Genomic DNA, 57248 nt, shown 5'->3' on the forward strand with positions numbered 1-57248 from the left:
CGGTGGGACGTTATCCATCATCACGTGCATCGAGTCTGAACCGCAAAGCGAGGGCCATCCCGACACCGGGAGCCACGTTTGCATACAAGTAAAAGACACTGGCTGCGGTATCCCCCAAGCCATTCTGGAGAAGGTCACAGAACCCTTTTTCACCACCAAGCCTATCGGTCAAGGTACAGGCTTGGGGCTATCGATGGTTTACGGATTTGCAAAACAGAGCAACGGGAGTCTGTCGATCAAAAGCGCCGTCGGGTACGGAACAACGGTCGCAATCTGCCTGCCAGAAAACAACAGCGTCGAGCTGGAGAAACCTGAAATCCCAGTGCCTGCCGCCGTGGGTCAAGGCCAGTCCATCCTCTTGGTCGAAGACGATGATTCTGTGCGTCTGATCAATCGGGCGGTTCTGGAAGAGCTTGGGTACCAGGTCCATGTCGCACGTGACGGCGAAGAGGCCATGAGGGTCTTCAACAGCCTGGAGGATGTCGACCTCTTGCTTACGGACGTTGGCTTGCCAGGCATGAACGGTCGTCAGTTGGCCGAAGTCATTCAACAACTCAAGCCGTGCCTGCCAGTGCTTTTTCTGACGGGATACGCAGAAGGCGCTATGACCAGGGCTGATTTCCTTGGCCCTAACATGCAACTGTTGACCAAGCCTTTCACACTGGAATTACTCGCCAGTCGTGTGAATAGCATGCTTGAAACAGACGACTTCAGCCCGGACGGCCATCCGATACCGAAGCGCTAACCAAACCGCCAATGTCATTCACGGTCAGCGTCAATCGCTGGAAAGTGGACATCGAACGTAGTACCGCTCTCTATGCTCGAGTCGACCGACACGTGTCCTTCGTGAGCCTTGGCGATTTCTCGAACAATGAATAATCCAAGCCCGACACTGCGCGCGTCGCTGTCAGTCTCGGTGCCCCGAGTCATAGGCTCGAAGAGGATGGCTTTTAGCGATTGAGGGATGACCGGTCCCTGGTTGTGGACGGACACACTGGCTTCGTACTCTTCTTGGCGAGAGGTAATCGTGATCGGCTGTTGCAAGTCGCCATAGGCCACGCTATTGGCGACCAGATTCCCAATGATCTGCTGCACGCGATCCGCATCCAGATACGTGCGGCCGGCGCCGATGGCGTTGTGGAGCAGGGTGGCTTTGGGAAACGCGATGCGCAGTTCGCCGACACTCTGGCTGACGACCTTGTGCAAATCCACAGTAGAGGGGGATATCGCGATGCCGCTGCCGACTTTGGCCAATGTAAAGTCTAGAAGGTCGGCGATCATGCGCTCGGCGCGGTCGGCCGACTGACTGATGTGGCCGAGCATTCGGGTTTCTTTAGCGGTGCGTTCGCCTCGGGCGAGAATGTCGGAGGCCATCTTGATCGCGGTCAGCGGATTTTTCAGGTCGTGGCTGACGATGGCGACCATTTGTTCGGCAAACGACGCGCGGCGCTGGGCTATTTCGTAGGCTGATTTCAGTTCGTCCTGGGCGTTCTGGAGCGCGGTTTCGGTGGCGGTTTTTTCCCGCAGCAGGTCTTCGGCAACTTTTCGGGCCTTTACCAGTTCGCGCTCGTACTTGTCACGGTCAGTGGTGCCGAACAGTGCCAATTCATAAAACGAACCGCTGGCGTGTTCGCGTCTTACGCCGTTGAGCAGCATGGTGACGGTGCGTTTGTCCCGGTGGACCAGATCGAGTTTCACCTCGGCCACGGAGCCTTGCATCTTCATCAGCGGCGCCCAGTGAGTTTGATGAAAAATGCGTCCGCCCATGGTCAGCAGTTCTTGAAAACGCTTACCGCACAGCTCTGGCTGGCTGAAGCCAATCCAGTGACTGAACGTCAGGTTGGCCCGCAGGATCGTGCCGTCCTCTTTTGTCACCACCAATCCGCAAGGCGCTTCCTCGAACAGCGTCTGCGGGTCGGGCAGCGACGGTGCATCAGTCGACATGAGTGCGCACCCACGGCGACAGGAAGCTGTCCATGGCTTCGGAGCAGGCACTTGGCGCGCTCATGTGGGGGCAATGTCCGACGTTGGCCACCAGGCATAACGTGCTGTTGGGGAGTACGGCGTGCAGGTATTCACCCACGGCGACGGGGGCGATGAGGTCGTCGGTGGATTGCAGAATCAGGGTTGGCGTGGTCAGGCCCGTGACGTCTTTGCGGTTGTCCGACATGAACGTGACCCGTGCGAATTGCTTGGCGATCTCGGGTTCGGTGCGGCAGAAGCTGTTGGTGAGTTCTTCGCCCAGCGCCGGTTGCCCGGGCGCGCCCATGATGACCGGGGCCATGGTGCTGGACCAGCCAAGATAGTTGCTGTCGAGGGTGTCGAGCAGTGAGTGGATGTCTTCGAGTTTGAATCCGCCCACGTAGTCGTTGGAATCGATGTAGCAGGGCGAAGGACCGATCATCACGTGGGCGGCGATTCTGCCGGGGACCTGGCGATCCGTCAGTGCGCCGATCATGGCGCTGACGGAGTGGCCGACGAGAATCACCGGGCCGGAGGCGAACTGTTCGATGATTTCGCCAAGGTCTTGGGCGTACCCGGCCAGTGCGTCATATTTCGTTTTGTCGTACGCGCCGAGGTTCGACTGGCCCGCACCCACCAGGTCATACAACACGACCTTGAAACGCCCGGTGAAGTGGTCGACGAGATACCGCCACATGGTCTGATCGCAGCCGAAGCCGTGAGAGAAGATCAATGTCGCCGGACCGTCGCCCATCACTTTTACGTTGTTGCGATGCTGGAGGTCCATGCGTGTATTCCCGGGCGGGCCAAAGGCATTTTTGGCGTCTTCGGCAGTGTAAATAGTCGCAGGTATCTGGTCACGCGTTATAGACGTATGGAGTATTGATAAAAGCTGGATCTAACCGATTGAGGTCTTGATTTGGCAGGCATTACTGAGCTCGCCTATATTTATAAGCAGATTTCTAACAACTGTGACTCGTGAGGACGTAAGTCATGATCTCCGCGCTTGAACTTCGCCACATTATTGAGTGTGGCTTTCTGCCTCTTTCCTGCACCTGCACAACCAATCCTGATGGATCGCTCATGATCAAGGTGTTCGATCCGTCGAACGGCCAAGTTGAGCTAGTGGTCACAGCGGTCACGACAGAGGGGCTGACTTCCAGTCGCGCAATAGCGAATCTGCTCGGGGAGCTACGCACTGAAATGGCCAGTAGAAGCACGATGATCGCTGAAGGCTGACGAGCGGCAGTCAGTGGCGAATCCTTGTGCCTTCGGATGGGGCAGTGCGTCGGGTGATCACCTGATGGCGATTCACCCAGGAGGGCTGGGATGAATACTGAAAAGTTCAAAGACGACCTTCAACAGGCGTGCTCGGAACTCAAAGCCGCTACCACCCAGGTTATGGATCTGGTCAGGGCGGGGAAGGCGTTCGGTGATGCGTGGCACGCTGCAATTGACCGGGAACGGAAGGCGAGTTCGCAGGTAAAAGGTCACGACGTTAAATGATTATTTAACCAGGATTCGAAATCTGCTGCCGGCATCGGACGTCCATAAAGATAACCTTGTCCCTGGTCGCATCCTATTTCCTTCAGAAAAGTGTTTTGTTCGATTGTCTCTACACCTTCTGCAATGATTTTGAAGCCAAGAGCATGTCCTAGCGCCACGATCGTCTTGGTGATGGCGACATCACTTTTGTCAGCGGGTAAGTCAGAAATAAAGGATCGATCAATTTTCAGGCTATTGATGGGTAATAGTTTGAGGTAAGCCAAGGATGAATATCCCGTACCGAAATCATCAATGGCCGTTGTTATCCCAAGGCTTTGTAGTGTGCTCAAGACCTCTCTGGAATGCTCCGGGCTCGCCATCATCAAGCTTTCAGTCACTTCCACCTCTAAGACAGTTGCAGGCAGGTCATATTCTTCCAGCGCGCTCCTGAGTGTTTCGACATAGTCACTTCGATCAATTTGTAAGGCCGCTACGTTTACCGCGATGACCCCGTGCAGGATGCCAAGGTCAGTCCACCGCCTGATATCGCTGCACACCCTGTCGATAACGTGTTCGCCAATTTGAATGATCAATCCCGTACTTTCCGCCAAGGGAATAAAATCGGCGGGGGATACCAACCCATGAATTGGGTCGCGCCAGCGAACGAGCGCTTCTGCTCCTGCGACTTCATTGTTCAAGAGATTGATTTTTGGTTGGTACCAGACTTCGAACTCGTGATTAAGCACCGCTCTTCTCAAGAAGCGCTCACTGTTCATTCTTTCTTGAGCTCGCAAGGTCATTTCAGGCTGGTAGAAGCGATAGTCATTACGTCCGCTTTCTTTAGCGCCATACATCGCCGTATCGGCTTGCCTGAGAAGCTGCTCAGGCGTTTCAGCATCATGAGGCGCCACCGAAATTCCAATGCTGGCAGTCAGAAGGGTCGAAACCCCCTTTAAGTCGAAAGGCTCCTGAAGGGACAGGAGGAGCTTCTTCGCAATGATGATGGCATCCGTGGGGTCAGTCAGGTTATTCAGAATCAAAGCAAACTCGTCGCCCCCTAGACGAGAAACAGTATCCTCTGATCGCACACACGACAGGAATCGAGTCGCTGCCTGCTGTAGAAGCAAGTCCCCCATTGAATGGCCCAGACTGTCGTTTACCGTTTTAAAGCCATCAAGATCCAATACAACCACGGCCAGCGCTTGGTTGTAACTCAACGACAGGTCAAGCGAGTGCTGCAACCTTTCATGGAACAGCGATCTGTTAGGTAATGCTGTCACTGGATCGTAATGCGACATGCGTTCAAGATCAGACTGCGATTGATTGATGGCTGAAATGTCAGAAAACACCGCCACGTAATGAGTCAGTTTTCCCGCATCGTTGTGGACGGTGTTGATGGTCAGCCATTCAGGGTACATTTCTCCATCTTTTCTTCGATTCCAGAGTTCCCCACGCCAAAAGCCGGTCACTTTCAGGCTTTTAAGTATGTTGCGGTAAAACGCGTTGTCTTGTTTTTCGGTCATCAGAATGCTGGGCTTGAGCCCTATCGACTCTTCTGCATTAAATCCTGTGATTTTGGTAAAGGCCGCGTTAACAGACAGTATGTGGCCACGTGCGTTAGTGATGATCACGCCGTCAGCCGTGTGATCCAATACGATGCCTGCGAGACGAAGTTGCTCGGTGTTTTGTTTGATTCCCGTAATGTCTGTGGAAATCCCCAAGATCCCTGTGGGTTGCCCATCAGCGCCTCTTAGTACGCACTTGGTTGTCAAGTAGGTGTGTGTCTTTCCATTTTTTTTGAGCTGATCCTCAAAGCGAAGAATACCCCCGGTCGAAAGGACCTTTTTATCGTTTTTGCGCAGGATCCTGGCTTCTTCAACAGGTAGGTGATCTTCACGCAACTTGCCTTCCATCTCTTCAAAGGTAAAGCCGGCAGCCTGTTCAAACATGTGGTTACAGAGCCGGAGTTTTCCTTCGGTGTCATAGACGTAAATGAGAGAGGGGGCGTTATCGACGATATCCAGCAGGAGTGCTTTTTGGGTAAGTAACGCTTCCTCCGCTTCTTTCCGATCGGAAATGTCGCGTACCACCGCGTAAATCATAGGCTTGCCTGACAGGGTCACCGTGCAGAGTGTTATCTCGGCAGGAAAGACAGTCCCGTCAGCTCGCTTGTGCAGCCACTCGAAGCGATGAACGCCGTTTTCCAGAGCCGTTTCCAGCATGGCTTGAGCTTTGATCTCCGTTGCCTGGCCATCGCCCTGCAATTTAGGCGAGATGTCGGTTGCCTTGACCCTATGGAGCGACGCCAAATCCTGAAAACCGAAGACCTTTATTGCCGCAGCGTTCGCCTCGGTACAAATGCCTCCTCGACCCAGGATGCAGATTGGATCGGGTGAACGTTCGAAAAGGGCACGGAAGCGAGCCTCACTTTGCATCAGAGATAATTCAGCGGCCTGGCGCTCTTCGATTTCTTTAGTCAGTTCGGTATGACGTTGACGGATCACCCTATGGCTTTTGCTGAGCTGTGCAGCGAAATAGGTAAAAAATCCGGTGCAGGTGAGGGCAAAAAGAAAGAGAGGGGATTTTACGAGGGGGCTGGCCGGCCATCCATTTATAGGTAATGCGGCAAGTTGCCAGGTGCCACCAGGCACGTCGACAGCAGTGGTTATCGCGTCTTTCTGAAAAATCTGAGAGTCGCCAAAAATCATCCCCCCGTTGGCACCCGACCCATCTTCACCGCGCAGGGCTACCTGCAGACTGGTCGCTTGATTCATCCCGCCAGCGTCGAGTAGCTGGTCCACATCGGCAACGACAGAAGCGTTGCCCCAATACTGGCCTTCACCTCCAGATTCGCCGACAAAGACCGGGCGCCGATGGATGAAAGCTCTACCTCCTTGAACCAACTCAACAGGCCCGGCCAAAAGTGGGGCTTTTGTTTCGTGAGACCGTAAAACCGCGCCATATTGAGTGGGTATTTTGCGGTAATCCAAGCCTAAGACTCCCTCGTTTCCCTTGAGGGGAAAGACGTTGCGCACCACATCGTCGGGAGCAAGCGCGATGTGGTGGATATGGGGTTGTGATGCCATGGCTTGCTTCGACATTCCATCGAAGTGCTCAGCAGTAATTCCTCCATCCAGCGTCAGTAGCTGTGCGATACCCTCTGTCACATCAAAGGTAGAGCGTATTTCGCTCTCAAGATGTTCCCGCACGTTAGCTAATTGGGAAATGACCTGGGCTTTCGCTTCGTGTGATTCCTCTCGAACTTGCAAGGTGCCAAGGGTTACGGAAAGCACGATCCCGGTTAGCAAAATGCTGCTTGGCAAAACGAGCGTGCGCCACGAACTTTGGCGCCCTTGGGCTGTTGCGGCTCGATCTGATTTTGCGCTTCCGGATCGTGATTTTTCCAAAACGTCAGTCCCTGGATTCGGTTATTGAAATAGCACGGGTTAAATAAGGTATTGCACTGAGTGCCGAGTGTCTCTTTTATCGGTAATTCACATCACTCAATGCTCATGGGCATGTGAATGGATAGTCAGGGCACCAGGCACTTTGGTGCGTTCGAGCCCCCCATGTTCCAGCCACCGGAGGGTCTGCTCATAGGCGCGCTGCAGCAAAGACTCGGTCTGGTCAAAGTTGAACACCGAGACATCCACAGGGCACAAGGGCGGGACGATGTGCAGGCTGGTGAGCGTGCGGAAGTGTTCGATGTCGCTCACCAGTTGACGCATGCTCATCAGATTGACGGTGTGCAGGGCTAAGGCGACCAGGCCCCGGGGCGGTTGTGTCAGGGCGCAACTCACGCCGGTGGGGATGACCACGACGTTGGTGGCTCCCAAGGCTACGGCCGTCGAAATAGGTGTATTGCTTGCCACGCCGCCGTCAACCAGGAACTGATCGGCGATTTGTACGCAGGGGAACACCAGCGGAATGGCAGCGCTGGCCAGTAACGCCTGCTCGAGTTCGCCACTGGAAAGAACGGTCTCGGCACCACTGAGCAGGTCGGTGGTGACGATGTACAGGGGCAGCACCGCCTCCTCAATGCGATGAATGGGCAGTGCCTGACCCAGCAATCGGTGCAAGGCCGCCGGCTGCAACAGAAAGCCCCGCCGTTTGATCAGTCCTCTACAGGTATCGAGCCAGGAGAGGGGAAAGATGTCATTTTTACACAGCCCCCGCCAGAACCCGGCGAGCGCCTCGACGCCATCGGAATCGGGCCTTGCGGCAAAGTAGGCACCGTTGATAGCGCCTACCGAAGCGCCAACCACCATATCGCATCGAACATGGGCCTCAACCAGGGCCCGCAACATACCCACCTGCACCGCACCCAGACTGCCGCCGCCAGCGAATACGATTGCGGTTTTGGTCGCCATGGTCGAAGTCTCGGTGCACAAATGTACCGAATGAGTGTAGCTGACGGATCTGAGCCGCAGCCGGTGATTCAAGCACGGTTCGTGCAACTGAAATACTGACGAAACATTCAGGCCATATGATTCGCGTCACTGAAATCCAGGGAGCTGGAGATGAATCGACCATTAAGAAGCATGCGCAAACTGCTCGACTCCGTTGCCAATAACAATGAGGTAGCGGCGCTCGATATGATGCGCGCAGCAGAGCAGCTAAAGGACGAAGTGCTACGCCAACGGTTGCTCAACATGATTCACCGACTCAACCAGGACGCTATTGACTTGCGAATGGCGCGTGACGATATCCAGGGCGGAGCCATAAAGCTCGCGTGATCGGTCTCGGTGACGTCTCTTGGTTTGTATGCCTGAGTCAAGGGCGCGTTGTTATGTATGGCTGCTGGGCGTCTGTAAGGATATGCTGCCGCCGACTTCATACATGCCAATAAAAACCAACCACAGTGACGTTATGAGCCAATCAGAGACGCGTGCGACTGCCCTAGCGCTGTATCCAGAGGATTCCCGCGAGGCGGCGGCTTTGCTGAAGCAGGCCGTACCACTGATGGTGCGTCACAACATTCCACCCAATCCCGTTCACTATGCGCTCTGGTACACCTACAGCAAAGGTCAGGAGCCAGAGCTTAATCGCCATCTGGACAGGGTGGTCAAAGACTTTGACTGTTTCCCTCCAGAATCCGCTACGAAGCTTTTTCGCGACTACATCATTCGTGACGAATTGGAGGAAGCGCGCGCAGGGCAACAACAAGCGATCGATCTGGTTGACGACATGGAGCGTAATGTCTCGCGTAGCGTGAATGGCAGTTCCAGCTTTCAAGCCAGCCTTGGCCATTGCATGGAAATGCTCGCGGAGCCGGTTGACCAGAGGTTGCCCGCCATTCTGAGCGAGCTGCAACAGAGCACCCAGGTCATGCAGGATCAGCAAGAGCTTTTCCTGTCCCAGTTGCACTCAGCGCAAAATGAAATCAAGCGTCTGAGAGACAAGCTCGAGCGAGCCCAACTGGCTGCCTCTGTGGATGGTCTGACTAAGGTGTTGAACCGGGCTACCTTCACTCGCTTGCTGGAGCATGCCTTGATCAACGCTCCTCAGGGGGTGGCATTGGTCATGTTGGATGTCGATCATTTCAAGCAGTTCAATGACCGGTATGGCCATCCTTTGGGTGATCGCGTACTTGAGCATGTTGGTCAGATGTTACGGAGCTCAATCCCGCCTCAGGCCCTGGCGGCACGCTATGGGGGTGAAGAATTCTGTGTAGTCCTGCACGAGTGTTTTGATCTCACCAGTGCTCATACGTTTGCTGAGCAGCTGCGCCTGAAAATTCAGGCACTGCGGATCAAGGTTCGTGGCACGGATGAGGTGCTGGACACTGTTACTGCGTCCTTTGGTGTCGCCCTCGCCAAAGCGGGTGACGATGTGGAAAGCCTTCTGACTCGTGCCGATGATGCGCTCTATCAAGCCAAGCGCAGCGGGCGCAACCGAGTGAACTGAAGCTGGCGTTCGGACGCTAGCTGCAATCACATGGCTCCACAGGATAGGGCGATGCGATCTTTCGCCCCGTGTGGGCGCCAACCCCAGCGAACCCTATCGGCGCGGCGTTATAGCGCTCAAAAGGCTGGTCGACGACCTGGCTAACCTTCTTCCATCAGAGACCCTACGCACGGGCGCATGTCGAGATCAGACTCACGCATGGCGCGCTCAGGCTACTTGCGTGGAAGACCGGACGCGTAAGGTGGCGTGTCATTTCATGTCAGTGCGCAGTTGCGAAGACGGATGGGGAATGCTCGAAAGCGTTGAGGTTGACGGCTTTCGATAAGGGGCAACAGGAAGAAGTGATGATCCCCTGACCCTCAGTCATCACGCTCTAACGTCGATCACCAGAGAACAAAAAAAACAATGAATAGCCTGAACTCCAAAGATTCGAACGGTCAGTTGGCACAGGGTTTCAAGCCACGGCACGTCACAATGCTTTCTATCGCGGGGATTATTGGCGCAGGTTTATTTGTTGGCTCAGGTCATGCCATTGCTGCGGCCGGTCCGGCGGTATTGCTGGCTTATCTGTTCTCGGGCCTATTGGTCGTTCTGGTGATGCGTATGTTGGGTGAAATGGCGGTTGCCAACCCGGACACCGGATCTTTTTCCACCTATGCCGATCAGGCGATCGGGCGTTGGGCAGGCTTCACCATCGGCTGGCTTTATTGGTGGTTCTGGGTGCTGGTGATTCCGATCGAGGCGCTCGCGGCTGGCCATGTGTTGAACCAATGGTTCCCACAGATTGATACCTGGTTGTTTGCCTTGCTGTCGATCGTTCTGTTGGTCGTGACCAACCTGTTCAGTGTGTCCAAATACGGCGAGTTCGAATTCTGGTTTGCGATGGCCAAGGTCGTGGCGATCATCGGGTTTATCGGCCTTGGGTCTGCGGTGCTGATGGGCTGGATTCCCGAGCGGGAGGCCAGCGGGTTAAGCCGACTCATGGAAGAGCATGGCGGGTTTGCGCCCAATGGTTTGTCAGCGGTTGTAGGCGCGTTCATCACCATCATGTTCAGCTTCATCGGTACGGAAGCGGTGACCATTGCAGCCGCCGAATCCAGCAACCCTGCGCAGAACATCGCCAAAGCCACGCGCTCGGTGATCTGGCGCATCGGGGTGTTCTATTTGCTGTCCATTTTCGTGGTCATTTCCGTGGTGCCCTGGAATGATCCGTTGCTGGCGTCCGTGGGCTCTTATCAGCGGGCACTGGAGCTGATGAACATTCCGCACGCCAAGTTGCTGGTGGACATAGTGGTGTTGATTGCCGTGGCCAGCTGCATGAACTCGTCGATTTATATTTCCTCGCGCATGTTGTTTTCGCTGGGCAAGCGCGGTGATGCACCGAAACCGCTGAAGGTAACGTCGTCGGCGGGCGTGCCCCGGGCGGCAGTGATCGCCAGCACCGTACTGGGTGCCGGTGTGACCTTGTTCAGCTACTTCATGCCCGCCGGTTTATTCCAGTTTCTGCTCGCCAGCTCCGGCGCCATTGCGTTGCTGGTGTACCTGGTTATCGCCGTGTCGCAATTGCGCATGCGCAAGATTCTGCATCGGCAGAACGTCACGCTGACCTTCAAGATGTGGTTGTTTCCGTGGCTCACCTGGTTTGTCATCGTCTTCATCAGCGCGGCGTTGGCGGTGATGATGGTGACGCCCGAGCACCGCATGGAGGTTTCTTCGACCATCGTCCTGGCGTTGGTGATTTCCTTTATCGGCCTTGTGACGACGCGCAATCATGGGCAGCCGCAGAGGGTGGTGTCGGCGGAAAGTGCATAGCAGCCATTACCGCTCACTGCGAGAGTAATCTTCGATGGCATACGACACCTCCAGGGCCGTTCCTCTCCAAACCATTGGCTTTTTGCTGCTGGACCAATTCACGTTGATCTCTCTGGCGTCTGCTGTAGAGCCACTGCGAATGGCCAATCAGTTGACCGGTCAAGAGTTGTATCGTTGGCACACTTTCAGTTTGGGGGGCGAGCAAGTCTGGGCCAGCGACGGCATGCCGATCACTCCGGATGCGTCGATCAATAGTGCGCCGATGCTTGATACCGTGATTGTCTGCGGAGGCATTGGCATTCAAAGTGCTGTGACCCGTGAGCACATTACCTGGTTGCGAACCCAGGCACGCCGCTCGAAGCGGATCGGGGGCGTTTGCACAGGCAGTTGGGCCTTGGCCCAGGCAGGCTTGCTCGATGGCTTCGATTGCAGCGTGCACTGGGAATTTCTGGCGGCCATGCAGGAAGCTTTTCCGCGAGTGAACCTCAGCTCCAGTTTATTCACCCTCGACCGCGACCGTTTCACCAGCTCCGGCGGAACCGCGCCAATGGACATGATGCTGCACCTGATCAGTCGCGATCACGGTGATGAACTGTCAGCGGCCATCTCCGACATGTTTGTCTATGAGCGAATCCGCAACGAGCAGGACCACCAGCGAGTGCCTCTTAAGCATATGTTGGGTACTCAACAACCGAAGTTGCAGGAAATCGTCGCGCTGATGGAGGCCAATCTGGAAGAGCCACTCAGCCTCGATGAACTGGCAAATTATGTCGACTTGTCCCGTCGACAGCTTGAGCGGTTGTTCCAGAAATACCTGCATTCCTCACCATCGCGTTATTACCTCAAACTGCGTCTGATCCGCGCGCGTCAGTTGCTCAAGCAAACGCCGATTTCGATTGTTGAGTTGTCGGTGGTGTGCGGCTTTGTGTCCACGCCACATTTCTCAAAATGCTATCGCGAGTGTTTCGGTATTCCACCCAGCGATGAGCGCTTGGTGACGCAAACGCAACGGCAAGTGAACGCAAGACCGATTGCCCAGGCATCGTCATTGGCAAGTCCGATGAGCTTGCTGGATCAGGCACGTGATGAGTCAACATTCGCCAGTATCAAATTTCTCAAGTCCTGAACAATCCGGGTGATCAATGATCACTCGAGACGATCAACGGATAACCCGGAAACAGAAATGTTTCCGGGTTTTTTCGTTGTGACACAAGGTTGTTGTGAACTGCGTTCGGGATGTTCAAGAACCGACCTGTGTGTGTCGGTGACAAGTAAGTTGTCGTTTCCAGGCATCCTTCCCATCACTGCTACAAAATTGCTCGCTGCTTATAAGTGGATGCACCAGATCAACCCATTTAGCTTTTGACCTTCGACCTTGCGACCCCCCAGATAGAGGCATCGTCGTGTCGTTTTTGAATTTATTGAAAGTCTATTGAGCGGCGGCGTGACTTTTGCACTGTCACTACACATAGCCCGGGTATTCAGACGGGCAATAAGAAGAGCCTGCGCCTGAGGCCAACACCCGCTTGATGTGAGGAGATACTGCAATGACGACTTTCAACTCCGGGTCGAAGCCCCAGAACCGTGCGCCTCAATCCATCGGCTTTTTGCTGCTGGACAATTTCACGCTGATTTCTCTGGCTTCCGCGGTGGAACCCTTGCGTATGGCTAACCAGTTGTCTGGTCGAGAGCTGTATCGCTGGACGACCCTCACTGCCGACGGAAACCAGGTTCTGGCCAGCGACGGCTTAAAGATCACACCTGACGCCTCGATGCACAACGCGCCTGCCATGGACACCATTTTTGTCTGCGGCGGTGTCGGTATTCAACGCACCGTCACCCGCGCGCACGTGTCGTGGCTACAGAGTCAGGCGCGCCAGTCCCGCCGTCTCGGTGCGGTCTGCACCGGTAGCTGGGCCCTGGCGTGCGCCGGTCTGCTCGACGGTTTCGATTGCAGTGTGCACTGGGAATTTCTGGCGTCCATGCAGGAAGCCTTCCCGCGGGTGGTCATCAGTACGCGACTGTTCACCCTGGACCGTAACCGGTACACCAGCTCCGGTGGCACTGCACCACTGGACATGATGCTGCACTTGATCAGCCGTGATCATGGCCGTGAGCTGTCGGCGGCGATTTCGGAGATGTTCGTCTACGAACGAATCCGCAACGAGCAGGACCACCAGCGCGTGCCGCTCAAGCACATGCTGGGCACCAACCAGCCGAAGTTGCAGGAAATCGTGGCGCTGATGGACGCCAACCTCGAAGAGCCGATCGACCTCGACGAACTGGCAGTTTTTGTCGCCGTGTCGCGGCGTCAGCTGGAGCGGCTGTTTCAGAAATACCTGCACTGCTCACCGTCGCGCTATTACCTGAAACTGCGCCTGATCCGCGCCCGGCAACTGCTCAAGCAAACACCCATGTCGATCATCGAAGTGGCGTCGGTGTGTGGCTTCGTATCCACACCGCACTTCTCCAAGTGCTACCGCGAGTACTACGGTATTCCGCCACGCGATGAGCGTGTGGGTTCCAACACCACACAACAAGTGGCAATGATCCCGCTGCCGCAAGCCCTGATACTGTCACCGTTGTCCGGCCCGATGTCAGCGCTCGGCCAGGCTCGCAACGAATCTACTTTTGCCAGCGTTCGGATATAAAACTCAATCACGATGGGTTTTTGAGGTCATTACTCGGTTCCAGCACCTGGGCCCCCTGGGGGGCTTGTGTCATTTCATGTCTCTGGCCTGCACCCACAGCACGGCGTCTTGCGACAGAGGTTTGCCCTTATGGGTTTTTGTTGTTCCGATGTCGAGCGCTGCAATGCCCCACCAGCCGGCGCGGGGCAGGCCGATGGTCACGATGCCCTGAGCGTCCGAGTACGTGCTAAGGGCTTTGAATGAAGCTTGAGGTGCCGTTACATAGTCTTGCTGGCCGAAGGCGTCTTTATCGATATCGACGGAATGGTTGATGTATTCGATCTCGATCTCGGCGAACGGAACGGGCTTGCCATCGGCCAGCACCACGGCGCGGAACACTCCGCCCGTCCAGTTTGCATAAGGCTTGCTGAGTGGCTGGATCTCAACCGGCAACCCTTGTGGTTCTGCCCAGTTGCCGGGTACTCCGCCCACATTCACGATCAGCTTGGTGAACTGTTGGATGTAGGCATCTTCCTCGGTTTCCAGGTAGGGCTCGGGTTCGAGTACGAAGATATGGTCACCCAGTGAGCGCACCAGCTCCCGTGGAATCGACGCACGATAGGCAGTCGTTTGGTTATCGCGACTCTGCCACTGGACAGGCCGCAAGTATTTGCGCAGATCGATTTTTTCCCCGCCGTGCGAGCTGATGTGGCTGAAGGCGCGAGGTTCATCCATGGTCATGGTGGGGCCGCCGGAGAAGGGATGCGTGAACACCAGCGCGAACTCCAGTTTATCTGCACGCGGCAGCGCCGTTTCCTCGACGTAGAGCATCTGGAAATGGGCCTGTGCTGCGCCTGTCAGGCAGCCTAATGTCACGGCGGCAAGTGCCTGGAGCAGTCGTCGTTTGATCGGCATGGTCGATTTCACCTTGAAATGTCGGATGACTGAATCGTGGCTTGATGGTTGTCTCCGCCCATGAACACAACGGAGTATTTTCCGGCGGGGGGCTGGAAGGTGTAGCTGTTGTCTTTGTCGACGCTTCCTTCGAGCAACACCTTGTTGCTGGTGTCCTGGACATGGATTTTTCTGCCGGCGGCCGAACTGCCGTCGGTGTAACCCGCCTCGCACTTCACCAGGTCATCGCTCTCGATGTAGCAGTCGAAGACGGGGCCATGGGCGAAGGCTGCCTGGCAGAACAACAGGGCGCCTGCGATCAGTAGGGGTTTCATAAGGTCTTCGAACTCCACGGTCGAGGTTGATCATTGGAGCGGCGATTTGTGATCGCCGCTCGTATTGGGGCCAGGTGGCGCGAAGGCCGTCAGCAAGGCATCCAGGTTCGAACTCAGGAGTGCTTCGTACCCGTTGGCCGCGTCGGCGAGCATTCCCGGGTTGCCGGCATCCAGTATCAACAACCGTGCGCCGCCGTCCTCGATGGCCTTGGCGATCCTGGCGTCCGGTGCCCACTTGTGGACCACCACGTGGATGTCACGCTCGCGCAGGTATCGGGTCAGTGCGGTGCAGTCGGCGTCGCTCCAGTCGATGTCCTGTCGGACGAACCAGCCGTCGACAAAAATCCCGAACTCGCCGAACAGGTAGGTGAACTCATCGGCCAGCGACAGCACGCGCAGATCCGGCACTGCCAGCAGCCGGGCACCGTAGTTGGCCTTGAGCTGGCGCAATCGGCCGTCGAGTGCGGCGAGGTTGTGCTCTATCCGAGGCGCATCGGAAGGGGACAGGCGTGCCAGGTCGGTAGCGATAATCGCCGACATGCGCATGGCGTTGACGGGGCCGAGCCAGGCGTACGGCGACAGTCCGCCATCGACGTCGCGTTCGGTTGCCCAGGGAACGTCGTTCGATGGCACGCGGGCCACGGCCACACCGGGCTTGACGGTGTCCCATGAGTGCGAGGCATCGATCTCGACGATTCGCAGATTGTGGCGACGTGCCGTGGTGTAAAGCGGATCCGCGCGCCAGAGGTTGCCCAGGGTCACCACGGCGGTGGCCTGCTGGAACACGGCGGGCACCAGGCGCGATAGCGCGTTGGCCTGGCTCTCCATGGGCACGGCTGCGTCTGCCGGAAGGCGGACGACCTTGAGGGTCGTGCCGTCGCTGAGCGTCGAGGTGAGCGCATACACCGCCGGCAGTGCGACCAGCACCTGCTGCCCGCCGGTATCCGCGAAGGCAGAAAGCGGATTGCCCAGCAGCAGTACCAGCATCCAAAACCATTTCATACGCGGGCACCTCTGAACCGGGACCCGGTAGCGCGGATGACGGTGGTGACGACGAACACCAAAGCGGCGACGATCACGATGGCGCCGCCTGTCGGTACGGGGATATGGAATTGCATGGGTGCCAGGATGCCGACCACGCAGGAAAAGGTCGCGATCAGGATGGCGCGCACGACCAGCCCCGGGAGCGAATGGCTGATGTTGCGTGCTGCCGCGGCCGGTATGAGCAGAAGGGCTTCGACGAGCACTGCGCCGATGATTTTCAGGCAGGCTACCGTCACCAGGGTGACCAGTACGACAAACAGGTACTCGACGCTTCGCACTCGCACGCCGCGAGCATGCGCCAGGCTCGGATTGAGGCTGGCCAACAGCATGCCGTTGTACATCGGCAGTCCGAGCAGAGCACACGTCGCCGTTACCACCAGCAGCACGTTCATGTCGGTGTAGTCGACCGCCAGGATGGAACCGAACAGCACGCTTTCCATTACGTGCGTGTTGATCTTCGCCGACACGAACAGCAGCAACGAGGCCCCGACCGCCAGCGAGATGGACAAGAACACGCCGATCAGCGTGTCATTGGCCAGCGTGGTGCGGTGCTGCGTGTACTTCAGCGTCAGGGCGAACAGCAGGCAGAAGCCGAACATTGAGAAGTAGGGGGAGGTGTAGGACTCGCCGATCAGCACGCCAATGGCAACGCCGGTCATCGCCGCATTGCCGACGGCCTGACTGAAGAACGCCATGCGCTTGATCATCACCATCGAGCCCAGCACGCCCAGCAGCGGCCCGATGAGCACCGCGCAGAGCAGCGCATTGATCACAAACTCGTACTCGAACGGTTGCGGCAGGATGCCACTCGCGGCGAGCGCCTGGAGCTGGTTGCGAATCAGTTCGTACAGGGCGCTCATTGGGTAGCCTCCAGGGGGTAGGCGACCTGGTCGGGCGAACCATGGAACAGCACCCGCCGGTTGATAACGGTCACCGATTGCGCGATGCGCCTGACTTGTTCCAGGTCATGGTTGATCCAGAGGATGGTGACGCCGCGGCCGTTCAGCTCGGCCACCAGCGCCTCGACCAGTCGCACACCCGGTTCGTCGATGCCGGCGGTCGGTTCGTCGAGGATCAGCAGCCAGGGCGCCGGGCTGATTGCCTGCGCCAGCAGCACTCGCTGACGCTGGCCACCGGACAGGCTGCCAAAGGGTTTTGCGCCCATTCCGGCCACGCCGGTACGTTCCAGGGCCTCGGCATTTGCCGCCTTGACGGATCGGCTTGAGCCGAGGAAGGCCGGCCTGCGTTGACCGAGAAGGGCCATGATGTCGTTGACCGTCATCGGCACGTTGCGGTCGAAGTCCGGCAATTGCGGGACATACCCCATGGGTGTCGTGACCTCGCCCTCGAACCGGACTGTCCCCGAATGCGGCATCTGACCCAGCAACGCACGCACCAGTGAAGTCTTGCCGCCGCCGTTCGGGCCTACCAGGCAGTGCAGCGCACCGGCTTCTACCCGGAAGCTCACTTTGTCGAGCACTTGCGTACCTCCCAGTTGCAGGGAGACGTTATCGAACACAATGGCGGGGCCGCGCATCGCTTGTTCCTCCTTCATCGCGTTCATCGCTGCGTAAATTCAACGGCTTCGGCCAAGGTCTCTAGGTTTTCGCGCATTGCTACCTCGAATTCGTCCGGGCTGTAGGTATTGCCGGTGATGTGAGACAGCGCGAACACCTTCACGCCGGTGGCTGCCTCGATAGGCTTGGCCAGGTCGAGGGAGAAATTCTTCTCGGCGAAAAGCACACGTACATTGGCCTTCTTGATAGCGTCGATGGTGTTGGCCAACTGGCGTGCAGTCGGCGCGACGCCGTGTCGCGGCTCAATCACGGCGCTCACGAACAGGCCGAACTCCTGCATCATGTAGTCGTAGCCCGCGTGCGTTGTCGCGCACCGGAACTTAGACAAATCCAGCGCGGCGAAGCGGGTCATGAAGCCGGCCCGTAGCGCCCGGATACGCGCGGCATACGCCAGGGCGTTTTGTCGATACACCGCAGCGTTGTCCGGGTCCAGTTCCCCCAACCGACGAGTGATCTCGAAGACCTGTTGTATCGCTGCCGTGGTCGATACGAAGGTATGCGGATTGACCACCTTGGCGCCGTCCTGGCCGCCGCCGATTGGAATGAGCGCAACCGAGGCATTGGCCTGGATGATCGGCAGAGTCGCCCCGCGGCCGGCGGCCTTGATGATCTGGAAGGCCCATTCATCGTGTCCGATGCCGTTGACCACCAGAACATCGATATTCATCGCGCGGGTGATGTCATCGGGCTGCGGCTGGTAGTTGTGCGGATTCGCCTCCGCCGGGATGAGCGCAACGACTTCCGCCCGATCACCGACGATGTTTGCCACGAAGCTGTAGTAGGGATGCAGTGTGACGCCGATTTTGAGCTTCTTGCCCGAAGAGGGTGTGGTGCCTGCGAGTGCGATGGCGGGTATCAGCAGCAATAGCGCGATGCATCGGCGCCACAGTGCGCGGTGTTTCGTAGAAACGGTCATGGCTGAGTTCCTTTTACGCGTTCGACTTCGCTGGCACCGTTGTAAGGGATGACCTGGCGCCAGCCATCGCCGACCAGCGATTCGGGCTTGACGATGCCAGGGTAGGGCGCGTTCGGGTCGCGGTGGACCCAGATCGTCGCTTGGTTGGCCCACATGACACCGGCATGTGCGTGACCGATGACGAGCAGGTAGGCGCTCTGGCCCGGCGCGCGGCCGCCGGAGCCGTAGTAGACCGTAGCGCCCTGGCCCTGCGTGGCTTGCGACACCTTGTTGGCGGTCTGGTCCGGCGGGGTGACAGGCGCGTCGACGTGCTCGTCGCCGGAAGCGGCATGGGGCTGGTGGGTGCCGGGCAGAATCAATTGCCAGTGCACCTCGCCATTGGTCTTCCAGAAGGCGTCGCGGTAGAAGGGCGGTAGAAAAATTATCTGGGCACGCTCCAGCGTGATCCAGCCGCCGGTATCGTTGTTGAACCAGATGATTTCTTCACCGGCTGGCAGCAGAGCACTATGAATCGCCTGATCGACCGCACCCAGGCCATCGAAGGAACGCACCTGCCAGCTCAAGGTTATCGGTGGGCCGACTTTCTCGGGGCGCAGCGTTATATAGCCTGCCACGCTGGCGATGACTGCCAGGGCCGCAAGCAACAGTGCCAGCGATTCCCATCGGCCGGATACCGGGCGCACCACCTTTGTGTGATCGCTGGGCATATCTGCACTGGATGCGCGACGCGGCGATAGGCGAGCCATCAGAGAAACGCGATCCAGCGGCCGAGGAACACCACGCCTGCCCACAATGCCAACGAACTGAACCCCGCGACACGCGCCTGGCTGGGAGGCGTTAGCGTTGTGTCCCATTCGGCAATGCGGCGAAAGACGCCCAAATGGAAGATCCCCATGTTGAGCCCCGCCAGCAGTAACACGCCCATCTTGCACAAGAATGCGGTGTTCTCGGCATAGGTCGTGGCGTTGGCGACGAACATGAGCAGACCGGTAATCACGCAAGCCACGAAAGCGACCCAGGTGAACGGCAGCAAATCTTTTATCAGCCGTAGCGCGCTGCGGCGATGGGAGGCAACGCCGAGCAGACGCAAATCCACGACGGCGATGGTCCCGAACACCAGGGCGATGCCGATCACATGCACCGACTCAAGGGTGGGAAAGGCGGAGCCCGACTCTCGGATGAAGGTGGCGACAGAGGTGTCCTGGAGGGCTTGTAGTGTTGGTTGAATGTCCATGGCGAATACCTCAGAGCTTTCGTTGAAAACGCTTAGATCGCGTAGGCGATCCAGCGACCACAGATGATCACGACGCACCACAAGCCGATCGACAGCCAGGCCAACGCCTTGACGAGAGGGGGCTTGCCATCAGGTTGTGCATCATCGGCAGGGCGCAGAAGGGGGCGCCGTAAAAGCAAGGTCAGGGTGAACGCACTCACGACCAGGGCCATCTTCAGCCAGAAGGTCGAGTTGACGAGTACGCGATCAGGCTCGGCGATGATCATGATCAACCCCGTGAAGAGCAGGACGAGGAGCGCATTGCGCATCCACGGGTAGTAACGGCGAACGACGCCACGCAAGGGCTCGTCCGTGGCGAACACACCCGCCAGCCGAAGATCGGAGATGACCGCAGAGCCGAAGAGCACTGTGATAGCGAGGATATGAATGCTCTGGACGGTGGGTATGACCCAGAGAATGTCCCGGATGGCTGTGCTCAAAGGTGACGCATAGATCCAGGCAATGATGAGTGATGATGACATTTGCTGTTCTTCCCAAAGGGTTAGAAGTCTTGAGGCGTTGCGATCGAACGCAGGCCCGCCGCATCTTCTGGCAGTAGGTAGCCTTCCTTGATCGAAAGGGTTTTGGCGTCTTCGAATTTCTGTTCGTAGTTGCTGAAGCTTCCATAACGCTGGCGAAGCTCGTCCTTGGAGTAAGGCACCTTGGTGTCGTAGATCAGGCCGCAGCCGGTCTCCTGATCAGTGAGGTAGGTCGCACTGGGCACCTGGATCCACGGCGGGCGTACGCCCCCTTGCAGGTTGCCGGTAGCGGGGTCGCGCGCGGCGGTCTTGCCATCGCGGACGACCCGCGGAGCATTCGGCATGGGTTTGCCCGCGCGTACCCATTGGTCCATGCGATCCAGAAGCGAGGAGACGACCAGCTCCGCCGGTTCGTCGTACAGCGTCCGGCACCGTGGGTCGTCGCCCTTGCCGATGTCGGCAGCGAACAGTTCGGTATGCTCCGTTCCGAGGTCAGCCAGCCGCAGATGTGGCATGCCGGTCACTTCGTAGTAGCGAACCTGCGGGCTGTCGGTGTCCGGTGGCAGGTCGATGCCTTCGATCACGTCATGCATCAGTTCGGACTGGCTGTAGACGGTCACGAACGGCGCGCCGTCGGGCGTCTGGCGCGGCAGCCGGATGACGTCGCCGCCCACCTCTCCGTAGGCCATGCGGCCAGTCATGTAGGCATCGATCAGCGGCCTTGCGTCGGGCATACGCCATTGCTGGTGCCGGCCCTGGTCGAGGTAGTCCATCCAGACTTGCGCGGTCACGGCCCAGCTATTGACGTAGACGCGTTTAACGTCGAGATCTGCCAACGGGCTTTGCGCTGCATTGGTTTTCAGCAGCAACGCCAGTTGCGCCCCGATGCCCTGGGACTGTGGAGCGAACGGATCGGGACCTTCACCGCGGGTGAAGTGTTCCGGGTCGTAATAGCTGGCCAGTGGCGCGTAGCGTGCAAAGTCGAAGCGGCGCATAAACTCGAAGTTCACGATCCGCCCGTACTGAGCGATCTGCTCGGCCTCGGCAGCCGGGGTCTGCGAGATGAACTTGGGATCGACTGGCGGCTTGTTCACATTCAGCGTGTACCCGACGTACGCGTAGCCGCGACGCAGCAAATAGTCGCGGGTCAGGATCCATCCCGCGGCGCGTTCGCCGAACCAACTGAACGGCTCGATCACCACCGTGCCATTGAAGCGCGCGGGGTCAGCCGGTTTGCGCACCAGAATGCGTGTGGTGTAAGGCGCCTCCAACAGGGTTTTGCCCGAGGCGTTAATCGCCGGGGCGACGCCTTGCAGGTAGTACTCCTCCTCGATGTAGCCGTACTTGTCGAGGTCGCTGTATTCGGTGCCTGGGCGTTTCGCCGACGAAAGCGGTAGCTTGCCGGAGGGCGGCACCGCGATGGCCGTGGGCATGCGGGGCACCTCGGCGAATGTGTTCGACGTGAGGATCAGCAACAGCAGGGCGCTTTGCAGCGTCGGCCGCAGGATGCTGATGGTTGTCGGTCTTTCCATTCGATCAGCTCCAGGTGGCTATTGATGAGGGGTTCACTCGAGGCTGAGGGATGCCTTGCCCTCTTTGTCGATCACGATCTGGTTGTTCTCGCAGACGTACTCTTGAATGGCGTAGCTGGATCGCTTGTATTCGAACGTGAAGCGATACGGGGTCTTGAGTACCTGCGGGTCCTCGATCACGACCTGGTTTTCCAAGTGATCCGGCCCCTTTAGTCGCATGCGTTCCGTGATCTTCATGTCCGGACCGTGCGGAACGTCGTAGAAGCGCACGTCCGTTCGCACGCGTTGTGTCTCCACGACGAGCGTGTCGCCTTCCCAGTGGCCGCGCGAATGGCCTTGATAGGTAGGGTCCAGTTTCTCTTTCGCAGGCATCGCTTCGTTCAAGAGAATCCGGCGTACCTGCTGGAGATACTCACCGAGGACGATCACTTGCTTGTCGTCGTGAATGATCTGGATCGGGAAGAGCGCCGCCATCAACGTTGGCATGCCCTCAGGCAGGCATCTGGAGCTCGTTGTGGCCAACGGTGTTCCGGCCTCGTTCGCCACGGCTTCTTTCTTCTTCAGCGCGACGTATTCGTCGGCATAGGACGCCTTAAGGTCCATCGGTCCGCCAGGGTGCACCGGGTCGTCCGGGTTCTCACCGAACCAGTCGTCCGGGGTTCTTTCCCAGGTGCCGCTGATGTCGGGGCGTGTGCTGACGCTGTGTTTGTCGTTTAGAGGTTTGGAAGGTGTTGCCGCGTTGCACATCCCGGCGACAGTCACGAGGGCGATGCCCACGAAGATCATTGCCGTGTTCAAGGTTCGTGTCGGTTTCATTGAAACGTCTCCACGCTGCTGGTCTGGACTGTTCGATTAGGTCGTCATGTAGCCAGGGAAGGATTTCTCATCCGCCGCCCGTGAGCACGACGTCACCGATTTTGATCTCCACGAGCAGCCCTCCTGGCTCACCGTTTTTCAACGGTTTGAAGGACACCTCGGCACTCTCGCCGGCCTTGATCGACTCAGCGCTCCAGCCAGTGCGCTGCAACGCATTGACACTGCCTGTTTCGATCTTGAATCGCTGGGCCGGTGGGCCGGGTGTATCGACGTAAATCGTGATGTGAGGATTGGTCCAGGCAAAGCGCTCGACGACACCCTTGATCGAGACCGTCTGGGTCTGGTCAAAAAGGGCGAACGAATGGTGAGCGCTGGCAATAGGTGCCAGGGCACTGCAGGCGAAGAGGGTCAGAAGACAAAGCCCCTGACGTAACAGCGGGGAGGGTGACAAAAGGGTCATGACAGGTGCCTCGGTTCTTATGGTTCTTATGGGCCCAGCATAGGGGGAGTGCGTTCAGAGGCCGTAGCCCAAAACGGCAACCATTCAAGGCACTGAGGATGTTTTGCAGTGGGGGAGGTATCGCGCGAAGGGATCGGCGGCCAGCCCCTTGAAAGTGCTGATTTGGGTTACCGCTTGCGCGACGCAAGCCGGAACACTCATGGCTCGCCTCACAAATATAAAAAAAAGGAGAGACGTCATGCGCACCCTCAGTTACGCCCCATTACTTTCGCTGGTTGCACTCTGTACTTTTGAGCCGCAGGCACACGCCTACCAGCTCTACAGCGAAGGCGATGGTGCAACGGTCCTGAACGCCGACCTGTCGGCGGCGTTTGGCTGGTTCGGCAGCGAGAAGAACTACATCGGCGACCCTGAGAGGGAGCCCGGCAGGATGCGGTGGCAAGAAGGCTTCGCCAAGTACGGTCTCAACGGCACGACAGACAAGATCACTGCCGGTTCGATGTATGGCGGACTCAGCTGGATCAGCACGGGGTCATTTGGCGATGGGGACGCGGGTGGGATCACCTCCGGGAATGAAAGAAGAACGGCTGTGGAAGACGCCTACCTGGGCTGGAAGTCAGGTGATCTGATTCCTGCACTGGGCAAGGACGGGGTTGATTTCTCTTTTGGCCGCCAGGTCGTTACGGTGGACGGCTTCCTGATCACCGATGACGGGTTCGCCCCCGGGAAGGCCTTCAACCCTATCGAGGGCGTAAGGGATGGCCGGTTCGATCGCGGCGGCGCCTTTTACCTTGGCCCGCGGTTGGCGTTCGGGAATACGGCAGTCTTGAAACTGGGTGGCCAGGAGGGCCTTCACGGTAGCCTGATATGGCTCAAATCCGATAACCCCGGGCAGTCGAAGACCGAAGTGGCTGCCGCCACCGTCGACTACACGACGCCCGTCGGCTCGATCGGTTCGACGTACTTGCACGGCCTGGATGTTGACGAGCGATATGCCTTTGGTGATCGGCTTGAGCGCAAGGGCATGAACGTCTACAGCATTCGTGGGCAGGGCAATGCCGGGATCGAGAATGCCGACTTTGCGTTCGAAGTGGTGCGTCAGGAAAAACGTTCAGGGTCACAGCGGGCGATGTTCTTCGACGCCGGCTACACCTTCGCCGATACCCAATGGCAACCGACGGTGAGCTATCGATATTCGCGCTATTCCGAAGGTTACGACTTTCTGTTCCAGGGTGGTTTTCGCAAGCGCTACCAGGGTGAAGTCGCCGTGAATTACGCCGGTTCGGTGACCTCGAACATGTCGATCAACGACGTACTCCTCTCAGTCAAGCCGACCGAGACATTGACCCTTAACGCAATGGCCTTCAACTACCACCAGCTCTCCCGTACGCATGAGCAGGACTTCTCTGCCCGCGAGGTCGACCTTTTCCTGGATTGGATGGTGACGGATAACGTCACGCTCTCGCCTCTGGTCGGCTTCTACAAGCCCGAAAAGTGGCTCGGGGACGGTGGCCTGCAGAGCGGGAGTGCATCAACCAACACTTACTTCCAGTTCATCGTGTGGATGGCGTTCTGACCAGCCGTCTACGCCGCCAATCCTAGTGAGTGAATGCTGATTCGAGATACCTCCCCAACAGAGGGGTTGAGTCTCGTCCCCATGGAATTAACGACACCCACACTCCTGGCACCGGCCGTCATGCACTTCAAAGGGCTGGCGACTTCCGGGATGCCAGGCACTGCCACTCGTAGAAACAATTAACGGAGTAGATGCAGGCCATGCCTATGAAAACGATCCCTCTTTCTCACGCTGTCATCGCGCTGCTGGCCGTCCTGGCTGCACCCGCGTATCCGTCGTTCGCAATCGCCGCAACGCCTGGTGAGACATCCAGTGCGGCCAAACCGAAGGTTGGATCGCCCGACATCAGCGGGCTCTGGATGCCGGTGGGGAGTTCCGTGGACCCGCTCGTCAACAGCACCGGTGCCGATAACCCCGATACCAATATCGGCCCTCCGTTCGGCACCACGCCGGAACTCAAGGGTGTGTACCTCGAGAGCTTCAACAAGCGGACTGAGGCCCTGGCCGCAGTTGGCAGCGAGTTCAAGACCTCGTGCAAGGTGCTGGGCATGCCGACGAATATGATTGGGCCCTACGCGGTAGAGATCATGCAGACGCCGACGCAGATCAACTGGGCGCAGGAGTTCCTGCGAGAGACCCGTCGCATTTACCTCGATGGGCGCACGCCCCCCAATCCCGAGGAAGCGCCCCCGACGTTTGAGGGCTATTCGGTCGCACGGTGGGAGGGAAATGTGTTGGTCGTCGAGACCACCAACATTCGGCAGGAGACCACGTTGAGCGAGTATGGGCTCGCCGACGACGCGCTCGGCCATGGCCCCCGCATGATCATCAAGGAGCGGATCTTCATCAACGACAAAGGTCTGCTGCAAGTGGACGGCATGGTCGAAGACCCGGATGCGTTGGTCAAGCCATGGCATTGGTCGTCGCTGACCTTTCGCCGTGCGCCCAAGGGGGTCGAATTCATGGAGTACGTCTGCGAGGACAACAATAACGAGTCGATCGATCCCGTGACGGGAGCGGAAGTCACGACGATTCCAAAGCGACACAACGTGAGCCGAGCGGACAACAGTAATCAAGGAGATACGAAGTGAATTTCAAACCCATGCTGTTCAGCTTGGCGCTCTTGGGCTTGTCAGCACCTGCTGCTTTTGCCCACCACTCCTACTCAGCCTTTGACATGGCGAAGCTGGTAGAGATTGGCGGTACGGTGGGTGAGGTGCAGTATAAAAATCCTCATGTCTGGTTGTTCGTCGATGTGCAGAACGGGGACAAGACCGAGACCTGGGCGATCGAGGCCGGCGGCCCGAACATTCTGATGCGCCAGGGCTGGATGGCCAATACCCTCAAGCCGGGCGACAAGGTCGACGTGCAGCTCGCTCCGATGAAGGACGAGACGAAGACGGGCGGAGCTCTCCAGGCGCTGCGGTTGCCCAATGGGAAAACCATCGGAGCCTGGAAGTGAACCCCATGCGCGAGGTTTGGCTACCTACATTAACCCTGGCGGCTTTCCTTGCTCTGACGACGGCGGAGGCCGTCGGCGCGCAAACGCCATCCATGCCTCTAATAGCTTTAGTGCCTTCGAGCGGCCGGTTGCCTCTTGCGTCCGCCTCAAGGCACGGCACAGAGTATGTCGACCTCGAGAGGTTCGGGTATGTAGAGGAGGAATACTACATGCTGGGGCTCGCGCCAGCGATCACCGCTTCTGGCGAACAATTGTTCGACGCTCCCTATGTGACACGCTTCCTCATCCGCAAACCCAAAGACCCTGGACGATTCAACGGCACTGTCGTGATGGAACCGTTCAGTTGGATGGGCGAACGCAGCGCGGGCTGGATCCTCACCCGCGACTACCTGATGCGCAAGGGCTACGCATTCGCCGGCTACACACTCAGCATCAACAGACCCGCGAACGATCCCAAGACACTGGATTGGGATCCTGAGCCCCGTAACTTGAATCTGGATTTCATGCGGCGCTACGACTACAAGCGCTACGCACCGCTCGGCAGCTACTACGACAGCGACCGTTTTCGGCGCGGCAGCGGCCCCGATCAGTACCCGCCGCAGTCGCAAGGCATTGCCGCGCAACTCGCCTTGCTGTTCAAGTCCAACCTCGAGAGCGGTCCCACACAGGGGCTAGAGGTCAAGCGCATCTATGTCAATACCTGGGCAATCAACGGGCAACTCTGGCTCGATTATCTCGACCAGGGGCGTCACCAGCAGTGGCGCATGCCTGACGGGCAGCCGCTGATCGACGCCTATATGATGGGGCACGTTGTGTATGGCGACCTGGGTGGCGAGGTTCTCAGGGTTCCGCGGAAAATGCCCGAGGATGCTCCGTTCGTGACTGTCTACAGTCAGACCGAAGTGGTGCACGATGCAAGTCAGGAAATCGCGCTACCGCACGATACTGACCAGCCGAAGTTGCGCTACTACGAAGTCGCGGGCATGCCACACCTTCGTCTCGCCGATCAGGGCACCGACGGGACAGAGCCGCATCCGGCTGACGGTGACAAGCGCAACGATCCGCAATGCCAGTCCCTTTATGACGAGCCAGTGGAGACAGTCGTGTCCGCGATCCTGGACGCGATGGATCGCTGGGTGCGTGAAGGCACGCCGATGCCCAAGGCTGCACGGGTCGATCGCGACGGAAAGGGGGTTGCCCGCGACCCGCAGACCGGCAACATGCTGGGTGGTGTGCGTCCGCCGTGGATCAAGGTGCCAAGCGCCACTTACATGACCGACCAGGAGACCGGCTGCGGTTCGGCCTACGACACGAAGGTGCCGTATTCTGCGCAGCGGCTGAAGGCGTTGTATGGCAGTTATGCAAATTATGCGAGTCGTTTCAAAGCCGCCAAACAACAGGCAATAAAGGAGGGCTATTTGCTGCCGGAGGATGCGGTACTCGTCAAGCCAGTCGCTTTGCCTGCGGACTTTAACGGGCCCCTCCGGTAAAGCCATGAGGCGTTGACGTCTTGCGTCAACGCCTCACCCCGTCACAGCATGCGGCGCAGGACATCGTTACGAGGGTCTCGGTCGAAAAACCGGTGTTTCAGAGCGCCCACGACATGCAACAGAATCAATCCGAGCAGGGTGTAGGCGAGCACTTTGTGCAGCCATTGGAAGACGGCGAACCAATCGTCATTTTTCGGAAGGAGCTCCGGCAGGTTGACCCCAAAAAAGAACACCCCGTCACTCATCGTGTAGGTGCTCGACATTGAGTACCCCATCAACGGCACGATCACCACAAGCGCATACATGACACGCTGCGTAAGCCTTGACAGGAACCTTTCATAGCTCGCCAGTGTTTCCAGCGGCTGCGGAAGCACGGGGGTCCGAAAACGCAGGGCAATCTGAGTCAGGACAACCAGAAACATCAACAGTCCAAAGGATTTGTGCCACGGGTAATAGAGCTCGTACTTGCTCGCCACTTCGTCATTCAGACCGGTCATATGCCAGCCTGCCCAGAGGAGGCCTGCGATGAGCACGGCGCGTACCCAGTGCAAAATTCGCAGGGACGTCGGATACCGATCGGTTGTTTGTTGTTCTATCGGGTTCATCGTAGTCTCTCCATTGATTATCAACGGCATCAGGGATGCACTTTTGAACGGTCACCCTCGCGACACAGAGGCCGGAGGGTGATTCGGTCAGGACAGGGATCGTGCTCAGGAAGGCAGCAGCACGGTGATGACTTTCTCTTCGGTGTAGGCCACCGCGCCGGCAAACCCGCCTTCACGGCCGATACCGCTGGTCTTTACGCCGCCCCAGGGCAGGTTGGCGTCCAGCGGACTCCAGCAGTTGATACCCACGGCACCGGCCTTCACCGCAGCGGCTACGCGGTGCGCTCGCACCAGGTCGGTCGTCCAGATCGTGGCCGCCAGGCCGTAGGAGGAGTCGTTGGCCAGTGCGATAGCTTCCTCTTCGCTGTCGAACGTGATCAGCGTGCCGACGGGCCCGAAGATTTCGTCTTGGGCGATCGCCATGGTGTTGTTGGCGTTGGTGAAGATCGTCGGCCGGACAAACCAGCCGCGTTCAGGCGTCGATACACCGCCGGCCAGTAGCGAGGCGCCTTGGTCGATACCCAGTTGGATGTATCGGTTAACGCGATCGAATTGCGCTTTCTTGGCCACCGGTCCCATCTGTACACCGGGCTGGCGAGGGTCGCCCACGTTGACTGCCTGCGCGGCATCGGCCAGCGCTGCGCCGAAGCGATCTGCGATGCTGCGGTGGACCAGGATGCGCGAGCCGGCTGCACAGACCTGGCCCTGGTTGGCGAACAGGCCGAGCGCACACCCGCGCAGCGCGTCTTCGAAAGAAGCATCGTCGAAGACAATCTGTGGGCTCTTGCCGCCCAGTTCCAATGCCACGCGCTTGAACAGCACACCGGCGGTGCGCTGGATTTCGCGTCCGGCCTCGGGGCTGCCGGTGAAGCTGATCTTGGCAACGAGCGGGTGTTCGCACAAGGCGCGACCCACCTCATTGCCGTAGCCGGTGACCACGTTGATCACGCCGTCAGGGAAGCCCGCTTCCTGAGCCAGCACCGCCAGGTGCAGGGCAGACTGCGGCGTCTCTTCCGAAGGTTTGATGACCACGGTGCAGCCTGCCGCCAGCAAAGCGGCGAGCTTCCAGACGGTGATCATCAACGGCGAATTCCAGGGAACGATGGCGCCGACCACACCCACTGGCTCGCGTACCGTGTACGAAAGGGTCTTGGTGCCGAAGTAGCCACCGGTGGGAATGGTGCGCCCCTCAAGCTGGTTGGCCCAGCCGGCGGCGGCACGCAGGTTGGCGATCGCGTTGGGCAAGTCCATCCGGCGCGGTTCGATGGGTGAGCGACCGATGGCGTTGGCATCCATATCGGCCAGCAATTCGGTGTCGCGTTCAACCAGGTCAGCGAGTTTTGACAGCAATCGGCCGCGCTGGGCGCCGTCGAGCTGGCTCCAGGCGCCACCCTCAAGTTGGCGATGCGCGGCCGCCACTGCGCGGTCCACGTCCTCAGTCGTGCCCTGTGCGGAGCTGCCGTACACCTGTTCTGTCACGGGGTTGACGAGGTTTATGCGACGGCCGTCGGAGGCTTCGAGGGACGCGCCTTCGATGAAGTGATTCAAGTGCTCAGTCATTTTGGGGTCCATGAGTGATGTGGAGTGGTCGGGTCACGCCTCGAGGGAGGCCAGGGCATCGCCGAAGATGTCCAGTGCCTTGAAGAACAGCGAGCGTGAAATCGTCAGCGACGGCATGACTCGCATCACGTTGCTGTAGCGACCGCAGGGAATCATCAGCACGCCGTGGTTCATCAGGTAGCCCATGAGCTGACCGATTTTTTCGGGCGCCAGGGGGGCCTTGGTGGCCGGGTCTTCGACCAGTTCGATACCGATCATCAGGCCGCGGCCGCGGACTTCAGCGACGAACGGGCTGTTGAAGCCACGGATACGTTCCTGCGCCTCCAACCCCAGCGTGTGCGCGCGGTTGAGCAGATCGAGCTCCGGGTCCTGCAGGATGCTGATGTTGGTCAGCGCCACCGCCGCGGACAACGAGTTGGCGGCAAAGGTGTTGGGCATCGATCCGTCAGGAATCGCGGCCGCCAGGTCTGAACGCATGATCAGGCCCGCCATTGGCAGGTCGCTGCCGATGCCTTTGCCGAAAGTGAGCATGTCTGGCTTCACGCCCGAGTGCTCGACCGCCCACATCTTGCCGGTGCGTCCTGCGCCGGATTGCACTTCATCGACGATCAGCAGCGTACCGCTGCGGTCGCATGCCTTGCGCAACAGCTGGAGGAATTCTGGCGAGGGGGGCACGTAGCCGCCTTCGCCCTGCACCGGTTCCACGATGACGGCGGCCACGTCATCGGCGGCGGTGTAGGGGGTGTTCAACAGGTAGTCCACGTACTCGCCGGCGATCTGCTCGGCGCTTTTGTGAGTGGTGTCGAAAGGGAAACGGTAGGCATAAGGGTAGGGGGCGTGAATGACCCCACCCATCTGGGCACCGAAGCCCTTGCGGTAGGCCGTGCCTGTCGTCAGGGAACCCGAGGCGTTCCACACGCCGTGGTAGCCACCATGGAAGGCGATGATCTGGTGCCGCCCGGTGATGCGTTTGGCGAACTTGATGGCGGCTTCAAGCGCATCGCTGCCGCTTTGCGTGAAGAAGGTGATGCAGTCGCCACGCAAGCCGTCGGGCGCGATCTCGGAGAGCTTGGCCGCCAGTTCGGTGCGCCGGGTACTGTTGATTTCCAGGGCATGCATCAGCACTTCGGACTGTTCGCGGATCGCCTGCACCACTTTTGGGTGGCAGCGGCCTACGCTGCTGACGCCCACGCCGGCGGACAGGTCGATGTAGGTGTTGCCATCGGGGTCCTTGAAAGTAGCGCCGAAGGCACGGTCCATGGCGATGGGCATGCGTCCGCCGCCGCGCGCCATGGATTCGGTACGCGCCGACAACGCCAGGGCCTCGCGGGTTTTGGGGCCGGGAAGTGTGCTGGAGGTAATCAGCGGGGCATCCGCGAAGTGCAGGGATTCAAGTTTGGCTTCACTCATGACGTTCTCTCTGAATGTCGATTTAAGTGTGCTGATCATCTCCGCGACGAGTCTGTGGCCGGTAGCCCGAATTGGCACATGGATGGACCGCCCTGAGCGCACCTTCCAGTGAATTTAAAATCTCATAAAGAATTGTGCATAATTCTCACTATGTGCGAATATCGCATAGGAAGGCGATCTAAAAACAAGAATATTGGCAGAGGCTTTCGACATCATGAAAAATCAGACTATCAGCCATTTCAGCGACGTCCATGTCCATGCGGCTACCGTCCAGGAGTGGAACCAGGACTACAGTCAGCTAACGGCAGGCTCGACCGAGAGTTCGCTGATGCAGTTGTCGACGGCGGGTGTCCACGTCTTTCTCGAGCAGATCAACCAGCGTGTCGTGCAGCACGGCGTGGCTCCCCGAGGCAAGATGTGCTTTGCCGTGCCGATCACCACCCCGGGTTCGATTCGGATGCAGGGGCGGGAGGCGGACGATAGCAGTCTGTTCTTTCTTCACGGTGGCGAGGAGTTCATGTTCCATATGCCGATGGGCATGGAGCTGCTGTCGATCACCTTCGAACGTGAATTGTTCGAACAGGCGTTGGCGCAAACGGCTTCGGCGAAGGAGGTCAGCCGGTTGCTGCGTCAACCGGTGATCAGGGTTTCCACCCCGCGCTTTGCAGACGCTCGTCGCCGATTGCTGGCGATGTTCTCCCAGGCCCTGGTGTACGAAGAACTCGACAGCACGCTAGACCGGGAACGGGAGTTGGCGCTGGAGCAGGCGATGCTCGGCGAGTTGCTGCAACTCATGACCGACCCGGCCTGCGACAAGCAACAACGCTCCGCAAGCTCCACGCGCAGCTTCATTGTCGAGAAATGCCACCGTCTGGCGACCGCAGAGATGATCGACGTGCCCAGCGTGATCGAGTTGTGCCAGCGACTCCAGGTCAGTCGGCGCACCGTGCAGAACAGCTTTCGCTCGGTTGCCGAGACGACGCCGCTGAATTACTTGCGCTCTGTGAGGCTCAACGGTGTACGCCGGACCTTGATGTCCACCCGCGCGTCGTCTCTCTCGATCGGCGATGCCGCTGCCCAATGGGGCTTCTTTCACCTCAGCCATTTTGCGGCGGAGTATCAGGAGCTGTTCGCAGAGTTGCCATCCCATACCCCCCGCGCTGCCATCACCGGTTGCGCTCATGCCTGAACACCCGCCCGCTGAAAGCAGTGGCGAGGTGACTGTCGGCTTCACAAGGATGTAGAGAAAGATGAATAGCCTGCGCCGTCTGCTCATGGTCTTCGACCTGTTCCGCCCGGAACAACCGGTCATCGATGTGGACATCATTTGCCGGGAGCTCGGCTACACACCCGCCACCGCCTATCGTTATCTGCGCGAACTCGGCGACGCGGGCTTTTTGAAGCGATTGCCGCGCGGTTATGCGCTCGGCCCGCGAATCGTCACGCTGGAGCATCTGATGACGAACTACGATCCGTTGTTGGCATGCAGCCGGGACCTGGTCGACAACCTGGTCGCCGACACCGGCCTGGACGCGCTGGTCAGCGAGTGGCATGGCGACTCCGTGGTCAACGTGCTGATCCATCGTGGCTCCGATGCCGGACCGGTTGGTAGCGGCAGGGGGCGGTCGATCGATCTTTTCCACAGCGCGACCTCCCGGGTCGTAATGGCTTATCTGCTACCGCGCCAAATCCGACGCGTCTACGACGCTCACGTGAACCCATCCGAATTGCAGCATCTGGGACTGGAGTGGAAGCCGTTCATCAAGAGCCTGCTCGCCATCCGCAAACAGGGCTACTGCATCAGCGAAAGCGAACTGCACCCGGGACGCAGTGGCGTCGCGGCGCCGATCTTCGACGAAAAGCAGCGCGTCCTCGGGAGCATGACCCTGGTGGGGCGTAGTGAGCGGTTCGGTGCGTTTCAGCAGCGCTATCTGTGCGACTTGGTGACCGGCGCGGCGTCGGAACTGACGACGCGTCTCGCTTCGCAGTGAGGTCAGGGGGGCGGATGGCGCCGTTCAGGTGATGGCGTAACAGGTTACCGATTTGGGATACCGGGGCGTTCATGGTGAGGCATAGGATCGAATCCAGCGTGCGACAAAAACGACAAGCTCTATCGGTGACGGTGAACGGCTTGCTGCACCGATCCTACAGCGACTGCCTCATACAATAAGGTCAAGAACATGAGTGTATCTATCCCGATCAACAGTTCGACGGAGTTGAAGCGTGGTGCCCTGGGTGTTGGTTTCATCATCTTTTTCGTGGTGTCGGCGGCGAGCCCGTTAAGTGTCATCGCCGGTGGCTTCCCGATTGGCATCATGCTGGGTAACGGTGCCGGCACGCCGGCGTTGCTGATCCTGGCGTTGCTGGTGCTGCTGGCGTTTTCAGTGGGCTACACCACCATGTCCCGGCACCTGACCAATGCCGGCGGTTTTTATGCGTTCACCTCCCGGGGTTTGGGTGGCCTGGCAGGCGGGGCGGCCGGGGTGTTGGCGATGTTTGCCTATAACATTCTCCAGGTCGGGTTGTATGGCATGTTCGGTGGGGTCGTCAGTGGCACCATGGAAAGCATGTTCGCACTGGTGTTGCCGTGGTGGTCTTACTCACTGATGGCGATGGCGAGCATTGCGATTCTGGGGTATCGCAAGATCGACCTGTCGGCCCGGCTACTGTCGGTGATGGTGATCGCCGAGTACCTGGCGATCCTGATTCTGGATTTTGCCATCCTCAAATCCGGTGGCGACAGCGGCATCAACCTTGATGCGTTTGATCGCAGTCATGTGTTCAGCGGCACACCGTCCATCGGCTTGCTGTTCTGCTTCGCGGCATTTATCGGCTTCGAGGCGACGACTATTTACGGCGAAGAGGCCAAGAACCCGCAGCGAACCATCCCGATTGCCACCTACTGCTCGGTGTTGCTGATCGGTGGTTTCTACGCACTGTCGGTATGGTCGATGGTAGTGGGCGTAGGGGCGGACAAAATCGTGCCGATGCTGCAAGCCTTGCAGGACCCGACGACGTTTATCTATGGCATGTCCGACCACTTTGTCGGCCCGTATCTGACTCAGATTATCCGGGTGCTGTTCATGGTCAGTATCTATGCCGGCCTGCTGGCGTTTCATAACGCCGCGGCCCGTTATTTCTACGCGATTGGGCGTGACGGCCTGTTGCCGCACCGCTTGGGTACGACCCATCGCGTGCACCAGAGTCCTCATATGGGGTCGGCGTTGCAGAGCCTTATCTCGGCAGTGGTGGTACTGATTTTCGCCGCCATGGATGCCGATCCGATCCTGCAGCTGTTTGCCTGGCTGTCCAACCTGGCCACGCTGTGCGTGATTTTGTTGATGGCGCTCACTTCCGCAGCGGTCATCTTCTTTTTCCGGCGTCACCCCGAACTCAAGGTGGGGATCTGGCGTGGGCGGATATTCCCCGGTTTCTCTTGTGTTGCCCTATTGGCGGTCCTGGTACTCGCGGTGGTGCATTTCGATGTACTGACGGGCGCCAGCCTGGCCTTGTCATACAGCCTCTGCGCCATCATTCCCGCAGCCTTGCTGGGGGGTGTGTTCCTGGCGGCTCGACTTCGCAAGGCGTCGCCGGAGCGGTACCGGGCATTGGGTAGCCACAAGCTTTAAGGCCCCACGCAGAACCGTTCAACGCTTACCAAGGATGGTCTGCGCCCTCGTGCGGCTGCGGCTGTCGGCTCAACTTGACCAGCAGCGATGCGATCAACAGCAGGACTGCCGACGCTGCCAGCACGGCAACAAAGCCTGCATCGAACGCCGCACGGGCGAATGCGCTCAGCATCGCGCGGCCTTCGGGTGACAACGTCTCGGCGACGACCAGTGCGTCGTCGAGACTCTCGAATGTCGCGGGGGTCAGGGTCAGCCATGACGGAATCATCAGGCCCGCCGAATACGCATAAATCGCCGATAACAGACTGCCCGCCAGCGTCACACCCACAGCACCGCCCAGTTCAAAGGACACTTCCTCGATGGAGGCGGCCATGCCGGCTTTATCGGCGGGCACGCTGAGCATGATGGTGCTGGACGAAACGGTCAGTGCCGCGCCAATCGTCAAGCCCAACAGGGCAAGGCTGGCGATTTGCAGGTAAACCGCAGCGTTGTGCAGCAAGAGATAGCTCAGCATCGCGGCTGACGACAGCAGCAACGTCCAGAACAGCATCCGCCGGTTTCCCAGGCGCGGCAGGTAATAACCGGCAAGCGGCCCTGCGACGAAGGAGCCCAGTGGCAGAGGAAGGATGAACAATGCCGCCTCCAGCGGCGACATGCCGAGCACCAGCTGCAAGCGCTGGCTGAACACCAGTTCCATGCCGATCAATGCAGCGGCCGACACGACTGCTGCAATGACGGCATTTCTGAAGCCCGGTGCAGTGAACAGTGCCAGATCGAGCATCGGCTGTGCGGCACGGCGTTGGCGCCGAATGAACAGCGTCAGGAATAGCGCACCCAGGACGACCGCCACCAACATGCCGTCGAAGGAGGGCGCCCGTTTACCGAGTTCCTTGACGGCATACGCCAGGCTGATCAGCCCGATCATGACCTGCAGCGAACCCAGCCAGTCCCATCGTTTTTTGGCATCCCCCGGGTGATTCGGGATCAACACCGCGCCGAGGACCAGTGCCACCAGCACAATAGGCACGTTGATCAAAAAAACCGAGCCCCACCAGAAATGCTCCAGCAGCAGGCCGCCCACCACCGGGCCGAACGCAGCGCCCCCTGAAGCAACCGATGCCCAGATGCCGAAAGCCATGGCCTGCTCGCGCGGGTCGGCGAACGTTATCCGGACGATGGCCAGCGTAGCCGGCATCATCATCGCCGCGCCGACGGCCAGAAAGCCGCGGGCACCGATCAATACGCTGGCCGATGGCGAGAAGGCCGCGATCAGCGAGAACAGACCAAACACGCTCAGTCCGCCGATAAACAGGCGTTTGTGCCCGAGGCGGTCACCGAGTGTGCCCATGCCCAGTAGCAGCCCGGCAGCGATCAATGCATAGATGTTGATGATCCAGAGCTTTTGAGAAGCGGAGGCATTGAGCTCACGGGTCAGTGTCGGCAGCGCGGTGTACAACACCGTCATATCAATGACGATCAGCAGCAAAGCGCTGGAAATAATGGCCAGGATCAGCCAGCGTCGCGGGGGAATCATGGGTGGGGCTCGATAATGGAGGGTAGGAAGCCGGCAACTGCAATCCATTCAGGATTTCAGCACCGGCAGGCAGCTGTCAGATAGCCGGCCGAGCCCCTTTACACACGGAAGTGGCCTACAAGCTGCTGCTGATGGTTGGCCATTTCATGGAGTGAGTCACTGGCCGTTGAGGCATCGCTCATCCGTTTGGTCAGTGTTTCGCTGATGCTGCGAATGTCACTGACCCGATGGCTGATATCTTCCACGACCGTGCTTTGCTCCAGGGCTGCGCTGGCGATCTGTTGATTCATCTGTTCGATCACATCCACGGCCTGGGAAATATTCTCCAGCGCCGTACGGGTCTGTTGCACCTGAATCACGCTGCTGCCGGCTTGCTCACGGCTCAGTTGAGTGCTGTGCACCACCTCCTGGCTCAACTGCTGCAACGTCTCTATCACCGTGCGGACCTGTTCGACCGAGCTCTGGGTGTTGCTGGCCAGGTGCCTGACTTCATCGGCCACCACCGCGAAGCCGCGCCCCTGTTCGCCCGCTCTGGCCGCTTCGATAGCCGCATTCAACGCCAGCAAGTTGGTCTGCTGCGCGATGGTGCTGATGACGTCCAGCACCTGGCCGATCTGGGTGCTGCTATTGGCGAGGGCATGCACTTGCTTAAGGGTGGTGTCCAGGCGCTGATCAAGGCTTTCGATGCTGCTTTCGGCGATGGAGAACACAGCTTGACCTGATCGGCTCGCGCTTTCGGCGGCTGTCGCTGCGTCGGCGGCACCGTGGGAGTGGCGCGCCACTTCCTGGGCACTGGCACTCATTTCGTGCAGAGCGGTCGCGGCCAGCTCCACTTCGCGGTACTGGCGTTGCATCCCTGCGCTGACTTCCCGGGCAATCCCCGACGAGGTATTGGCGCTGTTGCGGGTATCCAGGGAGGCGGTTTGAATGTCGCGAATAATCGGCTGCAACTTGTCCAGAAAACGGTTGAACCCATTGGCCAATTGGCCCAATTCGTCGCGTCGCCCGGCGGGCAGGCGTTGGGTGAGGTCACCATCGCCATCGACGATGGCATCAAGCAGACTCGCCACCTTCAGCAGTGGGCGTGTCACCCCGTAGGCGGCCAGCCAGATCAGTACCATGCCGAGGCAGCTGGCCAGTACCCCCAGGCAAAGGTTGAGCCAGTTGGCCTGGTGGCTTTTGTCGTCCAGTTCGCTTTGCATTTGCCGAGCGGAAGCCTGCACCAGGTCTTGGGGAACCTTGATCTCCAGTTGCCAGAGTGGATTGCCTGGCACGGTTTGCAGAGCCTGGCGTATATCGAGGGTGGCCCCGGAGACTTCGCCGCTGCGTCCTGCCACCTGGCCGGTGGGCGACACAATGGCGACTTCGCTGTTGCCTTGATACAGGTCCTGGCCGAGGTCGGCAGCCAGCTTTTGCAGAGTGTCGAGGCCAATGTCCATGCCGACCACGCCGAGGACCTTGCCGTTGGCGATCAGAGGGATAGAAACGCTGCTCATCAGGACTTTCTGGCCTTCCACCTCACTGGTGTAGGGCTCCACCACGCAAGTGCGCTTTTGAGCTTGAGGGCAGGTGTACCAGACGTTTGTCGGTTCGCTGCCGGGTGGCGCCGTGTCGGTGAAGATTTGCGCCTCGGTGAGCACATCCTGGACCAGTTGTCCCGGCTGGCTCTGTGACCAATACAGCGCAAAACGGCCTTTTTCGTTGCTCGCCAGTGCGCGTTGCCCGACGAAAGCGGCGTCTGCGCTCGCCAATGCGTCAGGCAGAAGTATGACGTACAGGCCGAGCACTTTTTCGCGTTTGAGCAGTGTCTGACGGGTCACGCTGATCAGCGCTTCGCGCAATTGCGCAGCCGTGAGGCGTCCATTGAGCGTTTGATCGCGCAGTTGCAGAACCTGTTGCGCGAACCCTTCGCCATACAGCGCCGTTTCGTTGAAAAAGCGTTCGACGTGTTGGCCATGAGCAACGGCCTGGGCTTGCAAGCGCTCCACGGCGGCTTGTCCGAGCAGGTGACTGCTCTGCTCCTTCAGCAATTTTGCACTTTGTTGGTTCTGGTACACCGAGGCGCCTACCAGCGCGCCGACGACAGCCAGCAGGCACAGTCCGCTCAGGAGTGTGATCCGCCATTGGATAGTGAGATGAGCTAAACGCATGACTGAGGCTTCCTGCAGAGGGCTTTGGCTGCGATGGGCTGTGGACCTGGCCCTCGCTTTTATTATCGGTGCCGGCATCTGGGTATAGAGCGGGTGACGCTAGCATGCGGGAGGGAGCGGCCTGGCAGTTATCCCGAATCGGCAAGGACTGCCGGATTGCCGGTGACGCATTGACCTGTTTTGGGGCGGCGCCTCGGATGCTACCGATTTGGGATAGCGAGCGGTTCAAGGGCGGGCATAGGATCGAATTCAGCGCGCAACTCAAACAAAACGCTAATCGGTGCCGATGGAATTCAATCGGGCCACCCCAACAGCGACTGCCTCATACAATAAGGTCAACAACATGAGTGTACCTATCTCGATCAACAGCTCCACGGAGCTCAAGCGTGGCGCCCTGGGCGTCGGGTTCATCATCTTTTTCGTGGTGTCGGCGGCGAGCCCTTTAAGTGTGATCGCTGGTGGCTTCCCGATTGGCATCATGCTGGGCAATGGCGCCGGCACGCCGGCATTGCTGATCCTGGCGTTGCTGGTGCTGCTCGCGTTCTCGGTGGGTTACACCACCATGTCCCGGCACCTGACCAATGCCGGCGGTTTTTATGCGTTCACCTCACGTGGTTTGGGTGGCCTGGCAGGCGGCGCGGCCGGGGTGTTGGCGATGTTTGCCTATAACATTCTTCAGGTCGGCTTGTATGGCATGTTCGGTGGGGTCGTCAGTGGCACCATGGAAAGTGTCTTCGGCCTGGTGTTGCCGTGGTGGTCCTACTCGCTGATGGCGATGGCGAGCATCGCGATTCTGGGCTATCGCAAGATCGACCTGTCGGCGCGGGTGCTGTCAGTGGTGGTAATCGCCGAATACCTGGCGATCCTGATCCTGGATTTTGCCATCCTCAAATCCGGTGGCGACAGCGGCATCAACCTTGATGCGTTTGATCGTACCCATGTGCTCGGCGGTACCCCGTCCATCGGCCTGCTGTTTTGCTTCGCGGCATTCATCGGCTTCGAGGCCACCACCATTTACGGTGAAGAAGCCATAAACCCCAAACGTACCATTCCGATTGCCACCTACAGCTCGGTGTTGCTGATCGGCGGGTTCTACGCGCTGTCGGTGTGGTCGATGGTAGTGGGCGTGGGCGCGGACAAGATCGTGCCGATGCTGCAGGCCTTGCAGGACCCGACGACGTTTATCTACGGCATGTCCGATCACTTTGTCGGCCCCTATCTGACTCAGATTATCCGGGTGCTGTTCATGGTCAGTATCTATGCCGGCCTGCTGGCGTTTCATAACGCCGCGGCGCGTTACTTTTACGCGATCGGCCGTGACGGCTTGCTGCACAGTCTGTTGGGCACCACTCACCGCGTGCATCAGAGCCCCCATATGGGCTCGGTGTTGCAGAGCCTGATTGCCGCAGTGGTGGTACTGATTTTCGCGGCATTGGATGCGGACCCGATCCTGCAACTGTTCGCCTGGTTCTCCAACCTCGCCACCCTCTGCGTCATTTTGCTGATGGCGCTGACGTCGGTAGCGGTCTGCGTCTACTTTCAGCGTCATCCCGAGCTTAACGTCGGGATCTGGCGCGGGCGCATCCTGCCTGTTTTCTCCTCCCTGGCATTAGTGCTGGTGCTGGTGCTGGCGGTGGTGCACTTCGACGTGCTGACCGGGGCCAGCCAACTGTTGTCCTACGGACTCTGCGCCATCATTCCCGCGGCCCTGATCATCGGCGTCATGCTCGCCGCGCGCTTGCGAAAGATCTCCCCGCAACGGTTTCACGCCTTGGGCAGCCACAAGCTTTAAGGCCGCACTCGTTACGGCTCGACTAACCAGACAATACCAGCCTGCCGTTGCCCGGCATGGCTCGTCAGTGTGTGAAAGGAAGGTTTCAAATGCACAACTACAAGATGCTCATCGATGGTGTTCAGGTTGCCGGTGACAAGGGTCAGTTTGACGTGATCAACCCGGCCACCGGTGCTGCATTCGCCCAATGCCCCGCCGGCTCGCTGGCGCAACTCGACCTGGCGGTCTACGCCGCGCAGGCGGCGTTCAAAAGCTGGCGACACAGCACCCACGCAGACCGTTGCGAGCGCCTGTTGGCGGTTGCGGCGGATATCGAGCGGGAGGCCGAGTCACTGGCCCGGCTGATTGTGCTGGAACAAGGCAAACCGCTGGAACTGGCGTTTTCCGAAGTCATGGGTTCCGCCGCATGGACCCGCTATGCGGCCGGTCAGGAGATTGCCGTGGAGCTGGTGGAAGAAACCCCCACTCAGCGGATCGAGTTGCATCGCAAGCCTTTGGGTGTGGTGGCGTCGATTACACCGTGGAACTGGCCGTTCATGATCGCTGTGTGGCACATCATGCCGGCGCTGCGAGCCGGTAACTGTGTGATCAGCAAACCGTCGAGCCTGACCCCGCTGAGCACCTTGCGCCTGGTGGAGATCATCGCCCGCCATGTGCCTCACGGCGTGATCAATTGCCTGACGGGCGAGCAAGGTTTCGGCAGCGCAATCACTTCGCACACTGGCATTCAGAAGATTGTGTTCACCGGCTCGACCTCCACCGGACAAAGCGTCATGCGCGGCGCCGCCAACAACCTCAAGCGCCTGACCCTGGAGCTGGGCGGTAACGACGCGGCAATCGTTCTGCCAGGTACGCCGATTGAGGCGGTGGTCGAGGAGATTTTCCAGGCGGCGTTTCTCAACATGGGCCAGACCTGCGCGGCCCTCAAGCGCCTGTATATCCACGAATCGCAGTACCAGGCCTTTGCTGATGCGCTGACTCTGATTGCGAAGCGCCAAGTGGTGGGCGATGGCCTGGAAGCTGGCGTCACCTTTGGCCCGGTGCAAAACCTTGAGCAATTGGAACATGTCGACGCGCTAGTCGCCGACGCACGGGCACAAGGCGCGCGCGTGCTGTGCGGCGGCGCGCGTCTGGATCGCCCCGGCTTCTTTTATCCACCCACCCTGGTCGCGGACGTGACAGATGGCCAGCGTCTGGTCGACGAGGAACAGTTCGGTCCCGTGTTGCCCTTGATCGCATACCAGGATGTCGAGGATGTGCTGCGGCGCGCCAATGCCGGTGACATGGGGCTGGGCGGATCGGTCTGGGGACCGGACGTGGAGCAGGCCCAGGCACTGGCCAGCCGCCTGGAAAGCGGCGTTGCCTGGGTCAACTGCCACGCGCAGATCCAGCCGAACACGCCGTTTGGCGGCAGCAAGATGTCCGGGTTTGGCGTCGAGTTCGGCCTTGAGGGGCTGCTGGAGTTCACTGGCCAGCAACTGCTGTTTGTCCGCAAACGTGATACTGAATAAGGCACTTGATCATGTACGAAAAATACAAGACCGCCGAGAAGAAATTCTGGCACCCCATGAGTTCCAGCGCCCCGGAGCAACGCTCCAAAACGTTGATCATCGCCCGTGGTGACGGCAACTACATCACCGACATCGATGGCCATCGCATGCTCGATGGTGTGGGCGGGCTGTGGAACGTCAACATTGGGCACAACCGCGCCAGCGTCAAGGCTGCCATCGCCGCGCAGCTGGACGAGCTGGCGTATTACCAGACCTTCGACGGCATTGCCCACCCTCGGGTGTTTGATCTGGCCGAACGGTTGACCACCATGTTTGCCCAGGAGCGCATGACACGGGTGCTGTTCAGTTCCGGCGGCTCCGATGCGGTGGAAACCGCGCTGAAAATGGCGCGCCAATACTGGATCGCCAGCGGCGATCCGGGACGTACGCGTTTCCTGTCTCTGCGTAACGGTTATCACGGTGTGCACATGGGCGGCACATCGGTGGGAGGCAATGGCGTTTACCACTACAACCACGGCCAACTGTTGGCCGGCTGCCATTTGCTCGACACGCCCTGGTTGTACCGCAATCCCTGGGATTGCCGCGATCCCGAAGCGCTGACCGCGCACTGTATTCGTCAGCTGGAGGATCAGATCGCATTGCTGGGGGCGCAGACCATTGCGGCATTGATCGCCGAGCCGGTGCAAGGCGCAGGCGGGGTGATCGTACCGCCAGCCGATTACTGGCCGCGCCTGCGAGAGGTGTGTGATCGCCACGGCATTCTGTTGATCGCCGACGAAGTGGTGACCGGCTTCGGCCGCACGGGCTGCATGCTCGGCAGTCGCGGCTGGGGCGTCGCGCCGGACATCCTGTGCCTGGCCAAAGGCATCACTGCCGGTTATATCCCGATGGGTGCCACGCTGTTCAACCAACGCATCGTCGATGGGATCGAGCACGGCCCGGGCTTCAGCAGCGTGATCATGCATGGCTACACCTACAGCGGTCACCCGACCGCGTGCGCGGCCGCCCTGGCGGTACTCGATATCGTCGAAGCCGAGGATCTGCCGGGCAACGCCGCCAGAGTCGGCGCGCAATTGCTGAAGCAACTCGCACCGTTGACCGAGCGTTATGACGCCGTGGGCGAAGTGCGCGGCAAGGGCTTGATGATTGCCTTGGACCTGGTCGCCGACAAAACCACGCGCCAACCGCTCAACCCCGCAGACGGCCAGCCGTTGCGGATCGCTGACGAAATGCGGCGTGCCGGCGTGCTGGTGCGTCCGATAGGTAACAAGATCATCCTCTCGCCGCCGTTGACCCTGACGTCCGACGAGGCTGGCCTGATTGTTTCTGCGCTCGAAGCGGCGCTCGCCACCTGCTGCTAGTTCCCCCGCGAAATCGGTGCCGCGCTGCTGCACCGATGTCTCGCCAATACCTAAGACTGCCTTTTAAAGGCGCACCACAAGGAGCTTGAGCCATGCGCAATCCATCACGTCATTCCGTGTTCGGTAGCACGCTTGTGTGCACATTGGTGCTATGCGCCATCAATCAGGCCCAGGCCTATGAGTTGTACAGTGATGAGAGCCGGCACCTCAACGCAGACATGATCGCCGTGTTCGGCCAGTTCAACAGTCGCAAGAACTACGACGGCACGCCCGGGGGATCTACCTGGCGCGAAGGTTTTATCAAATACGGCTTGAGTGGCGACCAGTCCCTGGCAGGCAATGGCACCGCGTATGGGGCGTTCGCCCTGGTCAGCTCCGCCACCTGGGGCGACGGCGACCCGGGCGGCAATTCCCTGGGGACCGAGCGCACAACAAAGATCGAAGACGCCTACCTGGGCTGGCGCTCCGGCGACCTGTTCCCTGCGTTGGGCAAGGACGGGGTTGATATTTCTGGCGGGCGCCAGGTGGTCAAGCTGGGCCGAGGGTTCCTGATCAACGATGACGGACTGAACCTGGGCAAGGGCCCGGCCGATGGCAAGATGAACCGTGGGGGCGCTTATTACCTGGCTGCACGGCATGCGTTCGATCAAACCGCGCTTTTGCGCCTGGGTGGGCAAGATGGCCTGCACGGCAGCCTGGTGTGGCTCAAGTCCGACAACCGTGTCCAGGCCGAAACCGAACTGGCCGCCGGCACGCTGGATTACACCACCCAGCCGGGTACGATCGGGTTGACATGGATACACGGCATCGACGTAAGCGATCAATGGGCCAGCGACTTTCAACGCCAGCGCAAAGGCATGAACGTCTACAGCGTTCGCGGTGAAGGCGATGCGGGCATCAAGAACGTCAGCCTGGCATTCGAATACGCCTGGCAGGACAAGGACGCCGGGCCGGAGAAAGCCTGGTACGGCGAAGCGGGCTACACCTTCGCCGATACCGCCTGGGCGCCCAAGTTGACCTATCGCTATACCCGCTATTCACAGAAATGGGATCCGCTGTTCACTGGCCTGAGCATGGGCTACGGCACCTGGTTTCAGGGCGAAGTCGCCGGCAACTACGCCGGGCCGTTCAACAGCAATACCAGCATTCAGCACGTCGGACTGAAGGCAACGCCGCTGGAAAACCTGACCTTGGGCGCGCTGTACTTCGATTTCGACACGGTGCGTAAAAGTAATGCGCTGAATCTCAATGCCCGTGAGCTGGATATCTACGCCGAATGGGCAGTCAACCCGCACTTGATCATTACCCCGCTGATTGGCCTCTACAAACCCGATCAGGACTCAACCACGGGTGGCAATCAAGTCGGCGGCAATGGCACCAACGTGTACAGCCAATTGTCGGTGGCTGTTCCGTTCTGACCGCATATCCGCCGCGTCCACGGCAAGGGACCGGCGGCTTATCCATAGGCTAGGGTGCGGTGGTGTTCGACTGATTGCGCATGTTTTCGGCGATGCGCCGAGTGGTATCCATGACCATTTCGATCACTGTTTCCTGGCGCAGCAGCTTGAAGCTCTGCGTGCTGCCGACGGCGGACAGGCTGCCAACCACTTCGTCGATGTCCGGCTGGATGATGGGCGCGGCGATGCCGGTCAAGCCCAGGTTGAGTTCATCATGGGTGAGGCAGTAACCGTCCTTGCGAATCTTTTTCGCAGCCTTGGAGAAGCTCGGCCAGTCATAAGGGCAGTCCGGGTCGTTGGCCATGTGCTCGTCGAACAAGCGTTGCAAACGGCGACCTTTCTGAAAGGCGATCAACACCTTGGATTGCGCGCCGCGAAAGAACGGCAGCGGTTGCCCGCGCCCGAACGCAAAGAGGTAAGTGTCGGTGGGTTCGGCGATGTAGGTGTTGATGATGCGACCGTCATAAAAAACGCTCGCAAACACGGCCAGGCCGGTTTGCGCGGACAGCTCGTGCATCAACTCGCGCCCGGCAAGGAGGATCGGGTCGTACTGACGCATCATCCAGTCCAGTTCGATGACTCGCGGCCCCAAGCCATAACTGCCGGCGTCCACGCGGGTCAGCAGGCCGGCGTCGCACAAATCCTTGACGTAGCGGTACACGGTCGCACGTGACAGGCCCATGCGCTCGGCAATGGTGTCGGGGTCGATCTTCAATGTCTGTGGACCGAACAGGTCCAGGACACTCAGCAATTTGCTCAGGCTGCTCATTTCGTTCCTAAAGACGGGGGGAGGGCGCGTGCTTCGTTCCGGCGTAGACCAGACATCCCGCAGGAGCGCCAAACGCTGGCGCAACACTACCTCAGTGAGAGAAAAACGCAATCTCGGCAGCCCTTCTGACGTAAATAAAATCACTTAAATCTCATAAAACGAGATAAACAGTAATTTAATGCTTGTTGAGTGAATGTTTATGTGTGATAAATCTCATCACTGCAAATGCTCAAGCAAGAGGGCTGAAAATGAATGGTGCGCAACTGATAGTGAATGCGGCAGCGGCAAGCGGTATCGAATACTGCTTCGCCAACCCCGGAACCACCGAAATTCCATTGGTGGCGGCCATGGCCAGCGCACCTGCACTGAAGCCGGTGTTGTCGTTGTTCGAAGGGGTGTGCACGGGGGCGGCGGATGGGTATGGCCGGATTGCCGGCAAGCCGGCGATGACCCTGACGCACCTGGGCCCCGGGTTTGCCAATGGCATCGCCAACCTGCACAACGCGCGTCGTGCCAATACCCCTATCGTCAACGTGATCGGCGATCACGCGTCATGGCATGTCAACTACGATCCGCCGCTGGCCAGTGACATCCAGGCCTTGGCCGGGACTGTCTCCGGTTGGGTGCGCACCTCGCGCACGGCGTCGGGTATCGGCGAAGATTTGCAGGAAGCGGTGCGGGCGGCCTGGCAGGCCAAAGGGCAGATCGCCAGCCTGATTTTGCCTATGGACCTGCAAGCCAGCGCGGTGACGCACAACGGTGTGTTCGCCCCGATGCGGGCGCCGGTTCGCCGGTTTGCCGGTGACCGGGTCGAGACGGTGGCGCAGGCCCTGCGTGACGGGCAGCGCCTGGTGTTTATTGTCGGGGATGAGGGGTTGTCGGTCGCGGGTCTGGAAGCAGCGGGGCGCCTGGCCCAACTGCCTGGCGTGCGCATGTTTGCCGAGACCTTTCCACGGCTTAGTTACCGTGGCGGTGGTTTGCCGAACCTGGATCGCCTGCCGTATTTCCCGGAAGTGGCCATTGAAATCCTTGAGCAGTACGACCAGGTCGTGTGTGCCGGGGTGCCGGAGCCCATCAGTTATTTCGGCTACGAAGGCATCCCGTCGCGCCTCGCTGAGCGTGAGCGTCTGCTGACGCTGGCCGATGTCGGTGACGATGTCGCCGGCGCGCTGACGGCGCTGGCCGATGCCCTCAATGCACCGGCCTACGTGCCGACTCCGATGGGCATCGAACTGCCGCCCGGCCATGCCGAGCTCACACCTCAGTCCATCGGCCAGGTGTTGGCCGCATCGCTGCCGGACGACAGCATTGTCTCCGTGGAAGGCGGCACCTGCGGCTATCCATTTTTCACCGCTTCCGCTGGCGCCGCGCGGCACCGGGTGTTGACCAATACCGGTGGCGCGATTGGCCAGGGTATTCCGGTGGGGTTCGGCGCCGCCTTGGCGGAGCGGGGCAATCGCGTGTTCTGCCTGCAATCCGACGGCAGTGCCCAGTACACCATTCAAACCCTGTGGAGCATCGCCCGTGAGCAATTACCGGTGGTGATCCTGATTGCTGCCAACCATCGCTACGCCATTTTGCAGAACGAACTACGCCGCTTCGGCGTGACCGAAATGGGCCCGGAAGCATTGCGCCTGACAGTGCTCGATAGCCCGCGGATTGACTGGAAGGCGCTGGCCAAGGGCTACGGCGTGCCGGCCTGCACGGTGCAAACCAATGCCGAACTGCAACGGGCGCTGGCCAATGCCAATGCCGACGGTGGTCCTTGCCTGATCGAAATGGCGCTGTGAAGGAGTCGATGATGAAACAGTTTGAAGTGCTACCTGCTGTGCAACAATTTCTGTCCCAGCCTGGCCGCCTGTTTATCGGTGGCAGCTGGCAGGACGCCGCCGCTGGCCGGCGGTTTGCCGTGGAAAACCCGGCGACTGAAGAAACCCTGACGGAAGTGGCCCAGGGCGACGCGCGCGATGTGGATGCGGCCGTTGCGGCAGCCCGCACAGCGTTCACCGGCGCCTGGGCGCTGCAGTCACCCGCTCAGCGCGGTCTGCTGCTGTTTCGACTGGCGGACCTGCTGGATCAGCACCGTGAGGAGCTGGCGCAGTTGATCACGCTGGAGAACGGCAAACCCATCTCAGCCGCTCGAGGTGAAGCGGCCAGCGCGGCGACCATCATTCGCTACTTCGCCGGCTGGCCGACCAAGATCGAAGGCAGCACGCTGCCCGTATCGCCGGCCAGCGGTGCGCCCATGCTCAACTACACCTTGCGTGAGCCGGTGGGCGTGTGCGCCCTGATCGTGCCGTGGAACTTCCCGTTGAACATGTGCGTGTGGAAGCTTGGCCCAGCGCTGGCGACAGGCTGTGTCGCGGTGCTCAAGCCCGCCGAGCAAACGCCGCTGGTCGCGATTCGACTGGTGCAGTTGATCGAGGCCGCCGGGTTTCCAGCGGGGGTGGTCAACCTGATCACCGGTCTTGGCGCGGAAACGGGCGGACCGCTGGCGCAGCATCCCGACGTGGACAAGATCGCCTTCACCGGCTCGACCCACGTCGGCCGGCTGATCGCTCAGGCGGCCACCAGCAACATGAAAAAGGTCTCGCTGGAACTGGGCGGCAAGTCGCCGAACATCATCTTGCCGGACGCCGATATCGTGCGCGCCGCCAAAGGCGCGGCCGATGGCATCTTCTACAACCAGGGCCAGGTGTGCACTGCTGCCTCGCGGTTATACGTGCATGCCAGCGTGCTTGATCAGGTGTTGGAAGAACTTGAGCGGCATGCCACCGCACACGTGCTCGGTAATGGATTGGACCCGGCCACCAGCATGGGCCCACTCGTGTCGGGCCGCCAATTGAACACGGTCAAAGGCTACCTGCAACGAGGCCAGGAGGAGGGCGCGGAACTGATCTGCGGTGGCGGCCGTCCCGACCACCTGGAGCGCGGCCACTTCATTGCGCCCAGCGTGTTCCTTGATCGCGCCGAGCGTGCCTGTGTCGCCCGCGAAGAGATCTTCGGTCCGGTGCTGACCGTCATGAGCTGGACCGAAATCGACGACCTGGTGCTGCGCGCCAACGATTCGCCTTATGGCCTCGCGGCTGGCCTGTGGACCCGCGACTTGCGCTCGGCACACCGCGTGGCGGCGCAGCTCAAGGCGGGCTCGGTCTGGATCAACTGCTGGAACGTGGTCGACGCGGCTTCGCCGTTCGGCGGGTACAAGCAATCCGGCTGGGGCCGGGAAATGGGTAAAAACGTGATCGATGCCTACACCGAGACCAAGAGCGTCTTCGTCGATCTGGCCTGAATCGAATAATCAAAAGAGGAAATGCTATGGATCTGGAATTGAAAGGCCGCGTGGCAATCGTCACCGGCGGCGGTATGGGTATCGGCAAGGAAGTCGCACGTTTTCTGTCCGAAGAGGGCTGCAAGGTGGTGATCTGCGCACGCCGCATGGAGTTTCTCCAACAGGCTGCCGAAGAGATCACGGCTCAGACCGGCAACGAAGTACTGCCACTGTACTGCGACACCAATCAGATGTCGGCCGTGTCGGACATGGTCGAAGCTGCGCACAAACACTTCGGCCGCATCGACATTCTGGTCAACGGTGCAGCAGCGCCGTCCGGCGTGGTGCGCAATGACATCGAACATGCCGGCGACGACGAGTTGCTGTCGGATCTCAACACCAAAGTGATCGGCTACTTCCGTTGCGCCAAGGCGGTGACCCCGCACATGAAGGCCGGCGGTTTCGGTCGCATCATCAACATCGGCGGCCTCACCGGGCGCAGCAGCAAAGTCCTCTCGGGGATGCGCAACCTGGCGATCGCCCACATGACCAAAACCCTCTCCGACCAGTTGGGCCCTTCGGGCATCACGGTCAACCTGATCCACCCTGGCGTGGTGGACACCCCGCACATCCAGGAGCTGTACGAGCGCGAAGCGATCAAGCAAGGCAAGACTGCGGAACAGGTTGAGCAAGCCTACATCGACTCGACGCCGATTCGCCGCACCCTGGCGCCGATGGAGATGGGCTGGCTGATCGGTTTCCTGGCGTCGCCAAAGGCTGGCGCGGTGACCGGGGAATCCATCGGTATCGACGGCGGTTTGACCCGCGGCATCTACATCTGAGGAGCACCAACGATGAGTAACGGAACCCTGTTAGTGGCCACCGTAGGTCAAGCGGTAATCCGCAGCGCCGACGATGGCCGTACCTGGCATCGCCTGGGCCTGGGGCAGGACCTGGAGTTCGACGCGATCACCCGATCCTTGAGTGTGCACCCCGACGAGCCTGAGGTGATCTACGCCGGCACGGACGTAGGCTTGTGTGTCAGCCGCGACACTGGCGGCCATTGGCAGCGGGTCGATTCGCCGTTCAACGGTCAGACGGTCTGGAAAGTCGCCGTCGATCCGCAGGACGCGAAACGGATTTTCGTCGGCACTGGCGCACCTTCGCGGGCCGTACTGTGGCGGACCCTGGACGGCGGTCTCAGTTGGGATCGTGCGCCGGTGGAGATTCCGGAATTCTGCGACGGCGTCAGCCGCCCACGACTGCTGGCTTTCGCCTATGACCCGACCGACCGCAACCAGCTATGGTTCGGCCTTGAAGAGGGTGGGTTGTTCCACTCCCGTGACGGTGGCGACAGCTGGACGCGCGTCGATGATCGGCTGCTGTGGGACTACAACTCGGATGTCCACAATATTCTGGTACTGCCCAATCACGGCCAGAAAGTCATCGTGGTGGTCTGCGTCAACGCCGTCTACCGCAGCCTGGATGAAGGGCTGACCTGGACCGGCATTATCGGTCGAGAAGCGTTCGGCCTGTATTACATGCGCGCCATGAACGCGCCGTTGGGCACGCAAAGCGACCTGTACCTGAGTATTTCCGATGGCACGCCCGGTACCACCAGCAAGATCCTGGTGTCCCGTGATGCTGCGCTCAGCTGGGAAGTGTTGCCCCTGTCGCAACAACCCAATTCCTGCGTCTGGGCCATTGCCTTCAATCCGGAAAATCCGCGACAGATCGTTGCGGGAACCAAGTATGGGCATTTGTTCACCTCCGAAAATGGCGGTGATGGCTGGCAGAAACAGTGGCGCGAATTCAGTGAGATCGCTGACGTGCTCTGGACCCCCGCAGTGGCGCAGATCAAGGCAGGGCATCAATCCGTGGTCAAAAAAAGCTGAGGTCTCACGCGATGAAAGTCGAAATCCTTCGTACTCACTTATCGCTCTCGGTAAGTGATCCTGATGTGTCGGCACGCTGGTACGCCGACATCCTGGGCATGCATGAAAGTGCCCGTGGCGAAAGCTGGGTCATGATGGCGTTTGGTACCAAACATCACGACATCGCCTTGCTTCGTGCAGAGCCCGGCGCCCATCAGGGCGGGTTGGGGTTGCAACACTATGGATTGGAAATCGCCGGGGACATGACCACCTTGCGCCAGCTCTACGGCATGTTGCTGGGCAAGGGCGTCGAGGTGGTGAAGATCACCGATCACGAAATCGGCAATGGTGTGTATTTCAACGATCCTGACGGTAATCGCATGGAATTTTTCCTTGAGACCGAACACGACGATGCGCTCGGCAAGGCCCGGTTCAAGGCCGCTGGCGCGCCAAGCCGACATTTCAACCTCGATCCACTGGATCCACTAGACCCGCTTTGAGGCAACCCTGATGAAAACCGCAAATTTTGCTTCGTATCACATCCGCAAGTGGTACAGCTTTGTCGAAGAAACCCTGGCCAACGAAAGTGGCCAGTTGGCCGATGGCGAGCCGCTGTTCAAATATGCCGTCGCCGCCCTGATCGCCAACCCCTATGCCGGTCGCTACAGCGAGTCGCTGACAGAGCTGATAGAACCGTCGCCACTGCTGGGCGAAGAGTTCGGTCGTCGCATTCAGGCGCTGGCCGGCTCGCGGGAAATTGTCAGCTACGGTAAAGCTTGCATGGTGGGCAGCCAGGGCGAATACGAACACGGCAATGCGTTCCTGACCAACCCGGCTGCCGATCCGGTGCGCCTGGCGCTGGGCGGGGGCAAATCCTGGGTGCCTTCCACCGGCAAACGGGGCGGTCCGGGTTCGACCATTGATGTGCCGTTGGCCCACAAGGATGCACTGTATGTACGCTCCCATTACGACTGCATGTCCCTGATGTTTGGCGACGGCCCCGCACCGGATGAGGTGATCGTGATCTGGGCTTTCGCCACGCGCGGGCGCTTGCATGCGCGGCTGGGCGGTCTGCAGGCGGCGGACGTCAAAGGTATTGATGGGCTGCACTGATTTCAGGCGCATGGCTTTAGCGGCGTCGGATTAAAAACACAACAAGAAAGCGGTGAATAGCGATGAAGCAGGAGAAGACCCAAGTTGTCATTGTCGGCGGCGGCCCTAACGGGATCACGGCCGCGCACTATATGGGGATGTACGGTATCGACTGCGTCGTCCTTGAACTTGCCGACGGCGTACTGCCTTACCCGCGCGCAGTGGGCATGGATGATGAAGCACTGCGCGTGTTGCAGGGGATCGGCATTGCCGAACTCGCTGTGCGCGACATGATCTGCGATGTACCGCTGCGCTATTACAATGCTCGCGGCGTGTGTTTCGCCGAGGTCAAGCCGAGTACGGCCAATTACGGCTGGCCAATGCGCAATATTTTCATGCAGCAGTTGCTGGAAGGCACGTTGCGCGAAACCCTGGAGCAGCGTACCGGCGTTGTGTTGCGCCAAGGCCATGAAATGCTCGAACTCGAGCAGGACGGGCAGGGCGTGACATTGCAGGTGCGCGATGCTCAGGGCGAGATTTATCAATTGCGGGCTGACTATGTCATCGGCGCCGATGGCGGACGCTCTACGGTGCGTAAAAAGCTCGGTATCGAGCTGTCGGGGCTGACACATGCGCGCAAATGGGTGGTGGTCGATACGGCCAATGACACCCTCGATGCACCTTACACCGCACTGCATGCCGACCCGGAACGGCCCTTCGTGTGCATCTATCTGCCGTACCAGCAACGCCGCTGGGAGTTCATGCTCCTGGAGGGCGAAGATGAGGCGAAGATGTGTGACGAGAGCACCATTCGCGAGTTGATCCGTGGGCATATCGGCAACGCGGTCGATCAGTTGAACGTCATCCGCATCCGAGCCTATACCCACCACTCGCGGGTGGCGGTGCGGTTTGTCGAAGGGCGTGTGGCGCTGGTGGGCGATGCCGCGCATATTTCTCCACCCTGGGCCGGGCAGGGCCTCAATTCCGGGCTGCGGGACGTGGCCAACGTGGCCTGGAAACTGGCGGCGATCATCCAGGGCCGTGCCTCGCACTCGATCCTCGCCAGCTACGACCAGGAGCGCCGTGGGCATGCAACCGAACTGGTGGCCCTGGCCGACAACATGGGCGCGGTACTGGGAATGACCAACCCGCTGATGGCCGGCGTGCGCGACTGGTTGTTCCAGGCGGTGAACACTGTCGACAACCTGCGCTCGCACCTGCTGGAGTTCAAATTCAAACCCAAGGCCACCATCACCAAGGGCCTGGTCTATCACGAGCGTGCCGAATTGCGCGAAGATGATCTGGTCGGCCAGCTGTTTGTCCAGCCGTACATCGAAGACGCCCAGGGCCAGCGTCGTCGCCTGGATGAGGTGCTTGGCAATTCCTATGCGGTGCTGGGTTATCGGGTGAACCCGCGCGAGCAACTCAGTGAGGAAATGGCCGCTTACTGGGCGCGCTGGGACACGCGTTTTATCCAGGTCAATCGTTCGCGCAGTGGCATCGGACGTGGCCAGCCGTTGACGGCCTCGGACGCCATCAGCGTGGAGGACGTGGATAATCGCCTGGGTGAATGGTTCTCCAAGGTGCGCGACTGCATCGTAGTGGTGCGTCCAGACCGGTTTGTCGCCGCCATTACCACACCAGAGAGGCTTGAAGGTGTGCTGCGCAAACTGGCGGAGCAACTGTCATGAACAACGGCAACGCGCTACTGAACCGGCTACATCAGGCGACGCGCACGGTGCAAGCCATTGCGCCACTGGCCCCCGAGGCGATAGATCGGCTTGCGGGTTATGCGCTGCAGCGCGAAGCGCTGGATCACCGAGAGGCAGCAGGCGAGCGACTGAGCGGGTGGAAGGTCGCCTTCGCCGGCAGCGCCGCGCAAAAACGCTTTGGCCTTGACGAACCGGTGTATGGCGCCCTGACGGATACCATGATCGTCGAGCCGGGTACGGCGGTGGCGTTCTCGCGGTTGATCCAGCCCAAGCTGGAGGTCGAATTGGCGTTTGTGCTGGGGCGTGCCCTGGCGCCGGGGGACTACCGTGACGAGGATATTCTGGCAGCCATCGGCGAGATAGCACCCGCGTTCGAGATCGCCGACTGCCGTTGGCAGGGCTGGGATTTCGGAGTGGGCGCCTTTCTGGCCGACAACGCGGCGGCGGGGCTTTATTGTCTCGGACCGCGCATCCCTTTCGATCCTGTACAACACGTCAGTGTTGCGTATCGCCTGGAGTGCGACGGCGCGCTCTGCGGCAGTGGCGATACACGCGATCGGGAGGACAGTCCGCTGGCCAATCTGTGCTGGCTGATTCGGCGTCTGTTGGCTGACGGTCAACGTGTGGAGGCTGGGCAAGTTGTGCTCTCCGGGGCGTTGTTGCCGCCGATGAATATCCAGCCCGCCACGTACTGCCTGCACATGCTTGGCATGGAACTGGCTTTGGTTTTCACGGCGGACGCCGCCCCTGTGTGAACGATAGCTGCCGTCACGGATGACAGAGTCCCTTTCAGGCCGATAAACAAACGGGGCCACCGAGGAACGACGACCATGCTCGCTGAAGTTCGAACCTTCAATGACCCTCAACAACACGCTGGCTCCATCCAGGGCTGGCGGCAAGTGTATGACCAACTCGGCCGTGGCTGCCTGACCAGTGAGCTGCGGCAGTTGTCCTCTGACCGCTTTCAAATCTTCCAGGAAGTGCTGGACAAACGCGTGGTGCAGCGCGGCTATGCGCCGAAAGGTCGGCTGTGCGCGGCCATGTCATTAGGCTGCGCGCCGGTGGTGCAGGGACAACAGGTGGGCACTCACAGCGTGGTGCTGTTGCGTGACGGCGAGGAGTTTGTGTTGCACGCCCCTGAAGGCATGCACTTCTTCGCGCTCAATGTCGACGCGGTGCGCTTCGCCAAACTGGCGGCCTTCGAATTGTCCGACGATCAGCTCAAGCGCCTGAAGACCACGTCCCAACTCAGCGTGGATGACGCGTTACTGTTGCGAATACGTCAGCGCATTCAGCCGCTGTTTCGTCACCTTCTGGAACAGACGGACGCTATCAACTCAACCGCCGAGAAAATGCTGGAGGAAGAACTGCTCGGCGCGTTCCTCGATTTGTTCAGCCACGCCACCGATGAGGTACGTTGTCGTCGCGGTAATTTCGCCGTGAGTGCTTACCTGGTCAAGCGTTGCCAAGAGCTGATCGATGCCAGTGGTGATACACCACTGAGCATTCTCGACCTGTGCGAACACCTGCGGGTGAGTCGCCGGACCCTGCAGAACAGTTTTCAGGCAGTGACCGGAATGCGTCCGGTTGAATACCTGCGCAATCTACGCCTCAACGCGGTGCGACGCCGCTTGATCACAACCTCTGCCTGCACTCAAAACATCAGTGAGATCGCGATGGCAATGGGCTTTTTTCATCTGAGCCACTTCGCCTCGCATTACCGGCAATTGTTTGGCAAGTCACCGTCCGAAACGCTCAGGGCAATGCGCTAAAAACCTCATGTGCGGCTGACGCTTTCCTCCCACCCGATTTCCTTTCCCAGGCTGATATTCAAGCGCTCATGAATTGTTGGTTTCGCTAAGCGAAGCTGGCAACTCGGCTCGCTGGATTTGCCTTGCCGTATTCGAAATACAGGGAATTACCGAGGGGTGATGAAGGCGCGCGTTTGCTTTTGAAAAGGAGGGAGTCAGGCGTAGTTGATCCGGTCGGTGTAGGCGTTCTGGGCCATTTTGCGTTGATAGTCGCAAGGCGTTGTACTGACCAGTTTCTTGAAGTCGCGCAGGAAGTGCGATTGATCGGAAAAGCCCAGGTCGAGGGCCAGCTCCGAAAACGACACATCGTGTTGGGTATTGAGGGTGTCCAGAGCCGCCTGGCAGCGGATGATTCGGCAAAAGGTCTTGGGTGACATGCCGGTGTCTTGACTGAACTGTCGGTGCAGCGTGCGACTGGTGTACCCGCTGAGATCTTCCAGTTGCTGAATACGGATATCACCGCGGTGGCGCAGAGCCTGCTGAATAACCATGGCCGTGAGTGTTGACGTTTTACCCATCAGTCGGGGGGCGAGGTAGTCGTTGAACAGCCGCATCTGATCGCCCAGCAGCGGTGCTTGAACGATACTTTCGAAGATGCGCTGGGCGAACCCCGAGACCTCCAGCAAGTCGAGTTCGCTTTCAGTCAATTCTTCGGCCAGCACATTGATAAATCCGGGAATGACGCCCGGTGAAAAGCGCACGCCAAAGTAGTGATGGTTCTGGTGTAACTCGACCGCTTGGGCAGCCAGCGGCGTGCCACAGATCCGGGCGGTAGGGCGTGTTGCATCACAGTCGAAAACAATATCCACGCAACCATCCGGCACGGCCAGCAGGTTGGCTGATTGAGCCACATCGAAGGCATAGAAATGCGAGATCGCCGGGTGTTCGGAGGGCATGACCGAATACCGTGAAGAGTTGAGCACGAACCAGGGTTGTTCGTTCGCAGTGTGGTGCCTGGGAGGCGGCGCGCACTGTTTGATCATGGTTGCACCTTCGATGAGCAGCGATACGGAAGTTTTCACGCATTAATCACGCCAACAATTGCGTGCCGGCCAACCGGGCATGTCCGAAATTTACAATACCGCCGAAAAACGCGCGCTGATACTCGAGGTCGACAGCGTGGAGCTGCGCCTACCGCAGCGATATCACCTTCAGCCCGAGAACTACTATGTCTACAAATACAAAAATCGACTTCATCTACCTCTCCGAGCAGGACATGATCCGCGCGGGCGTGACTGACATGCTGGCGTGCGTGAACACCATGGAAGAAATGTTCGGCCTGCTCTATGCCGGTGACTATCGCATGGCCGGTCCGAACAATGACTCCCATGGCGCGATGGTGATCTTCCCGCAGGATTCACCCTTCCCGAACATGCCCAAGCCCACGGCTGACCGGCGCATGATGGCCATGCCTGCCTACCTGGGCGGCAGTTTTTGCACCGCAGGCGTGAAATGGTACGGCTCCAATATCGCCAACCGCGAAAAAGGCCTGCCGCGCTCGATTCTGATGTTTACCTTGAACGACCCCGATACCGGCGCACCGCTGGCCCATATGTCGGCCAACCTGCTGTCCGCGTACCGCACCGGTGCGATTCCCGGCGTGGGCGCGCGTCACTTGGCACGCAAGGACTCAAAAGTCGTCGGCCTGCTCGGCCCGGGTGTGATGGGCAAGACCACGCTGGCGGCATTCATCGCGGTATGCCCGCATATCGACACACTGAAGATCAAAGGTCGTGGCCAGAAGAGCCTCGATAACTTTATCGCCTGGGTCAAGGAAACCTATCCGCAGATAACCACGATCGAAGTGGTCGACAGCCTTGAAGCGGTGGTTCGTGACTCTGACCTTGTTACTTATTGTAGCTCCGGTGAGGTGGGCGACCCCACGACCTACCCAATTGTGAAACGCGAATGGGTCAAGCCAGGTGCCTTCCTGGCGATGCCTGCCTCCTGCTCCCTTGACGACGGGATGGAACAGCGCGACGTACGCAAGGTGCTGGACAACACCGGTCTCTACCAAGCCTGGTTTGAAGAACTGCCCAAGCCTGCACATCACTGCGTGC

52 protein-coding genes and 1 pseudogene (2 of these 53 running past the window's edge) are annotated in these 57248 nt (G+C 59.4%); 29 read left to right on the forward strand and 24 right to left on the reverse strand.

The features are described from left to right. Positions 1–745, forward strand: the final stretch of a protein-coding gene (locus ABH912_RS03170; RefSeq protein WP_429509599.1) for an ATP-binding protein. 1370 nt of this gene lie to the left of the window's left edge; the window shows 745 of its 2115 coding nt (coding positions 1371–2115); its start codon lies beyond the left edge, outside the window; its stop codon occupies positions 743–745. 14 nt (positions 746–759) lie between these two features. On the opposite strand, the gene ABH912_RS03175 is transcribed toward ABH912_RS03170, so the two are convergent. Both ABH912_RS03175 and ABH912_RS03180 read right to left on the reverse strand, forming a co-directional pair. Next, positions 760–1944, reverse strand: a complete 1185-nt coding sequence (locus ABH912_RS03175; RefSeq protein WP_429509600.1) for an ATP-binding protein — start codon at positions 1942–1944, stop codon at positions 760–762. Beyond that, positions 1934–2749, reverse strand: a complete 816-nt coding sequence (locus ABH912_RS03180) for an alpha/beta fold hydrolase (protein WP_429509601.1) — start codon at positions 2747–2749, stop codon at positions 1934–1936. The genes ABH912_RS03175 and ABH912_RS03180 overlap by 11 nt, the downstream gene beginning before the upstream one ends. Positions 2750–2955: 206 nt before the next feature. On the opposite strand from ABH912_RS03180, the gene ABH912_RS03185 reads away from it, so the two are divergent. Then, positions 2956–3201 carry a DUF1652 domain-containing protein gene (locus ABH912_RS03185; RefSeq protein WP_033061983.1) on the forward strand — a complete coding sequence of 82 codons (246 nt, stop codon included), beginning with the start codon at positions 2956–2958 and terminating at the stop codon, positions 3199–3201. A 90-nt stretch (positions 3202–3291) separates the two neighbouring features. After that, positions 3292–3468: a hypothetical protein gene (locus ABH912_RS03190; RefSeq protein ID WP_156363975.1), complete on the forward strand. Its 177-nt coding sequence runs from the start codon at positions 3292–3294 to the stop codon at positions 3466–3468. Here ABH912_RS03190 and ABH912_RS03195 read toward each other — a convergent pair. Together ABH912_RS03195 and ABH912_RS03200 are read right to left on the reverse strand one after the other, a co-directional pair. Continuing rightward, complete coding sequence (locus ABH912_RS03195) at positions 3453–6854, reverse strand: bifunctional diguanylate cyclase/phosphodiesterase (protein ID WP_429509602.1); 3402 nt, start codon at positions 6852–6854, stop codon at positions 3453–3455. The two genes, ABH912_RS03190 and ABH912_RS03195, sit on opposite strands and share 16 nt — an antisense overlap. 96 nt (positions 6855–6950) lie before the next feature. Next, positions 6951–7817 (reverse strand): patatin-like phospholipase family protein, encoded by an 867-nt coding sequence (locus ABH912_RS03200; RefSeq protein WP_033061984.1) that lies wholly within the window; start codon positions 7815–7817, stop codon positions 6951–6953. A 150-nt stretch (positions 7818–7967) separates the two neighbouring features. On the opposite strand from ABH912_RS03200, the gene ABH912_RS03205 reads away from it, so the two are divergent. From ABH912_RS03205 to ABH912_RS03225, 5 genes are all read left to right on the forward strand, one after another. After that, positions 7968–8183 (forward strand): hypothetical protein, encoded by a 216-nt coding sequence (locus ABH912_RS03205; protein ID WP_033061985.1) that lies wholly within the window; start codon positions 7968–7970, stop codon positions 8181–8183. A 133-nt stretch (positions 8184–8316) separates the two neighbouring features. After that, a complete protein-coding gene (locus ABH912_RS03210; RefSeq protein WP_033061986.1) occupies positions 8317–9354 on the forward strand; it encodes a GGDEF domain-containing protein in 1038 nt (345 codons plus the stop codon). Positions 9355–9759: 405 nt separating this feature from the next. After that, positions 9760–11166: a GABA permease gene (gabP, locus tag ABH912_RS03215; RefSeq protein ID WP_429509603.1), complete on the forward strand. Its 1407-nt coding sequence runs from the start codon at positions 9760–9762 to the stop codon at positions 11164–11166. A 34-nt stretch (positions 11167–11200) separates the two neighbouring features. Beyond that, entirely contained in the window at positions 11201–12292 is a 1092-nt protein-coding gene (locus ABH912_RS03220) for a GlxA family transcriptional regulator (protein ID WP_429509604.1), read from the forward strand. Positions 12293–12713: 421 nt separating this feature from the next. Continuing rightward, complete coding sequence (locus tag ABH912_RS03225) at positions 12714–13817, forward strand: GlxA family transcriptional regulator (protein WP_033061990.1); 1104 nt, start codon at positions 12714–12716, stop codon at positions 13815–13817. A gap of 69 nt (positions 13818–13886) precedes the next feature. Here ABH912_RS03225 and ABH912_RS03230 read toward each other — a convergent pair whose 3' ends face one another. The 12 genes from ABH912_RS03230 to ABH912_RS03285 form a co-directional block, all read right to left on the reverse strand. Next, positions 13887–14711 (reverse strand): DUF4198 domain-containing protein, encoded by an 825-nt coding sequence (locus ABH912_RS03230; protein ID WP_429509605.1) that lies wholly within the window; start codon positions 14709–14711, stop codon positions 13887–13889. Between the two features lie 8 nt (positions 14712–14719). Further along, positions 14720–15025 (reverse strand): hypothetical protein, encoded by a 306-nt coding sequence (locus ABH912_RS03235; RefSeq protein WP_429509606.1) that lies wholly within the window; start codon positions 15023–15025, stop codon positions 14720–14722. Positions 15026–15055: 30 nt separating this feature from the next. Further along, on the reverse strand, positions 15056–16027 hold the full coding sequence (locus ABH912_RS03240) for a metal ABC transporter solute-binding protein, Zn/Mn family (protein WP_429509607.1): 972 nt from the start codon (positions 16025–16027) through the stop codon (positions 15056–15058). Beyond that, on the reverse strand, positions 16024–16929 hold the full coding sequence (locus ABH912_RS03245) for a metal ABC transporter permease (RefSeq protein WP_033061993.1): 906 nt from the start codon (positions 16927–16929) through the stop codon (positions 16024–16026). The genes ABH912_RS03240 and ABH912_RS03245 overlap by 4 nt, the downstream gene beginning before the upstream one ends. After that, the gene (locus ABH912_RS03250) at positions 16926–17633 is read right to left on the reverse strand and encodes a metal ABC transporter ATP-binding protein (protein ID WP_033061994.1); all 708 of its coding nucleotides are present in this window, start codon (positions 17631–17633) and stop codon (positions 16926–16928) included. The genes ABH912_RS03245 and ABH912_RS03250 overlap by 4 nt, the downstream gene beginning before the upstream one ends. Beyond that, positions 17630–18562 (reverse strand): metal ABC transporter solute-binding protein, Zn/Mn family, encoded by a 933-nt coding sequence (locus ABH912_RS03255; protein ID WP_033061995.1) that lies wholly within the window; start codon positions 18560–18562, stop codon positions 17630–17632. Before ABH912_RS03255 ends, ABH912_RS03250 begins: the two co-directional genes overlap by 4 nt. Then, a complete protein-coding gene (locus tag ABH912_RS03260) occupies positions 18559–19269 on the reverse strand; it encodes a DUF6162 family protein (protein WP_033061996.1) in 711 nt (236 codons plus the stop codon). The genes ABH912_RS03255 and ABH912_RS03260 overlap by 4 nt, the downstream gene beginning before the upstream one ends. Positions 19270–19307: 38 nt before the next feature. Next, positions 19308–19796 (reverse strand): DUF6644 family protein, encoded by a 489-nt coding sequence (locus tag ABH912_RS03265; protein WP_033061997.1) that lies wholly within the window; start codon positions 19794–19796, stop codon positions 19308–19310. Between the two features lie 32 nt (positions 19797–19828). Next, a complete protein-coding gene (locus ABH912_RS03270; RefSeq protein WP_033061998.1) occupies positions 19829–20317 on the reverse strand; it encodes a DUF6644 family protein in 489 nt (162 codons plus the stop codon). A 20-nt stretch (positions 20318–20337) separates the two neighbouring features. Next, positions 20338–21846 carry an alpha/beta hydrolase domain-containing protein gene (locus ABH912_RS03275; RefSeq protein ID WP_429509608.1) on the reverse strand — a complete coding sequence of 503 codons (1509 nt, stop codon included), beginning with the start codon at positions 21844–21846 and terminating at the stop codon, positions 20338–20340. Between the two features lie 33 nt (positions 21847–21879). Then, positions 21880–22662, reverse strand: a complete 783-nt coding sequence (locus ABH912_RS03280; protein WP_033061999.1) for a hypothetical protein — start codon at positions 22660–22662, stop codon at positions 21880–21882. A gap of 67 nt (positions 22663–22729) precedes the next feature. Continuing rightward, positions 22730–23122 (reverse strand): DUF6152 family protein, encoded by a 393-nt coding sequence (locus tag ABH912_RS03285; RefSeq protein ID WP_033062001.1) that lies wholly within the window; start codon positions 23120–23122, stop codon positions 22730–22732. Between the two features lie 238 nt (positions 23123–23360). Here ABH912_RS03285 and ABH912_RS03290 point away from each other — a divergent pair, with 238 nt between their 5' ends. The 4 genes from ABH912_RS03290 to ABH912_RS03305 all read left to right on the forward strand — a co-directional run bounded on the left by ABH912_RS03290 (position 23361) and on the right by ABH912_RS03305 (position 27650). Next, positions 23361–24698 carry a hypothetical protein gene (locus ABH912_RS03290; RefSeq protein ID WP_033062002.1) on the forward strand — a complete coding sequence of 446 codons (1338 nt, stop codon included), beginning with the start codon at positions 23361–23363 and terminating at the stop codon, positions 24696–24698. A gap of 206 nt (positions 24699–24904) precedes the next feature. Next, positions 24905–25789 carry a hypothetical protein gene (locus tag ABH912_RS03295; RefSeq protein WP_429509609.1) on the forward strand — a complete coding sequence of 295 codons (885 nt, stop codon included), beginning with the start codon at positions 24905–24907 and terminating at the stop codon, positions 25787–25789. Further along, the gene (locus ABH912_RS03300) at positions 25786–26160 is read left to right on the forward strand and encodes a DUF6152 family protein (RefSeq protein ID WP_429509610.1); all 375 of its coding nucleotides are present in this window, start codon (positions 25786–25788) and stop codon (positions 26158–26160) included. Before ABH912_RS03295 ends, ABH912_RS03300 begins: the two co-directional genes overlap by 4 nt. Before the next feature lie 5 nt (positions 26161–26165). Then, positions 26166–27650: an alpha/beta hydrolase domain-containing protein gene (locus tag ABH912_RS03305; RefSeq protein ID WP_429509611.1), complete on the forward strand. Its 1485-nt coding sequence runs from the start codon at positions 26166–26168 to the stop codon at positions 27648–27650. A 41-nt stretch (positions 27651–27691) separates the two neighbouring features. Here the strand turns inward: ABH912_RS03305 and ABH912_RS03310 are convergent, their stop codons facing one another. From ABH912_RS03310 to ABH912_RS03320, 3 genes are all read right to left on the reverse strand, one after another. After that, entirely contained in the window at positions 27692–28255 is a 564-nt protein-coding gene (locus ABH912_RS03310) for a cytochrome b (RefSeq protein WP_033062004.1), read from the reverse strand. 105 nt (positions 28256–28360) lie between these two features. Next, on the reverse strand, positions 28361–29815 hold the full coding sequence (locus ABH912_RS03315) for an aldehyde dehydrogenase family protein (RefSeq protein ID WP_033062006.1): 1455 nt from the start codon (positions 29813–29815) through the stop codon (positions 28361–28363). A 33-nt stretch (positions 29816–29848) separates the two neighbouring features. Next, positions 29849–31225 carry an aspartate aminotransferase family protein gene (locus ABH912_RS03320; protein ID WP_033062007.1) on the reverse strand — a complete coding sequence of 459 codons (1377 nt, stop codon included), beginning with the start codon at positions 31223–31225 and terminating at the stop codon, positions 29849–29851. A gap of 214 nt (positions 31226–31439) precedes the next feature. Between ABH912_RS03320 and ABH912_RS03325 the strand changes: the two genes are divergently transcribed. From ABH912_RS03325 to ABH912_RS03335, 3 genes are all read left to right on the forward strand, one after another. Further along, entirely contained in the window at positions 31440–32414 is a 975-nt protein-coding gene (locus tag ABH912_RS03325; protein WP_033062008.1) for a helix-turn-helix domain-containing protein, read from the forward strand. 61 nt (positions 32415–32475) lie between these two features. Continuing rightward, entirely contained in the window at positions 32476–33216 is a 741-nt protein-coding gene (locus ABH912_RS03330; protein ID WP_033062009.1) for an IclR family transcriptional regulator, read from the forward strand. 189 nt (positions 33217–33405) lie between these two features. Further along, positions 33406–34854 (forward strand): APC family permease, encoded by a 1449-nt coding sequence (locus ABH912_RS03335; protein ID WP_033062011.1) that lies wholly within the window; start codon positions 33406–33408, stop codon positions 34852–34854. Positions 34855–34879: 25 nt separating this feature from the next. Here ABH912_RS03335 and ABH912_RS03340 read toward each other — a convergent pair whose 3' ends face one another. The 3 genes and pseudogenes from ABH912_RS03340 to ABH912_RS03350 all read right to left on the reverse strand — a co-directional run. After that, positions 34880–36388, reverse strand: coding sequence for an MFS transporter (locus ABH912_RS03340; RefSeq protein ID WP_429509612.1), 1509 nt, complete (start codon positions 36386–36388; stop codon positions 34880–34882). A gap of 98 nt (positions 36389–36486) precedes the next feature. Next, positions 36487–37242 (reverse strand): methyl-accepting chemotaxis protein, encoded by a 756-nt coding sequence (locus ABH912_RS03345; protein WP_429513022.1) that lies wholly within the window; start codon positions 37240–37242, stop codon positions 36487–36489. Between the two features lie 102 nt (positions 37243–37344). Further along, positions 37345–38616, reverse strand: a pseudogene (locus tag ABH912_RS03350) (HAMP domain-containing protein); the annotation flags it as partial. Between the two features lie 265 nt (positions 38617–38881). Here ABH912_RS03350 and ABH912_RS03355 point away from each other — a divergent pair. The 4 genes from ABH912_RS03355 to ABH912_RS03370 all read left to right on the forward strand — a co-directional run bounded on the left by ABH912_RS03355 (position 38882) and on the right by ABH912_RS03370 (position 44620). Then, positions 38882–40330 carry an APC family permease gene (locus ABH912_RS03355; protein ID WP_033062014.1) on the forward strand — a complete coding sequence of 483 codons (1449 nt, stop codon included), beginning with the start codon at positions 38882–38884 and terminating at the stop codon, positions 40328–40330. Positions 40331–40419: 89 nt separating this feature from the next. Further along, entirely contained in the window at positions 40420–41841 is a 1422-nt protein-coding gene (locus tag ABH912_RS03360) for an aldehyde dehydrogenase family protein (RefSeq protein ID WP_429509613.1), read from the forward strand. 11 nt (positions 41842–41852) lie between these two features. Continuing rightward, the gene (locus ABH912_RS03365; RefSeq protein WP_033062016.1) at positions 41853–43202 is read left to right on the forward strand and encodes an aminotransferase class III-fold pyridoxal phosphate-dependent enzyme; all 1350 of its coding nucleotides are present in this window, start codon (positions 41853–41855) and stop codon (positions 43200–43202) included. A gap of 92 nt (positions 43203–43294) precedes the next feature. After that, complete coding sequence (locus tag ABH912_RS03370; RefSeq protein WP_050482896.1) at positions 43295–44620, forward strand: hypothetical protein; 1326 nt, start codon at positions 43295–43297, stop codon at positions 44618–44620. A 49-nt stretch (positions 44621–44669) separates the two neighbouring features. On the opposite strand, the gene ABH912_RS03375 is transcribed toward ABH912_RS03370, so the two are convergent. After that, positions 44670–45428: an IclR family transcriptional regulator gene (locus ABH912_RS03375; RefSeq protein WP_033062017.1), complete on the reverse strand. Its 759-nt coding sequence runs from the start codon at positions 45426–45428 to the stop codon at positions 44670–44672. 248 nt (positions 45429–45676) lie between these two features. Here ABH912_RS03375 and ABH912_RS03380 point away from each other — a divergent pair, with 248 nt between their 5' ends. The 9 genes from ABH912_RS03380 (at position 45677) to ABH912_RS03420 (ending at position 55149) form a co-directional block, all read left to right on the forward strand. After that, a complete protein-coding gene (locus tag ABH912_RS03380; RefSeq protein ID WP_429509614.1) occupies positions 45677–47218 on the forward strand; it encodes an acetolactate synthase large subunit in 1542 nt (513 codons plus the stop codon). A gap of 11 nt (positions 47219–47229) precedes the next feature. Next, a complete protein-coding gene (locus ABH912_RS03385) occupies positions 47230–48720 on the forward strand; it encodes an aldehyde dehydrogenase family protein (protein ID WP_429509615.1) in 1491 nt (496 codons plus the stop codon). Between the two features lie 26 nt (positions 48721–48746). Further along, positions 48747–49541, forward strand: a complete 795-nt coding sequence (locus ABH912_RS03390) for an SDR family NAD(P)-dependent oxidoreductase (RefSeq protein ID WP_033062020.1) — start codon at positions 48747–48749, stop codon at positions 49539–49541. 12 nt (positions 49542–49553) lie between these two features. Continuing rightward, positions 49554–50594 (forward strand): VPS10 domain-containing protein, encoded by a 1041-nt coding sequence (locus tag ABH912_RS03395; RefSeq protein WP_033062021.1) that lies wholly within the window; start codon positions 49554–49556, stop codon positions 50592–50594. A gap of 11 nt (positions 50595–50605) precedes the next feature. Next, on the forward strand, positions 50606–51073 hold the full coding sequence (locus ABH912_RS03400; RefSeq protein WP_033062022.1) for a VOC family protein: 468 nt from the start codon (positions 50606–50608) through the stop codon (positions 51071–51073). Between the two features lie 10 nt (positions 51074–51083). Further along, on the forward strand, positions 51084–51686 hold the full coding sequence (locus ABH912_RS03405) for an amino acid synthesis family protein (RefSeq protein ID WP_033062024.1): 603 nt from the start codon (positions 51084–51086) through the stop codon (positions 51684–51686). A gap of 62 nt (positions 51687–51748) precedes the next feature. Next, positions 51749–53356: a bifunctional 3-(3-hydroxy-phenyl)propionate/3-hydroxycinnamic acid hydroxylase gene (locus ABH912_RS03410; RefSeq protein ID WP_033062025.1), complete on the forward strand. Its 1608-nt coding sequence runs from the start codon at positions 51749–51751 to the stop codon at positions 53354–53356. Next, complete coding sequence (locus ABH912_RS03415; protein WP_429509616.1) at positions 53353–54132, forward strand: 2-keto-4-pentenoate hydratase; 780 nt, start codon at positions 53353–53355, stop codon at positions 54130–54132. The genes ABH912_RS03410 and ABH912_RS03415 overlap by 4 nt, the downstream gene beginning before the upstream one ends. Before the next feature lie 75 nt (positions 54133–54207). Next, positions 54208–55149 carry a helix-turn-helix domain-containing protein gene (locus ABH912_RS03420; protein WP_429509617.1) on the forward strand — a complete coding sequence of 314 codons (942 nt, stop codon included), beginning with the start codon at positions 54208–54210 and terminating at the stop codon, positions 55147–55149. 194 nt (positions 55150–55343) lie between these two features. Here the strand turns inward: ABH912_RS03420 and ABH912_RS03425 are convergent, their stop codons facing one another. After that, positions 55344–56171, reverse strand: a complete 828-nt coding sequence (locus tag ABH912_RS03425) for an AraC family transcriptional regulator (RefSeq protein WP_033062028.1) — start codon at positions 56169–56171, stop codon at positions 55344–55346. A 185-nt stretch (positions 56172–56356) separates the two neighbouring features. On the opposite strand from ABH912_RS03425, the gene ABH912_RS03430 reads away from it, so the two are divergent. Then, positions 56357–57248 carry the 5' portion of a tyramine oxidase subunit B gene (locus tag ABH912_RS03430; protein WP_033062029.1) on the forward strand. Its footprint extends 248 nt past the window's final position, so the window shows 892 of its 1140 coding nt (coding positions 1–892); it begins with the start codon at positions 56357–56359; the stop codon falls past the right edge of the window.

Origin of the sequence: Pseudomonas sp. BT76 TE3572, from assembly GCF_050435365.1 — a bacterium.
Classification (GTDB): Bacteria; Pseudomonadota; Gammaproteobacteria; order Pseudomonadales; family Pseudomonadaceae; genus Aquipseudomonas; species Aquipseudomonas fluorescens_W.

Coding starts and splice junctions, on each gene's coding strand:
- ABH912_RS03175 (WP_429509600.1), bottom strand. CDS start 1,944: ATGTCGACTGATGCACCGTCGCTGCCCGACCCGCAGACGCTGTTCGAG.
- ABH912_RS03180 (WP_429509601.1), bottom strand. CDS start 2,749: ATGGACCTCCAGCATCGCAACAACGTAAAAGTGATGGGCGACGGTCCG.
- ABH912_RS03185 (WP_033061983.1), top strand. CDS start 2,956: ATGATCTCCGCGCTTGAACTTCGCCACATTATTGAGTGTGGCTTTCTG.
- ABH912_RS03190 (WP_156363975.1), top strand. CDS start 3,292: ATGAATACTGAAAAGTTCAAAGACGACCTTCAACAGGCGTGCTCGGAA.
- ABH912_RS03200 (WP_033061984.1), bottom strand. CDS start 7,817: ATGGCGACCAAAACCGCAATCGTATTCGCTGGCGGCGGCAGTCTGGGT.
- ABH912_RS03205 (WP_033061985.1), top strand. CDS start 7,968: ATGAATCGACCATTAAGAAGCATGCGCAAACTGCTCGACTCCGTTGCC.
- ABH912_RS03210 (WP_033061986.1), top strand. CDS start 8,317: ATGAGCCAATCAGAGACGCGTGCGACTGCCCTAGCGCTGTATCCAGAG.
- gabP (WP_429509603.1), top strand. CDS start 9,760: ATGAATAGCCTGAACTCCAAAGATTCGAACGGTCAGTTGGCACAGGGT.
- ABH912_RS03220 (WP_429509604.1), top strand. CDS start 11,201: ATGGCATACGACACCTCCAGGGCCGTTCCTCTCCAAACCATTGGCTTT.
- ABH912_RS03225 (WP_033061990.1), top strand. CDS start 12,714: ATGACGACTTTCAACTCCGGGTCGAAGCCCCAGAACCGTGCGCCTCAA.
- ABH912_RS03230 (WP_429509605.1), bottom strand. CDS start 14,711: ATGCCGATCAAACGACGACTGCTCCAGGCACTTGCCGCCGTGACATTA.
- ABH912_RS03235 (WP_429509606.1), bottom strand. CDS start 15,025: ATGAAACCCCTACTGATCGCAGGCGCCCTGTTGTTCTGCCAGGCAGCC.
- ABH912_RS03240 (WP_429509607.1), bottom strand. CDS start 16,027: ATGAAATGGTTTTGGATGCTGGTACTGCTGCTGGGCAATCCGCTTTCT.
- ABH912_RS03245 (WP_033061993.1), bottom strand. CDS start 16,929: ATGAGCGCCCTGTACGAACTGATTCGCAACCAGCTCCAGGCGCTCGCC.
- ABH912_RS03250 (WP_033061994.1), bottom strand. CDS start 17,633: ATGAACGCGATGAAGGAGGAACAAGCGATGCGCGGCCCCGCCATTGTG.
- ABH912_RS03255 (WP_033061995.1), bottom strand. CDS start 18,562: ATGACCGTTTCTACGAAACACCGCGCACTGTGGCGCCGATGCATCGCG.
- ABH912_RS03260 (WP_033061996.1), bottom strand. CDS start 19,269: ATGCCCAGCGATCACACAAAGGTGGTGCGCCCGGTATCCGGCCGATGG.
- ABH912_RS03265 (WP_033061997.1), bottom strand. CDS start 19,796: ATGGACATTCAACCAACACTACAAGCCCTCCAGGACACCTCTGTCGCC.
- ABH912_RS03270 (WP_033061998.1), bottom strand. CDS start 20,317: ATGTCATCATCACTCATCATTGCCTGGATCTATGCGTCACCTTTGAGC.
- ABH912_RS03275 (WP_429509608.1), bottom strand. CDS start 21,846: ATGGAAAGACCGACAACCATCAGCATCCTGCGGCCGACGCTGCAAAGC.
- ABH912_RS03280 (WP_033061999.1), bottom strand. CDS start 22,662: ATGAAACCGACACGAACCTTGAACACGGCAATGATCTTCGTGGGCATC.
- ABH912_RS03285 (WP_033062001.1), bottom strand. CDS start 23,122: ATGACCCTTTTGTCACCCTCCCCGCTGTTACGTCAGGGGCTTTGTCTT.
- ABH912_RS03290 (WP_033062002.1), top strand. CDS start 23,361: ATGCGCACCCTCAGTTACGCCCCATTACTTTCGCTGGTTGCACTCTGT.
- ABH912_RS03295 (WP_429509609.1), top strand. CDS start 24,905: ATGAAAACGATCCCTCTTTCTCACGCTGTCATCGCGCTGCTGGCCGTC.
- ABH912_RS03305 (WP_429509611.1), top strand. CDS start 26,166: ATGCGCGAGGTTTGGCTACCTACATTAACCCTGGCGGCTTTCCTTGCT.
- ABH912_RS03310 (WP_033062004.1), bottom strand. CDS start 28,255: ATGAACCCGATAGAACAACAAACAACCGATCGGTATCCGACGTCCCTG.
- ABH912_RS03315 (WP_033062006.1), bottom strand. CDS start 29,815: ATGACTGAGCACTTGAATCACTTCATCGAAGGCGCGTCCCTCGAAGCC.
- ABH912_RS03320 (WP_033062007.1), bottom strand. CDS start 31,225: ATGAGTGAAGCCAAACTTGAATCCCTGCACTTCGCGGATGCCCCGCTG.
- ABH912_RS03325 (WP_033062008.1), top strand. CDS start 31,440: ATGAAAAATCAGACTATCAGCCATTTCAGCGACGTCCATGTCCATGCG.
- ABH912_RS03330 (WP_033062009.1), top strand. CDS start 32,476: ATGAATAGCCTGCGCCGTCTGCTCATGGTCTTCGACCTGTTCCGCCCG.
- ABH912_RS03335 (WP_033062011.1), top strand. CDS start 33,406: ATGAGTGTATCTATCCCGATCAACAGTTCGACGGAGTTGAAGCGTGGT.
- ABH912_RS03340 (WP_429509612.1), bottom strand. CDS start 36,388: ATGATTCCCCCGCGACGCTGGCTGATCCTGGCCATTATTTCCAGCGCT.
- ABH912_RS03345 (WP_429513022.1), bottom strand. CDS start 37,242: ATGCAACGCCAGTACCGCGAAGTGGAGCTGGCCGCGACCGCTCTGCAC.
- ABH912_RS03355 (WP_033062014.1), top strand. CDS start 38,882: ATGAGTGTACCTATCTCGATCAACAGCTCCACGGAGCTCAAGCGTGGC.
- ABH912_RS03360 (WP_429509613.1), top strand. CDS start 40,420: ATGCACAACTACAAGATGCTCATCGATGGTGTTCAGGTTGCCGGTGAC.
- ABH912_RS03365 (WP_033062016.1), top strand. CDS start 41,853: ATGTACGAAAAATACAAGACCGCCGAGAAGAAATTCTGGCACCCCATG.
- ABH912_RS03370 (WP_050482896.1), top strand. CDS start 43,295: ATGCGCAATCCATCACGTCATTCCGTGTTCGGTAGCACGCTTGTGTGC.
- ABH912_RS03375 (WP_033062017.1), bottom strand. CDS start 45,428: ATGAGCAGCCTGAGCAAATTGCTGAGTGTCCTGGACCTGTTCGGTCCA.
- ABH912_RS03380 (WP_429509614.1), top strand. CDS start 45,677: ATGAATGGTGCGCAACTGATAGTGAATGCGGCAGCGGCAAGCGGTATC.
- ABH912_RS03385 (WP_429509615.1), top strand. CDS start 47,230: ATGAAACAGTTTGAAGTGCTACCTGCTGTGCAACAATTTCTGTCCCAG.
- ABH912_RS03390 (WP_033062020.1), top strand. CDS start 48,747: ATGGATCTGGAATTGAAAGGCCGCGTGGCAATCGTCACCGGCGGCGGT.
- ABH912_RS03395 (WP_033062021.1), top strand. CDS start 49,554: ATGAGTAACGGAACCCTGTTAGTGGCCACCGTAGGTCAAGCGGTAATC.
- ABH912_RS03400 (WP_033062022.1), top strand. CDS start 50,606: ATGAAAGTCGAAATCCTTCGTACTCACTTATCGCTCTCGGTAAGTGAT.
- ABH912_RS03405 (WP_033062024.1), top strand. CDS start 51,084: ATGAAAACCGCAAATTTTGCTTCGTATCACATCCGCAAGTGGTACAGC.
- ABH912_RS03410 (WP_033062025.1), top strand. CDS start 51,749: ATGAAGCAGGAGAAGACCCAAGTTGTCATTGTCGGCGGCGGCCCTAAC.
- ABH912_RS03415 (WP_429509616.1), top strand. CDS start 53,353: ATGAACAACGGCAACGCGCTACTGAACCGGCTACATCAGGCGACGCGC.
- ABH912_RS03420 (WP_429509617.1), top strand. CDS start 54,208: ATGCTCGCTGAAGTTCGAACCTTCAATGACCCTCAACAACACGCTGGC.
- ABH912_RS03425 (WP_033062028.1), bottom strand. CDS start 56,171: ATGATCAAACAGTGCGCGCCGCCTCCCAGGCACCACACTGCGAACGAA.